56 protein-coding genes (2 of these 56 only partly in view) are annotated in these 55973 nt (G+C 61.1%); 30 read left to right on the forward strand and 26 right to left on the reverse strand.

Annotated elements, in window-relative coordinates; all coding sequences use genetic code 11:
• Nucleotides 1-293: the start of a LytR/AlgR family response regulator transcription factor gene (locus tag IF199_RS29035; RefSeq protein WP_096817349.1), read on the reverse strand. The gene continues 454 nt to the left of window position 1, outside the view; 293 of the gene's 747 nt are visible here — the first part of the coding sequence; the start codon lies at nucleotides 291-293; its stop codon lies beyond the left edge, outside the window.
• Between the two features lie 471 nt (nucleotides 294-764).
• On the opposite strand from IF199_RS29035, the gene argH reads away from it, so the two are divergent.
• Nucleotides 765-2159 (forward strand): argininosuccinate lyase, encoded by a 1395-nt coding sequence (gene argH / locus IF199_RS29040; protein WP_192559277.1) that lies wholly within the window; start codon nucleotides 765-767, stop codon nucleotides 2157-2159.
• Between the two features lie 60 nt (nucleotides 2160-2219).
• Here the strand turns inward: argH and IF199_RS29045 are convergent, their stop codons facing one another.
• A complete protein-coding gene (locus tag IF199_RS29045) occupies nucleotides 2220-2879 on the reverse strand; it encodes a glutathione S-transferase family protein (RefSeq protein ID WP_096817345.1) in 660 nt (219 codons plus the stop codon).
• A 123-nt stretch (nucleotides 2880-3002) separates the two neighbouring features.
• Here IF199_RS29045 and IF199_RS29050 point away from each other — a divergent pair, with 123 nt between their 5' ends.
• The 3 genes from IF199_RS29050 to IF199_RS29060 all read left to right on the forward strand — a co-directional run bounded on the left by IF199_RS29050 (nucleotide 3003) and on the right by IF199_RS29060 (nucleotide 6762).
• The gene (locus IF199_RS29050) at nucleotides 3003-3287 is read left to right on the forward strand and encodes a hypothetical protein (RefSeq protein ID WP_102620727.1); all 285 of its coding nucleotides are present in this window, start codon (nucleotides 3003-3005) and stop codon (nucleotides 3285-3287) included.
• 191 nt (nucleotides 3288-3478) lie between these two features.
• Nucleotides 3479-3724: a TIGR02647 family protein gene (locus IF199_RS29055; protein WP_007951883.1), complete on the forward strand. Its 246-nt coding sequence runs from the start codon at nucleotides 3479-3481 to the stop codon at nucleotides 3722-3724.
• 194 nt (nucleotides 3725-3918) lie between these two features.
• Nucleotides 3919-6762, forward strand: a complete 2844-nt coding sequence (locus IF199_RS29060) for a class I adenylate cyclase (RefSeq protein WP_096817343.1) — start codon at nucleotides 3919-3921, stop codon at nucleotides 6760-6762.
• Nucleotides 6763-6769: 7 nt separating this feature from the next.
• Here IF199_RS29060 and rnk read toward each other — a convergent pair whose 3' ends face one another.
• The 3 genes from rnk to cyaY form a co-directional block, all read right to left on the reverse strand.
• Complete coding sequence (gene rnk / locus IF199_RS29065; protein WP_065258140.1) at nucleotides 6770-7180, reverse strand: nucleoside diphosphate kinase regulator; 411 nt, start codon at nucleotides 7178-7180, stop codon at nucleotides 6770-6772.
• A gap of 128 nt (nucleotides 7181-7308) precedes the next feature.
• Entirely contained in the window at nucleotides 7309-7533 is a 225-nt protein-coding gene (locus tag IF199_RS29070; RefSeq protein WP_096817341.1) for a DUF1289 domain-containing protein, read from the reverse strand.
• Nucleotides 7534-7537: 4 nt separating this feature from the next.
• Entirely contained in the window at nucleotides 7538-7870 is a 333-nt protein-coding gene (cyaY, locus tag IF199_RS29075; RefSeq protein ID WP_007951887.1) for an iron donor protein CyaY, read from the reverse strand.
• Between the two features lie 239 nt (nucleotides 7871-8109).
• Between cyaY and lptM the strand changes: the two genes are divergently transcribed.
• From lptM to IF199_RS29105, 6 genes are read left to right on the forward strand one after another with little or no spacing between them, the layout of a single operon-like run.
• Entirely contained in the window at nucleotides 8110-8283 is a 174-nt protein-coding gene (lptM, locus tag IF199_RS29080) for an LPS translocon maturation chaperone LptM (RefSeq protein ID WP_085731736.1), read from the forward strand.
• Nucleotides 8284-8292: 9 nt separating this feature from the next.
• A complete protein-coding gene (gene lysA / locus IF199_RS29085) occupies nucleotides 8293-9540 on the forward strand; it encodes a diaminopimelate decarboxylase (RefSeq protein ID WP_096817340.1) in 1248 nt (415 codons plus the stop codon).
• A gap of 4 nt (nucleotides 9541-9544) precedes the next feature.
• On the forward strand, nucleotides 9545-10375 hold the full coding sequence (gene dapF / locus IF199_RS29090) for a diaminopimelate epimerase (protein ID WP_096817338.1): 831 nt from the start codon (nucleotides 9545-9547) through the stop codon (nucleotides 10373-10375).
• 13 nt (nucleotides 10376-10388) lie between these two features.
• Complete coding sequence (locus IF199_RS29095) at nucleotides 10389-11114, forward strand: DUF484 family protein (RefSeq protein WP_096817337.1); 726 nt, start codon at nucleotides 10389-10391, stop codon at nucleotides 11112-11114.
• 2 nt (nucleotides 11115-11116) lie between these two features.
• Nucleotides 11117-12016, forward strand: a complete 900-nt coding sequence (gene xerC, locus IF199_RS29100) for a tyrosine recombinase XerC (RefSeq protein ID WP_192559278.1) — start codon at nucleotides 11117-11119, stop codon at nucleotides 12014-12016.
• On the forward strand, nucleotides 12013-12717 hold the full coding sequence (locus IF199_RS29105) for an HAD family hydrolase (protein ID WP_192559279.1): 705 nt from the start codon (nucleotides 12013-12015) through the stop codon (nucleotides 12715-12717). The genes xerC and IF199_RS29105 overlap by 4 nt, the downstream gene beginning before the upstream one ends.
• Nucleotides 12718-12782: 65 nt before the next feature.
• Here IF199_RS29105 and sutA read toward each other — a convergent pair whose 3' ends face one another.
• From sutA to glnK, 4 genes are all read right to left on the reverse strand, one after another.
• Nucleotides 12783-13109 (reverse strand): transcriptional regulator SutA, encoded by a 327-nt coding sequence (gene sutA / locus IF199_RS29110; RefSeq protein WP_007951900.1) that lies wholly within the window; start codon nucleotides 13107-13109, stop codon nucleotides 12783-12785.
• 102 nt (nucleotides 13110-13211) lie between these two features.
• Nucleotides 13212-13637, reverse strand: a complete 426-nt coding sequence (locus tag IF199_RS29115) for a secondary thiamine-phosphate synthase enzyme YjbQ (protein ID WP_085731425.1) — start codon at nucleotides 13635-13637, stop codon at nucleotides 13212-13214.
• Between the two features lie 216 nt (nucleotides 13638-13853).
• Complete coding sequence (locus IF199_RS29120; RefSeq protein ID WP_096817333.1) at nucleotides 13854-15191, reverse strand: ammonium transporter; 1338 nt, start codon at nucleotides 15189-15191, stop codon at nucleotides 13854-13856.
• 37 nt (nucleotides 15192-15228) lie between these two features.
• The gene (glnK, locus tag IF199_RS29125) at nucleotides 15229-15567 is read right to left on the reverse strand and encodes a P-II family nitrogen regulator (protein WP_002555808.1); all 339 of its coding nucleotides are present in this window, start codon (nucleotides 15565-15567) and stop codon (nucleotides 15229-15231) included.
• A 413-nt stretch (nucleotides 15568-15980) separates the two neighbouring features.
• Between glnK and IF199_RS29130 the strand changes: the two genes are divergently transcribed.
• Nucleotides 15981-16241, forward strand: coding sequence for an accessory factor UbiK family protein (locus tag IF199_RS29130; protein ID WP_011336527.1), 261 nt, complete (start codon nucleotides 15981-15983; stop codon nucleotides 16239-16241).
• A gap of 395 nt (nucleotides 16242-16636) precedes the next feature.
• A complete protein-coding gene (locus tag IF199_RS29135; protein WP_192559280.1) occupies nucleotides 16637-17164 on the forward strand; it encodes a BRO-N domain-containing protein in 528 nt (175 codons plus the stop codon).
• On the opposite strand, the gene IF199_RS29140 is transcribed toward IF199_RS29135, so the two are convergent.
• Nucleotides 17159-17428 carry a HigA family addiction module antitoxin gene (locus tag IF199_RS29140; RefSeq protein ID WP_192559281.1) on the reverse strand — a complete coding sequence of 90 codons (270 nt, stop codon included), beginning with the start codon at nucleotides 17426-17428 and terminating at the stop codon, nucleotides 17159-17161. The genes IF199_RS29135 and IF199_RS29140 overlap by 6 nt on opposite strands.
• A gap of 223 nt (nucleotides 17429-17651) precedes the next feature.
• Here IF199_RS29140 and IF199_RS29145 point away from each other — a divergent pair, with 223 nt between their 5' ends.
• From IF199_RS29145 to IF199_RS29180, 8 genes are all read left to right on the forward strand, one after another.
• Entirely contained in the window at nucleotides 17652-18146 is a 495-nt protein-coding gene (locus IF199_RS29145; protein ID WP_244142420.1) for a hypothetical protein, read from the forward strand.
• A 382-nt stretch (nucleotides 18147-18528) separates the two neighbouring features.
• Nucleotides 18529-20022 carry a YifB family Mg chelatase-like AAA ATPase gene (locus IF199_RS29150; protein WP_192559282.1) on the forward strand — a complete coding sequence of 498 codons (1494 nt, stop codon included), beginning with the start codon at nucleotides 18529-18531 and terminating at the stop codon, nucleotides 20020-20022.
• Between the two features lie 333 nt (nucleotides 20023-20355).
• Nucleotides 20356-21561, forward strand: coding sequence for a hypothetical protein (locus IF199_RS29155; RefSeq protein WP_244142421.1), 1206 nt, complete (start codon nucleotides 20356-20358; stop codon nucleotides 21559-21561).
• A gap of 74 nt (nucleotides 21562-21635) precedes the next feature.
• On the forward strand, nucleotides 21636-22184 hold the full coding sequence (locus IF199_RS29160) for an adenylyl-sulfate kinase (protein WP_096817323.1): 549 nt from the start codon (nucleotides 21636-21638) through the stop codon (nucleotides 22182-22184).
• Nucleotides 22181-22930, forward strand: coding sequence for a class I SAM-dependent methyltransferase (locus IF199_RS29165; RefSeq protein ID WP_096817321.1), 750 nt, complete (start codon nucleotides 22181-22183; stop codon nucleotides 22928-22930). Before IF199_RS29160 ends, IF199_RS29165 begins: the two co-directional genes overlap by 4 nt.
• Before the next feature lie 6 nt (nucleotides 22931-22936).
• A complete protein-coding gene (locus tag IF199_RS29170; RefSeq protein WP_102620721.1) occupies nucleotides 22937-25252 on the forward strand; it encodes a PEP-utilizing enzyme in 2316 nt (771 codons plus the stop codon).
• The gene (locus tag IF199_RS29175) at nucleotides 25249-25845 is read left to right on the forward strand and encodes a gamma-glutamyl-gamma-aminobutyrate hydrolase family protein (protein WP_192559283.1); all 597 of its coding nucleotides are present in this window, start codon (nucleotides 25249-25251) and stop codon (nucleotides 25843-25845) included. The genes IF199_RS29170 and IF199_RS29175 overlap by 4 nt, the downstream gene beginning before the upstream one ends.
• A gap of 19 nt (nucleotides 25846-25864) precedes the next feature.
• The gene (locus IF199_RS29180; protein WP_192559284.1) at nucleotides 25865-26578 is read left to right on the forward strand and encodes a phosphocholine cytidylyltransferase family protein; all 714 of its coding nucleotides are present in this window, start codon (nucleotides 25865-25867) and stop codon (nucleotides 26576-26578) included.
• A 14-nt stretch (nucleotides 26579-26592) separates the two neighbouring features.
• On the opposite strand, the gene IF199_RS29185 is transcribed toward IF199_RS29180, so the two are convergent.
• Together IF199_RS29185 and IF199_RS29190 are read right to left on the reverse strand one after the other, a co-directional pair.
• On the reverse strand, nucleotides 26593-28569 hold the full coding sequence (locus tag IF199_RS29185; protein ID WP_102620718.1) for a methyl-accepting chemotaxis protein: 1977 nt from the start codon (nucleotides 28567-28569) through the stop codon (nucleotides 26593-26595).
• Between the two features lie 181 nt (nucleotides 28570-28750).
• Entirely contained in the window at nucleotides 28751-29671 is a 921-nt protein-coding gene (locus IF199_RS29190) for a LysR substrate-binding domain-containing protein (RefSeq protein ID WP_192559285.1), read from the reverse strand.
• A 158-nt stretch (nucleotides 29672-29829) separates the two neighbouring features.
• On the opposite strand from IF199_RS29190, the gene IF199_RS29195 reads away from it, so the two are divergent.
• Nucleotides 29830-31227, forward strand: a complete 1398-nt coding sequence (locus IF199_RS29195; protein WP_096817311.1) for a NorM family multidrug efflux MATE transporter — start codon at nucleotides 29830-29832, stop codon at nucleotides 31225-31227.
• 44 nt (nucleotides 31228-31271) lie between these two features.
• Here the strand turns inward: IF199_RS29195 and IF199_RS29200 are convergent, their stop codons facing one another.
• On the reverse strand, nucleotides 31272-32945 hold the full coding sequence (locus tag IF199_RS29200; protein ID WP_192559286.1) for a putative bifunctional diguanylate cyclase/phosphodiesterase: 1674 nt from the start codon (nucleotides 32943-32945) through the stop codon (nucleotides 31272-31274).
• Nucleotides 32946-33209: 264 nt separating this feature from the next.
• Between IF199_RS29200 and rep the strand changes: the two genes are divergently transcribed.
• Nucleotides 33210-35219 carry a DNA helicase Rep gene (rep, locus tag IF199_RS29205; RefSeq protein WP_085731399.1) on the forward strand — a complete coding sequence of 670 codons (2010 nt, stop codon included), beginning with the start codon at nucleotides 33210-33212 and terminating at the stop codon, nucleotides 35217-35219.
• Nucleotides 35220-35276: 57 nt separating this feature from the next.
• Complete coding sequence (locus IF199_RS29210) at nucleotides 35277-35849, forward strand: xanthine phosphoribosyltransferase (RefSeq protein WP_007920398.1); 573 nt, start codon at nucleotides 35277-35279, stop codon at nucleotides 35847-35849.
• Between the two features lie 68 nt (nucleotides 35850-35917).
• On the opposite strand, the gene IF199_RS29215 is transcribed toward IF199_RS29210, so the two are convergent.
• From IF199_RS29215 to dadA, 6 genes are all read right to left on the reverse strand, one after another.
• Nucleotides 35918-37840 carry an acetyl-CoA hydrolase/transferase family protein gene (locus tag IF199_RS29215; protein WP_192559287.1) on the reverse strand — a complete coding sequence of 641 codons (1923 nt, stop codon included), beginning with the start codon at nucleotides 37838-37840 and terminating at the stop codon, nucleotides 35918-35920.
• Between the two features lie 136 nt (nucleotides 37841-37976).
• On the reverse strand, nucleotides 37977-38393 hold the full coding sequence (locus IF199_RS29220; RefSeq protein WP_025112727.1) for a c-type cytochrome: 417 nt from the start codon (nucleotides 38391-38393) through the stop codon (nucleotides 37977-37979).
• Between the two features lie 182 nt (nucleotides 38394-38575).
• Nucleotides 38576-39124, reverse strand: a complete 549-nt coding sequence (locus IF199_RS29225) for a cupin domain-containing protein (protein WP_096817305.1) — start codon at nucleotides 39122-39124, stop codon at nucleotides 38576-38578.
• 89 nt (nucleotides 39125-39213) lie between these two features.
• Nucleotides 39214-40287, reverse strand: coding sequence for an alanine racemase (gene alr / locus IF199_RS29230; protein WP_192561019.1), 1074 nt, complete (start codon nucleotides 40285-40287; stop codon nucleotides 39214-39216).
• A 95-nt stretch (nucleotides 40288-40382) separates the two neighbouring features.
• Nucleotides 40383-40736 (reverse strand): RidA family protein, encoded by a 354-nt coding sequence (locus IF199_RS29235; RefSeq protein WP_039765240.1) that lies wholly within the window; start codon nucleotides 40734-40736, stop codon nucleotides 40383-40385.
• On the reverse strand, nucleotides 40708-42012 hold the full coding sequence (gene dadA, locus IF199_RS29240) for a D-amino acid dehydrogenase (RefSeq protein WP_085731396.1): 1305 nt from the start codon (nucleotides 42010-42012) through the stop codon (nucleotides 40708-40710). The genes IF199_RS29235 and dadA overlap by 29 nt, the downstream gene beginning before the upstream one ends.
• Before the next feature lie 155 nt (nucleotides 42013-42167).
• On the opposite strand from dadA, the gene IF199_RS29245 reads away from it, so the two are divergent.
• Nucleotides 42168-42656, forward strand: coding sequence for an Lrp/AsnC ligand binding domain-containing protein (locus IF199_RS29245; protein ID WP_003177284.1), 489 nt, complete (start codon nucleotides 42168-42170; stop codon nucleotides 42654-42656).
• A gap of 4 nt (nucleotides 42657-42660) precedes the next feature.
• Here IF199_RS29245 and IF199_RS29250 read toward each other — a convergent pair whose 3' ends face one another.
• A complete protein-coding gene (locus IF199_RS29250; RefSeq protein ID WP_096817301.1) occupies nucleotides 42661-43014 on the reverse strand; it encodes a YkgJ family cysteine cluster protein in 354 nt (117 codons plus the stop codon).
• A 145-nt stretch (nucleotides 43015-43159) separates the two neighbouring features.
• On the opposite strand from IF199_RS29250, the gene IF199_RS29255 reads away from it, so the two are divergent.
• Complete coding sequence (locus tag IF199_RS29255; protein ID WP_192559288.1) at nucleotides 43160-44470, forward strand: NAD(P)/FAD-dependent oxidoreductase; 1311 nt, start codon at nucleotides 43160-43162, stop codon at nucleotides 44468-44470.
• A 34-nt stretch (nucleotides 44471-44504) separates the two neighbouring features.
• Here the strand turns inward: IF199_RS29255 and IF199_RS29260 are convergent, their stop codons facing one another.
• On the reverse strand, nucleotides 44505-44750 hold the full coding sequence (locus IF199_RS29260) for a DUF1127 domain-containing protein (protein ID WP_192559289.1): 246 nt from the start codon (nucleotides 44748-44750) through the stop codon (nucleotides 44505-44507).
• Between the two features lie 179 nt (nucleotides 44751-44929).
• Here IF199_RS29260 and IF199_RS29265 point away from each other — a divergent pair, with 179 nt between their 5' ends.
• Nucleotides 44930-46351, forward strand: a complete 1422-nt coding sequence (locus tag IF199_RS29265; protein ID WP_192559290.1) for an aminotransferase-like domain-containing protein — start codon at nucleotides 44930-44932, stop codon at nucleotides 46349-46351.
• 60 nt (nucleotides 46352-46411) lie between these two features.
• Nucleotides 46412-47980 carry a phospholipase D family protein gene (locus tag IF199_RS29270; RefSeq protein WP_192559291.1) on the forward strand — a complete coding sequence of 523 codons (1569 nt, stop codon included), beginning with the start codon at nucleotides 46412-46414 and terminating at the stop codon, nucleotides 47978-47980.
• A 21-nt stretch (nucleotides 47981-48001) separates the two neighbouring features.
• On the opposite strand, the gene IF199_RS29275 is transcribed toward IF199_RS29270, so the two are convergent.
• Together IF199_RS29275 and IF199_RS29280 are read right to left on the reverse strand one after the other, a co-directional pair.
• Complete coding sequence (locus tag IF199_RS29275; RefSeq protein WP_096817292.1) at nucleotides 48002-49147, reverse strand: MFS transporter; 1146 nt, start codon at nucleotides 49145-49147, stop codon at nucleotides 48002-48004.
• 184 nt (nucleotides 49148-49331) lie between these two features.
• Nucleotides 49332-50825: an aldehyde dehydrogenase gene (locus IF199_RS29280; RefSeq protein WP_085708877.1), complete on the reverse strand. Its 1494-nt coding sequence runs from the start codon at nucleotides 50823-50825 to the stop codon at nucleotides 49332-49334.
• Between the two features lie 236 nt (nucleotides 50826-51061).
• On the opposite strand from IF199_RS29280, the gene IF199_RS29285 reads away from it, so the two are divergent.
• Nucleotides 51062-51424: a cupin domain-containing protein gene (locus IF199_RS29285; RefSeq protein WP_085708876.1), complete on the forward strand. Its 363-nt coding sequence runs from the start codon at nucleotides 51062-51064 to the stop codon at nucleotides 51422-51424.
• A gap of 73 nt (nucleotides 51425-51497) precedes the next feature.
• Here IF199_RS29285 and rpmG read toward each other — a convergent pair whose 3' ends face one another.
• Together rpmG and rpmB are read right to left on the reverse strand one after the other, a co-directional pair.
• Nucleotides 51498-51653 (reverse strand): 50S ribosomal protein L33, encoded by a 156-nt coding sequence (gene rpmG / locus IF199_RS29290; protein ID WP_003177274.1) that lies wholly within the window; start codon nucleotides 51651-51653, stop codon nucleotides 51498-51500.
• A gap of 11 nt (nucleotides 51654-51664) precedes the next feature.
• Entirely contained in the window at nucleotides 51665-51898 is a 234-nt protein-coding gene (rpmB, locus tag IF199_RS29295) for a 50S ribosomal protein L28 (RefSeq protein ID WP_003177273.1), read from the reverse strand.
• Nucleotides 51899-52344: 446 nt separating this feature from the next.
• On the opposite strand from rpmB, the gene IF199_RS29300 reads away from it, so the two are divergent.
• Nucleotides 52345-53931 (forward strand): ABC transporter substrate-binding protein, encoded by a 1587-nt coding sequence (locus IF199_RS29300; protein ID WP_192559292.1) that lies wholly within the window; start codon nucleotides 52345-52347, stop codon nucleotides 53929-53931.
• Between the two features lie 36 nt (nucleotides 53932-53967).
• On the opposite strand, the gene radC is transcribed toward IF199_RS29300, so the two are convergent.
• The gene (radC, locus tag IF199_RS29305; protein WP_096817287.1) at nucleotides 53968-54642 is read right to left on the reverse strand and encodes a RadC family protein; all 675 of its coding nucleotides are present in this window, start codon (nucleotides 54640-54642) and stop codon (nucleotides 53968-53970) included.
• A gap of 135 nt (nucleotides 54643-54777) precedes the next feature.
• Here radC and coaBC point away from each other — a divergent pair, with 135 nt between their 5' ends.
• A protein-coding gene (coaBC, locus tag IF199_RS29310) for a bifunctional phosphopantothenoylcysteine decarboxylase/phosphopantothenate--cysteine ligase CoaBC (RefSeq protein ID WP_096817285.1) crosses the window boundary here: on the forward strand, nucleotides 54778-55973 show its 5' portion. It continues 13 nt past the right edge of the window; the window shows 1196 of its 1209 coding nt (coding positions 1-1196); its start codon is at nucleotides 54778-54780; the stop codon falls past the right edge of the window.

Here is a 55973-nt window from a genome sequence, read left to right on the forward strand (position 1 = left end):
CCCACGGCACTGGCCTGCAGGGCCTCCAAGGCAAATTCATCGATACCGGAGCAAAACACCACGGCGGGCGGGGTTTCGCGTTCGCACAGGCGGGCAGCCACTTGCAGGCCATCAAGGCCTGGCATGCGGATATCGAGCAGCACGATATCCGGCTTGTGGCTGTCGATCAGTGCCAACGCCTCTTCGCCATTGGTGGCGCTGGGCTCCAGGACTGTGTAGCCCTCGAGCTCGCTCACCATTCGGGCGAGGCGCTCGCGGGCCAGTGGTTCGTCATCAACGATCAGGACATTCATATTGCGCTGGATTCCTGCGTGAGTCTCGCACAAGGATAGCGTAGACAAGTGGAGTGACGTCCGTCACCGCGATCCACGCTAAGACTAGCGCGAGCGCCAAAAAGTGCCGTACGTCGGCCGGCAATATTTGCCGACACCCGGGACGCACCACTCAAAGCTCGCTGCTGTCTGCGTTTTACGCAGGGTATGCCGATGGTCAATACACCCACCCCTCTCTTCTTATAGTCGGCGGCCAGACCTTTGCGCGATCCACAGTTGCGCCGACCCTTAGTCCTACTGTAGACGCTCGCCGGGCCGATATTGCTCAATCGGAAAATATCCTTGAGCAAATCCCCCGGAACCGGCGGCGACTATGAACCTCGACATGAGAAAAAAACGTATCGACCAGTGTCAGCGACAGGATTGGCAACCCTGTTATTATCCGCGCCAGCGTTTCACGCCTTCTTTCTTCAAGCCGATACGAGCGAATTCATGAGCACTGACAAGACCAATCAGTCCTGGGGCGGCCGCTTCAGTGAACCCGTCGACGCCTTCGTCGCCCGCTTCACCGCCTCCGTCACTTTCGACCAGCGCCTGTATCGCCACGACATCATGGGCTCGATCGCCCACGCCACCATGCTGGCCAAGGTCGGCGTGCTGACGGATGCCGAGCGCGACAGCATCATCGATGGCCTGAAGACCATCCAGGGTGAAATCGAGGCCGGCCAGTTCGACTGGCGCGTGGACCTCGAAGACGTGCACATGAACATCGAGGCACGCCTGACCGACCGCATCGGCATCACCGGCAAGAAGCTGCACACCGGCCGCAGCCGCAACGACCAGGTCGCCACCGACATCCGCCTGTGGCTGCGCGACGAAATCGACCTGATCCTGGCCGAGATCACCCGCCTGCAAAAAGGCCTGCTGGAGCAAGCCGAGCGCGAAGCCGGCAGCATCATGCCGGGCTTCACTCACCTGCAGACCGCCCAGCCTGTGACCTTCGGGCACCACATGCTGGCCTGGTTCGAAATGCTCAGCCGCGACTACGAGCGCCTGATCGACTGCCGCAAGCGCACCAACCGCATGCCGCTGGGCAGTGCCGCGCTGGCCGGCACCACCTACCCGATCGACCGCGAATACACCGCGCAACTGCTGGGCTTCGACGCTGTCGGCGGCAACTCGCTGGACAACGTGTCCGACCGTGACTTCGCCATCGAATTCTGCTCGGCCGCGAGCATCGCGATGATGCACTTGTCGCGCTTCTCCGAAGAGCTGGTGCTGTGGACCAGCGCGCAGTTCCAGTTCATCGATCTGCCGGACCGCTTCTGCACCGGCAGCTCGATCATGCCGCAAAAGAAAAACCCCGACGTGCCAGAACTGGTACGTGGCAAGACCGGCCGTGTGTTCGGCGCGCTGATGGGCCTGCTGACCCTGATGAAAGGCCAGCCGCTGGCCTACAACAAGGACAATCAGGAAGACAAGGAGCCGCTGTTCGACGCCGCCGACACCCTGCGCGACTCGCTGCGTGCCTTTGCCGACATGATCCCGGCGATCAAACCGAAGCACGCGATCATGCGTGAAGCAGCGCTGCGCGGCTTCTCCACCGCCACCGATCTGGCCGACTATCTGGTTCGCCGTGGCCTGCCGTTCCGTGACTGCCACGAGATCGTCGGCCATGCCGTGAAATACGGCGTCGACACCGGCAAGGATCTGGCGGAAATGAGCCTGGAAGAACTGCGTCAGTTCAGCGACCAGATAGAGCAGGACGTGTTTGCCGTGCTGACCCTGGAAGGCTCGGTGAATGCCCGTGACCACATCGGCGGCACTGCGCCGGCGCAGGTCAAGGCTGCCGTAGCTCGCGGCCAGGCGCTGATCGCCAGCCGCTAAAAGCATCGCGGGCAAGTCGAACTATCGACTTGCCCGCGAACTTGTTTCAGAACAAAACTTCTACTTTTTGGCCGCGATCATCGCCAAAAACGTCGGCATCGCCGCTTCCTTGTCCGCTGCGATCTTCTGCACATGCGGATTCTGTTCAAGTCGCTCCAGCAGCGCCTTGGCCTTCGGCATGTCCGCCAGCAGATCCAGACCGAACAGCTTGTGCCCCACCGCAGCCGCCAGCGGCACGCTGTAGAGGAAGTACAAATCCGCAATACTCAGGCTGTCGCCCGCCACATACGGGGCAAACTTGCCGTGACGGCCCAGCGCCGCAAACCCCAGCAGCAATTCAGCCTTGGTCTTCTCCTTGATCGCCTCCGGCAGCGCCGCGCCGAAAAACGCTTCGCCGTAACAGGCACGGGCCGGCAACTCGATGTACAGCTCGATTTCCTTGGCCACCGCCAGCACTTGGGCGCGCGCAAACGGATCGCTCGGCAGCAGCGAGACACCCTTCTGAGTGCTTTCGAGGTATTCGAGCATCACCATCGTTTCGTTGATGTAGCCACCTTCGGCGCCCAGCACCGGCACCTTGCCGCGCGGGCTGATGGCCAGAGACTCAGGCGTAGGCGTCGGGTAGAACGTGACTTCCTCGAACGGCAGGCCTTTTTCCAGCAGCGCCAGTTTGACCATGTTGTAGTAGTTGCTGACTGAGAATCCGTAGAGCTTGAACATCACATAGCCTCCAGGCCGTGCGGGGTGGGCAGTGCCTGTTTATAGATCGCTCCGGGGAATCCTGCCAGCAGCATCACGCCGCTGAATGCGGGTAAACTGGCGCCTTTCCTTGAGGAGCCTGCCATGAGCGAGCCGACAGACATCGATAACGACGAAGAAGAGTTCACCGAGAGCACTTTGATCGAAGCCATCGAAAACCAGATCGAAAGCGACAACCCGCCAGCGGCCAAGGCGACGTTCAACAAGCTGACGCTGGTCGGTTATGAGCGCGAAGACATCCTGAATCTGATGGCCCACGTGCTGGCTTACGAGATCGACGCCATGCTCGATGACGACCGCGCGTTCAATACCGAATGGTACGAAGCGGCCCTTCGTGCACTGCCCGAGTTGCCACCGGAAAAGGCTTAACCGGGCAACCCGATGTGGGAGCAGCTCTGCTCCCACACAATTTGTCACCCATCTCTGCGGCCTTCTCCCGGCCCCTGACTACACTGGAATCCACCCCCGAGACAAAAACCCCGACGCACACTGGACAGGTCGCGCCGGCAGGTTCACCTTAGGGGCGCTGTCGTCCAATTCCTAGAAAGTCTGGAGTCCTTATGTCGCTTACCCCTGAGTTGGTTGCCGAACTGGAAGTCCTCGCACTCTTCAACCTGGACAGTTCCCAGGAAGGCCTGAAAATTCATCAGACCGCTGCCCCGAAGCACATTGCTGCTGCCCAACGCCTCTTTGAAAAAGAACTGACAGACCAGCCTGATGGCGGTTACCTGACCAGCCTCGGTCGCGATGCCGCACAAAACGTGCAAACCGTACTGACGATTCTGAAAGAGCAACAAACCGCCTGATCCTCCCGACTTTGCCCACGGAAACCTCTGCCACGGGATTTCCGCGGGCCAGCCCGGCTGCAAGCCATCGCCACGCGGTGGAAATCTGACGTCAAAAAACAAATTCAGCTTAATGCTCGCGCTGCACAGGCGCTAAACTCCCCCGCATTCCGTGACCCTCTGCCTCCGAGCCCTGCGAGCCGGTTTGAGTCGACATGACCCGTACCCATGAAATCCGCCCCGACCTGGACGAGGGAATCGACCGCAAGGTACTCAGCCAGCTGCGCGCACGCTTTCTGAAACTCAACGAAGGCCGCCTGAGCCGGGCGCTGGAAGGCCTGTCGACGCGCCAGCAAAGCGTGCTGACCTTGCTGCCGCTGTTTTTCCACGTCAATCATCCGCTGTTGCCCGGCTATGTTTCGGGCAGCACGCCGGCCGGACTGTCGAATTACGAGCCGGACGCCGACGCCCTCACCGAAGCCCAGCGCCTGACGCGTTCGTTTTCCTATAAGCCGCGCCACGGCAGCAATCCGCCACGGCCGATTCATGGCCTGTTCCTGATGGGCAGCCTCGGCACCCTCGCCCAGGCCGACCAGAGCGACATGGACGTGTGGGTGTGCCACGCCCCCGACCTGAGCGACAGCGAACTCGCCGAGCTGCGTAAAAAATGCCAGTTGCTCGAGGTCTGGGCCGCGAGCCAGGGCGCAGAGGCGCATTTCTTCCTGATCGACCCGACACGCTTCGTCAAAGGCGAGCGCGATACCCAGCTCAGTTCCGAGGATTGCGGCACCACCCAGCATTATCTGCTGCTGGACGAGTTCTACCGCACCGCGATCTGGCTGGCCGGGCGTACGCCGATCTGGTGGCTGGTGCCGGTCTACGAAGAACGGGCCTACGATCAGTACACCCACACGCTGCTGTCCAAACGCTTTATCCGCAACGATGAAACCCTCGACCTGGGGCCGCTGGCGCACATTCCCCCGGGCGAATTCGTGGGCGCCGGGCTGTGGCAGCTGTTCAAGGGCATCGAATCGCCTTACAAGTCGGTGCTCAAGCTACTGCTGATCGAGGTCTACGCCAGCGAGCACCCGCAGGTGCAGTGCCTGAGCCTGCGCTTCAAGCAGGCGGTATTCGCCAACCGGCTGGACCTCGACGAGCTGGATCCGTACATGGTGGTTTACCGCCGGATCGAGGAATACCTCACCGCACGCAACGAACCGGAGCGGCTTGAGCTGGTGCGTCGGGCGCTGTACCTCAAGGTCAACCGCAAGCTCACCGGCAACAGCCGCACCCAAAGCTGGCAGCGTTCGTTGCTGGAAAGGCTGGCCAGCGAATGGCACTGGGACCAGCGTCAGCTTGCGCTGCTCGACAGTCGCAGTCAGTGGAAAGTCCGTCAGGTCAGCGCCGAGCGCCGGGCCCTGGTCAACGAGCTGAACTACAGCTACCGCTTTCTCACCCAGTTCGCCCGCACCGAGCAGACTGTCAGCCTGATCAACAAACGTGATCTCAACGTTCTCGGCCGACGCCTGTACGCCGCGTTCGAACGCAAGGCCGACAAGGTCGAGTTCATCAACCCCGGCATCGCCCCGGATCTGGCCGAAGACACCCTGACCCTGGTGCAGTCGCCGAACAAAAAGGAACCGGGCCAAACCCAGTGGGGCCTGTACAACGGCAGCCTGACGGCGCTGGAGTGGGAACACTTCGCACCGATCAAGCGCAGTCGCGAGTTGCTGGAACTGCTGACCTGGTGCCATCGCAACGGCGTAATCGATAGCAGCACACGACTGGCCCTGCATCCCGGCACCAGCGACCTGAGCGAGTTCGAGCTGTTCAACCTGCTCGGCAGCCTGCAACAGAGCATCGCCCTGCCCTTGCCCACCGTTGCCGAAGAACCGCTGCTGCACGCCAGCGTGCCGAGCGAAGTGCTGATACTGGTGAATGTCGGGGTCGACCCGCTCAAGCATCACCGCGACCTGAACATCCTGATGACCACCGAGCGCACGGACTCCCTGAGCTATGCCGGCGTGCGCGAAAACCTGGTGCTGACCCTCGATCAGGTCACGCTCAACAGCTGGAACGAAGTGCTGGTCAATCGCTTCGACGGCCCGCATGCGCTGCTCGATTGCCTGCGCGACTACCTCAACAACCTGCCGCGCGGGCCGCAGCAGCCATCGCTGCGGGTGCGCTGCTTCTGCCACAACCGTGCGCAATTCATCGCCCGCCGGGTGGAAGAGATCGTCGACACCGCTCAGAACCTGCTGCTCAGCGACCTGAATCACCGCTACCTGATTCAGGTGCAACAGCACTATCACGTACTGGAACTGGTTCCGGGCCAGGTCAGCCATGTCGCTCTCGCCACCCTGCCGGCGCTGCTCGATTACCTGGGCGAGGAGCAACCGCGCTACAGCCCGCTGCACCTGGACCCGATGGCGCTGGAAGACCACGACCTCGCGCTGATCCTGCCGATGGGCCAGCCCGAATGCATTCAGGTGTTCTACCGGATCACCGAACAAACGGCCGAGCTGTACGTGCTCGACGAATTCAATGCGCTGTGGCAACAACACTTGCCCTATCACGACGAGCAAAGCCTGTTGGTGCCGTTGCAACGGTTCCTGCAATCGATCCAGTTCCGTCGCGAAGCACTGCTGCCGATGGACTCGAACCACGCCGCCAGCCTTGAAATCTTGTATTACCAGTTATTGCCATCAGGACCGGGACGCGCGCGACGCGTCGAAATGCGCCCGGCACCGCAGACCCCGGTCAACAAGCCGTTCTACGACGTGCAGGCGATCATCGGCAAAGCCGCACCGGGCGAAGTGCAGGTCACGTTGTATTGCAATCAGCGGGAATTCAGCGAGCTGGAACATGGCGACCAGCTGTTCAGCGTGGTCGCCCGGGAGATTGTCGGGCAGCGCCGGGAAACCGAGCGCTACCGCTGCTACATCACCGACCTCGATCTCTCGGGTGTGATCGGTGACGGGCAGAGTTCGAGCAATCTGTATCTGCGTTACAAGGCTGACCTGGAGCGCTCTCTGAACGAGGCGCTCGAGCAGGTCTGAGGCGGGGTTATTCCGGGAAGTCGCCGCCGTTGGCCGGCTGCGATTCGACTTCCAGCAGGGTCAGCTTCAGGGTCTTGCCGCCCGGTGCCGGCCAGTCGATGTGCTGGCCGACTTTCAGGCCCAGCAGCGCACTGCCGACCGGGGCCAGGATCGAGATTTTGCCTTCATCGGCGTTGGCGTGCTTCGGATAAACCAGAGTCAGGTGATAGTCCTTGCCACTGCCCTCTTCGCGACAATGCACACGGGAATTCATCGTCACGACATCGGCGGGCACTTCATCGTGGCCGACCAGCGTATCGGCGCGGTCCAGTTCGGTTTGCAGCGCGATCACGCCCGGCAGCGTGTCATCCAGGCTGTCGATCAGGCGCTCCAGACGTTGCACGTCCAGACGGGTAAGGGTGATGGAAGGTGCGGTCATGATCCGGGCAGACTCCTTTCTTCTGCACACAAAAAAAGCAAAACCCCGCCAAAAAAGACGGGGTTTTCACCAGGCCTCGATGGGTTGAGGCGTTTCCGGACACTATCACAGCTCAAAAAATATACAAGCTACGCTCCGGCGAGCTGTCGGCGTTGCATCGCCTGCGCGCAGATTACCCGGCGGCGCTCGTCATCGGCCGAGCGCCACTCGCGGATGTCTTCGACATGGCGCATGCAGCCGAGACAGACCTTCTGCTCATCCAGCCGACACACGCCGGTGCACGGCGAAGGCACGGCCGGGCTGACGTTGCTGTAGAGCGGCTTCGGCGGACGGGCGGGCGCGGTGTCAGTCACGAAATCACAGGCCTTCGAAATCGAATTCTGTACCGGCCTGCTGCTTGACGATGCGCTCGAGCATCTCGCCCAACTGCTCTTCGCTCTTGTCGCACATCCAGCGTTCGCTTTCTTCGTCGTAGTCGAAGTGGAAACCACCGGAGACAGCGGCCAGCCACAGCTGACGCAGCGGTTCCTGACGACTGAAGATCAGCTGGGTGCCGTTCTCGAACTTGACGGTCAGCACACCGGCCGAGTTCTCCATGTCGATGTCCAGGTCGCTGTCGTCGAAGATGTCTTCCAGTTTTTCCTGGGTTTCATCGACCAGATCGTGGAAACGGGCTTCGGACAAACTCATTGCGGCAACCTCAAAAAATGTCTGATCAGGCTCAAGCGCCGCAAGATACGGTCGCTGCCAGCCGATTGCAAAGGATAACGACCAAGCGCCCTGCCCGGCGACGAAATATGCACCCGTCACGCGGGAAAAGTTTCTTCGCCGCAGCCCAAGCCCCGCCGGACGGGAGTTCCGTCGCATAGGCAAGCTGCCGGGTGGCCGGTATACTCCGGCGCAATTAACGCATATTCAAGGATTTCGCCATGAAGCGCCTGATCTCTTCCCTTGCTGCGCTCGTCGCGGTTGCCTGTCTCGTTTCGGCCTGCGGTCAGAAAGGCCCGCTGTACCTGCCCGATGAAGATCAGGACCCGGCCGCACAAGCCCAGTCTTCGCAAAAGCAGCCTGCCTCCAAGGCACACAAGCACGACGTTTACTAAGGGATCGCCATGGACGCTTTTAACTACCGTGGCGGGGAGCTGTTCGCGGAAGGTGTGGCGCTGTCCGCCATCGCCGATCGCTTCGGCACACCGACCTACGTCTACTCCCGCGCCCACATCGAAGCCCAGTACCTGGCTTACGCCGATGCACTGGCCGGCATGCCGCACCTGGTGTGCTACGCGGTCAAGGCCAACTCCAACCTCGGCGTACTGAATGTCCTGGCCCGCATCGGCGCCGGTTTCGACATCGTTTCCCGTGGCGAGCTGGAACGCGTCCTGGCCGCCGGCGGCAGCCCTGATAAGATCGTGTTCTCCGGCGTCGGCAAGACCCGTGACGACATGCGTCGCGCGCTGGAAGTCGGCGTGCATTGCTTCAACGTCGAATCCACCGACGAGCTGGAGCGCCTGCAAGTGGTCGCCGCCGAGCTGGGCGTTGTCGCGCCGATCTCGCTGCGCGTGAACCCGGACGTCGATGCCGGCACCCACCCGTACATTTCCACCGGTCTCAAAGAGAACAAGTTCGGCATCGCCATCGCCGACGCCGAAGACGTGTACGTGCGTGCCGCGCACCTGCCGAACCTGGAAGTGGTTGGCGTCGATTGCCACATCGGCTCGCAACTGACCACCCTGCCGCCGTTCCTCGATGCCCTTGATCGCCTGCTGGATCTGGTGGATCGTCTGGGCGATTGCGGCATCCATCTGCGCCACATCGATCTCGGTGGTGGCCTGGGTGTGCGTTATCGCGATGAAGAGCCGCCGCTGGCCGCCGACTACATCAAGGCTGTGCGCGAGCGTCTCGACGGTCGTGATCTGGCGCTGGTGTTCGAGCCGGGCCGTTTCATCGTCGCCAACGCCGGCGTGCTGCTGACTCAGGTCGAATACCTCAAACACACCGAGCACAAAGACTTCGCCATCGTCGATGCCGCCATGAACGACCTGATCCGCCCGGCCCTGTACCAGGCCTGGATGGACGTGACCGCGGTCAAACCGCGCGACACCGCCGCACGCCAGTACGACGTGGTCGGCCCGATCTGCGAGACCGGCGACTTCCTCGCCAAGGATCGAGAGCTGGCGCTGGAAGAAGGCGACCTGCTGGCCGTGCATTCGGCCGGTGCCTACGGTTTTGTGATGAGCTCCAACTACAACACTCGCGGCCGTGCCGCCGAAGTGCTGGTAGATGGCGATCAGGTGTTTGAAGTGCGTCGCCGCGAGACCGTGGCCGAGCTGTTTGCCGGCGAAAGCCTGCTGCCGGAGTAACCCCATGCTGCTGCGTTTTACCAAGATGCACGGCCTGGGCAACGACTTCATGGTCCTCGACCTGGTCAGCCAGCACGCGCACATTCAGCCCAAGCACGCAAAAATGTGGGGCGACCGGCACACCGGCATCGGTTTCGACCAGTTGCTGATCGTCGAGGCGCCGAGCAATCCGGATGTGGATTTCCGTTACCGGATTTTCAACTCCGACGGCTCCGAAGTGGAACAGTGCGGCAACGGTGCGCGCTGCTTTGCACGCTTCGTGCTCGACAAGCGCCTGACCGCCAAGCGTCTGATTCGCGTCGAGACCAAGGGCGGCATCATCGAACTGGACGTGCGTAACGACGGCCAGATCGGCGTGAACATGGGCGCCCCGCGTCAGGTACCGGCGGATATTCCGTTCCAGGCGACCGAGCAGGCCCTGAGCTATCAGGTCGACGTCGACGGTACATCGGTCGAGCTCGCAGCGGTGTCGATGGGCAACCCCCACGCCGTGCTGCGCGTGCAGGACATCAACACCGCACCGGTGCATGAGCTGGGTCCGAAAATCGAACACCACCCGCGCTTTCCAGCTCGGGTCAACGTCGGCTTTATCCAGGTCATCGACCGTAATCGCGCACAACTGCGCGTCTGGGAACGTGGCGCCGGGGAAACCCAGGCCTGCGGCACCGGCGCCTGCGCTGCTGCTGTAGCTGCGATCAGCCAGGGGTGGATGGATTCGCCACTGCTGATCGACCTGCCGGGCGGGCGCTTGTCCATCGAATGGGCAGGCCCTGGCCAACCGGTGCTGATGACCGGTCCGGCAGTGCGTGTATACGAAGGACAAGTCCGTCTTTGAGTGAGCAGAAGCCATGACCGATAAGCCTCAGGTACCCGCCCGACAGTCCGGTGAAACAGCGTCCGAGAGCCTGGAGGCGGCAGCGGTTGCCGCGTACCTGGAGGCTCATCCGGACTTCTTCGTCGAACATGAAGAACTGCTGCCGTCCCTGCGCATCCCCCATCGTCGCGGTGACACCGTGTCGCTGGTCGAGCGCCAGATGTCCATCCTGCGCGACCGCAACATCGAAATGCGTCATCGCCTCTCGCACTTGATGGACGTCGCCCGGGACAACGATCGCCTGTTCGACAAGACCCGCCGCCTGATCCTCGCCCTGATGGACGCCGCCACCCTGGAAGACGTGGTGATCAGCGTCGAAGACAGTCTGCGCCAGGACTTCCAGGTGCCCTTCGTCAGCCTGATCCTGCTCGGCGACAACCCGGCTCCGGTCGGCCGCTGGGTGACCCACGCCGACGCGCAAACCGCCATCGGCGGCCTGCTCACCGAAGGCAAGAGCATCAGCGGCAGCCTGCGCGAACACGAGCTGGACTTCCTGTTCGGCGAAGAGCAGCGCAAGCAGATCGGCTCCACCGCCGTGGTCGCGGTCAGCCACCAGGGCATCCACGGGATTCTGGCCATCGCCAGCCGTGATCCGCAGCACTACAAGAGTTCGGTCGGCACGCTGTTCCTCAGCTACATCGCCGAAGTCATGGGCCGCGTGCTGCCACGGGTCAACAGCTCCCTGCGCTCGGTACGCTGACCATGGAACGACAACTGGACGCTTACTGCGAACACCTGCGCAGTGAGCGGCAGGTGTCGCCGCACACGCTGTCGGCCTACCGGCGCGACCTCGATAAAGTCCTCGGCTGGTGCAACAAACAGAACATCGGCAGCTGGCAGGCCCTGGACATCCAGCGCCTGCGCGGCCTGATCGCCCGCCTGCACGCGCAAGGCCAGTCCTCGCGCAGCCTGGCGCGCCTGCTGTCGGCGGTGCGCGGTCTCTATCACTATCTGAATCGCGAAGGCCTTTGCGATCACGACCCGGCGACTGGCCTGGCGCCGCCAAAAGGCGAACGCCGCCTGCCGAAAACCCTCGATACCGATCGCGCCCTGCAACTGCTCGAAGGCGCCGTGGAAGACGATTTTCTCGCTCGACGTGATCAGGCGATTCTGGAGTTGTTCTACTCCTCCGGCCTGCGCCTGTCGGAGCTGACCGGGCTCAATCTCGATCAACTGGACCTCGCCGACGGCATGGTTCAAGTGCTCGGCAAAGGCAGCAAGACGCGCCTGTTGCCCGTGGGCAAAAAGGCCCGAGAAGCACTGGAGCAATGGCTGCCACTGCGAGCGCTGACCAACCCGGCGGACGATGCGGTGTTCGTCAGCCAGCAAGGCCGACGCCTCGGCCCGCGCGCAATTCAGGTGCGGGTCAAACTGGCCGGCGAGCGCGAACTGGGGCAGAACCTGCACCCGCACATGCTGCGGCACTCCTTTGCCAGCCATTTGCTGGAGTCCTCCCAGGACCTGCGCGCCGTGCAGGAACTGCTCGGCCACTCGGACATCAAGACCACCCAGATCTATACCCACCTGGACTTCCAGCACCTGGCGGCGGTCTACGACAGCGCCCATCCACGGGCCAAACGCATGAAAGGCGACGATTCATGAGCATCCAGTTGATCACCTTCGACCTCGACGACACCCTGTGGGACACCGCCCCGGTGATCGTCAGCGCCGAAGCGGTTTTGCGCGAATGGCTGAGCGAACATGCGCCGAATCTGGGCGCGGTGCCGGTGGAACATCTGTGGTCGATCCGCGAACGGGTGCTGGCCAACGAGCCGGAACTCAAGCACCGCATCAGTGCGTTGCGTCGGCGGGTGCTGTTCCACGCCCTTGAAGAAGCCGGTTATGCCCACGGTGAAGCCTCGGCGCTGGCGGACAAGAGTTTCGAAGTGTTTCTGCATGCCCGGCATCAGATCGAGGTGTTCCCGGAAGTCGAGCCGATCCTGGAAACACTCGCCAAGCATTACGCCCTTGGCGTGGTCACCAATGGCAACGCCGATGTACGCCGCCTCGGGCTGGCGGATTACTTCAAGTTTGCGCTGTGCGCCGAAGACATCGGCATCGCCAAGCCCGATGCGCGACTGTTCCATGAAGCCCTGCAACGCGGCGGCGTGAGCGCTGAAGCGGCGGTGCATATCGGCGATCACCCGGGAGATGACATCGCCGGGGCGCAGCAGGCCGGCTTGCGTGCGATCTGGTTCAACCCGGCAGGCAAGGTCTGGGAAGCAGAACGCTTGCCGGATGCCGAGATTCGCAGCCTGACCGATCTACCGGCTGTTCTCGCCCGCTGGAACAGCCGCGGCTAGGTTTCTTTCGCCCATGAAAAAGCCCGCAGCGACGGCGGGCTTTTCCAGCAAGCAAGCGGCACGCCTCAGATAGGGCGGCTGCCGTACTTGTTGTCCGGCTTCTTGGGCGGATCGGCGACCACATTGGCCTCCACTTCCTGCACCTTGCCGCCGCGCGCAAGGAACTCTTCCATGGCCTTGGCCAGGGCATCGCGCTCCTTGTTCTTGGCTTCGATGCTCGGCAACTCATCGACCGACACCGCAGCCTTGGCCTTGCCTTTGGCAGCCGGGGCCGGCGTATCGTCACCGCCATCGTCTTCAGCAACGTCTTCCGCTGCTGCTTCCAGACCGTCCTCGGCCTCGTCTTCGTCGCCTACTTCGAGGTCGTCGTTTTCCAGATCATCGTCGCTCATGTTCTACCTCATGACTTGCGAAAAGCAGATTAGTTATAGACCAGCTTTGGCGACTGTCGAAAGTCGCCGTAAAAAAATCGGTAACCATTGGTGACCAACGGTTTATGCCTCTTCACCGTGCAAGGTGGCGAGGACTTTACGGGCACCGCCATGATCGCGGTGCTCGCCCAGGTAAACGCCTTGCCAGGTGCCCAGTGCCAGCCGACCCGCCGAAACCGGCAGGCTGATCTGACAGCCCAGCACGCTGGCCTTGAAGTGCGCCGGGAGGTCGTCCAGGCCTTCGTCGTTATGCTCATAGCCGTCTGTTCCTTGTGGGATCAGACGATTGAAAAATCGTTCGAAGTCGCGACGTACCGCCGGATCGGCGTTCTCGTTGATGGTCAACGACGCCGAGGTATGCTGCAGCCACAAATGCAACAGACCGACCCGGCATGCCTTGAGTTCAGGCAGTCCGGCGAGCAACTCTTCCGTTACCAGATGAAAGCCCCGGGGCCGTGCCCGAAGGGTTATCAGAGTCTGTTGCCACATACAGTTCTCCGCACGTTCGGGGCGCATTCTAGCGCGCTCTGAAAAAAAACAAAGGCCCTAATATTCCTTCAATGATGTAAGCCATTGGCCGTAGAAAAACACCCGTCGTAAACACGACCAAAGCAGTACGAAAAATCCTTACAGCCATCTCAAGGATGACAAATCCCGGACAAAAAAATGCCCGGCGAACCGGGCAAGTTTTTTTGAGGCGCGTACTTACAGGTTGTAGCCGCGCTCGTTGTGCTGTGCCAGGTCCAGGCCCACCGATTCTTCTTCCTCGGTAGCACGCAGACCCATCACGGCATCCAGCACCTTGAGGATGATGAAGGTGACGATCGCGGTGTAGATCACCGTGAAGCCGACGCCTTTGCACTGAATCCAGACTTGTGCGGCGATGTCGGTGACGGTGCCGAAGCCACCCAGCGCTGGAGCGGCGAACACACCAGTCAGGATCGCGCCGAGGATACCGCCGATACCGTGCACGCCGAAGGCGTCCAGGGAGTCGTCATAGCCGAGTTTGCGTTTCAGGGTGGTGGCGCAGAAGAAGCACACCACGCCGGCGGCCAGACCGATGATCAGCGAGCCCATCGGGCCCACGGTGCCGGCTGCCGGAGTGATTGCTACCAGACCAGCAACCACACCCGAAGCGATACCCAGTGCGCTAGGTTTGCCGTGGGTGATCCACTCGGCGAACATCCAGCCCAGTGCAGCGGCGGCGGTGGCGATCTGGGTGACCAGCATCGCCATGCCGGCAGTGCCGTTGGCGGCGGCGGCGGAACCGGCGTTGAAGCCGAACCAGCCAACCCACAGCATGGCGGCGCCCATCAGGGTGTAACCGAGGTTGTGCGGCGCCATCGGGGTGGTCGGGAAGCCTTTGCGCTTGCCCAGCACCAGGCACGCCACCAGACCGGCGATACCGGCGTTGATGTGCACCACGGTGCCGCCGGCGAAGTCGAGCACGCCCCAGTCACCCAGCAGCGAGCCCGGACCGCTCCAGACCATGTGCGCGATCGGTGCATACACCAGGGTGAACCAGACGCCCATGAACACCAGCATCGCGGAGAACTTCATACGCTCGGCGAAGGCACCGACGATCAGCGCCGGGGTGATGATGGCGAACGTCATCTGGTAAGTGACGAACACGGCTTCAGGGAACAGCGCCGCCGGGCCAGTAATGCTGGCAGGCGTGATGCCCGCGAGGAAGGCCTTGCCGAAGCTGCCGACGAAGGAGTTGAAGTTGACGACGTTGGCTTCCATCCCGGTGGTGTCGAACGCCATGCTGTAGCCATAAAGGAACCACAGGATGGTGACCAGGCCGGTAATGGCGAAGCACTGCATCATCACGGAAAGAATGTTTTTCGACCGAACCATGCCGCCGTAGAACAGCGCGAGGCCGGGAATGGTCATGAACAGCACGAGGGCCGTCGAGGTCAGCATCCAGGCGGTATCGCCGGAATTGAGGACTGGAGGCGCCACCGGATCTGCCGCCAAAGCCAGGCCGGGCATTACGATGGACAACAGGGCGCCTAGCCCTGCGAATTTACGCAGAGTCATATTGTTTTCTCCTGGGGCGTTGGGTTTGTGGCGGCGTTTAGATCGCGTCGGTATCGGTTTCGCCGGTACGGATGCGAATCGCCTGTTCCAGATTGACCACGAAGATCTTGCCGTCACCGATCTTGCCGGTGTTGGCAGCCTTGGTTATCGCCTCGATAACCCGATCCAGATCCTTGTCGTCGATGGCAACGTCGATTTTCACCTTGGGCAGAAAATCGACCACGTACTCCGCGCCGCGATACAGCTCGGTGTGACCCTTCTGCCGCCCGAAGCCTTTGACTTCAGTAACGGTAATGCCCTGCACGCCGATTTCGGACAGCGACTCGCGCACGTCGTCCAACTTGAACGGCTTGATGATGGCAGTGACTAGCTTCATGAAACTCTCTCCCGAATTGGTGGACTTGCCCCAGGAAAACAAACCCGACTCAAGTCTAAGCGCAGTGCCTGGCTTTGTAACGCATCGTCGGCCCTACCTGCCCGACTGACGCCAGCTAACCGCTGCTGACGAAACTCCCCGCTCCGCCTGCCGCACTGCATTCGTCACAGCGACTGCATCAGTGCATGGGTCACTACCGACTAAGCAGAAAGCTTGCCATCTCGCCAAAATCCCCTGATTTCAATCCCTTGGCCGCTGCCGAAGATGCCATCACCGAAATGGCACACGGGATACGCACAACAACGGTGCGCAGCCGTTCGTCCTTTTGCGCGAAAAGCGTGCATCCCGGCCAACGCAAATGACTATAGACACTGCGTGATACACTGCCGGCCATTGTTTCCAGGACATATCCCATGCTCGCGCCCAAAGACTTCCTCGACGCCCTGAGCGGCACCGCCTCCCGCCTGTTCAGCGGCGACACGCCATTGCCAAAAGCCGAAATCGAAAGCCAGTTCAAGATGCTGCTGCAAAGTGCCTTCAGCAAACTGGATCTGGTGAGCCGGGAAGAGTTTGATAGTCAGATGGTGGTGCTGGCCCGGACTCGCGCCCGGCTTGAGAGCCTTGAGGCGAAGGTGGCTGAGCTGGAAGCGAAGTTGACGCCGCCGGCTGAGTAACACCTCGTTTCTTTGTGAATGCGGCTCCTTGTGGGAGCGGGCTTGCCCGCGAATGAAGGTCGGAACGACCTTCCCGCCATTCAGGATTCGCTGCCGAATCTCGGCAGAATCCTACAGCTTGCAACCCCGCCGTCCGATTGCGTCGTGAAGCCCTGATTCCTAAGCTCACCCAATGCTGAATGTTCAGCACTGGGTTTGGCGACCCGGAAAGCTTAAGGCGCACGACAACCATGATGGCGGCTATGTTTACCGCCACATCGAGTCATGGCGGTTGTGCGTGGGAGACCTTCGGGTCTGCCGGGTTCCTTTTGCTCCGGTTCGCCAACCCGCGTACGACTGCCACCCAATTGTTTGGCGACAATTGAGGGCAGCCCTAAAGCAAAAGGAGCTGTTCAATGAATAACGAAGATACGTATCTCACTCCTCAGGTTTTCACCCGCCACAAACTCCCCCTCCACGCCCTGCTCATCCAGAACCAACCCTGGTTCTCTGCCCGCGATCTGGGCCGCCTGCTACACATTTACCTCAACGAACGCATGCTGCGAAAACTCGACCCTGACCAATACCAAACCCGCAAAACCCTGATCCACAACCAGATCGAAAACACCCTCCTGATCAGCGAATCCGGCATCTATGCCCTCCTTGTCTACCACTACTGCCCCGAATACCGTGCCCTGCGCGAATGGCTCACCCATCAAGTCATCCCCACCCTGCGCGACGCCCAGCACCCCACGACAAGCGAACGCCCACAGCTAAGCCTGCTGAATTGGCCCGAGATGTCGTTGAGTTTGCTGCACTGGAATAACCAGCCGTGGATTCGGTTGCAGGATGTGCCGCAGATGGTGGTAGAGCGGGAAAAGCGAAAACACCCAGTGCCGGCCACTTGGTGGAAAAGGGCTTCGCGGATGCTGCAATCGCTATAGGTCCGCATGCCGGAGCTGGGCCCTGCGTAAATCGTAAGTCGACTGAAGATTCATCCAGAACTCAGGCGTGGTGTTGAGGTGGATTGCCAGTCTGATTGCCAGATCGGCGCAGATCCTGAGCTGGCATTTCACAAGCTTCTCGATCTCGGTTTCAGGCCAGTTCGTGGGCATGGCCAAGGCCATGACCGTCATGCCCAACGGCTCCATGAATTCCTTATTCAGCACCTCGCCCGGATGAATCGGGCGCATACCATTGCGTTCCATTTTTCGCCTCCAGAGGCTGCATTGATCGGCAAAACTGGAGCATCCAATTCGGCTACTCAAGACCTCCGCCAACGTTTCGCCGACGTCCTACAACCAATAAAGCATGGCCCTACAAGAATCAGCTCCCGCGCCCGATTACGTGATTTTTTACTTGTAGTTACGCTCGTAGCCATCACCTACGCTGATCGATCCAACACGTCGAGTTTCAGAAGGATCACATTGATTGCCAGACATTCTGGTTCTGGACTCCCTCTTGTCTGATTTGCTCACACAAAAAGAAAACACGCTAGTTCAGCACCCAGATGGCAGTTACATCTTTGGTGCGATCCCCGACATGCCAAAATTCGGCTTGCCAGGTGGGAAGATTTATTTGCGAATAGGTATTCACCGCCGAGCGAATAGTGGTTTTGGCGTAGTACACATATGGGAAGCGCACAGAGCCGATTTGCTCAAGCATGGTTGCCAGACTGTCGATGGGGTAGCAGCGATTGTTGCGAAAATGATCGTCCCAGGAGCGCAAATCTATTGCGAGTTCAAAGAACAGCGATGTGGAAACAGGGTCGCGGTACTGAGAACATCCATGGGAACACTGATTCTTGAACCGCGACACGAGCGCGCCACAGGATTTGGTTACTTCGTGGTGACTTGGTACGCGCAAAAGCGCGCACATGGCACGTTGGTGGGACAAATACCACGAGCATCATCCAACCAGAAATAAAAAAGGCGTCCGAAGGACGCCTTTTAAATATTTTTTGAGGAGTAGTCGCAGCGATTCTTTAGCTCCCGGTTTTAAAGCCATGGGTTCAGAATCCGACAGGCTATCCCGTCGTCACTACTTCAGAGAAACCAGCTTTCTCTGCTGCCAAAAATGCGGGGGAGCTTTTGCTGGTGCTCAGTCCCGACGAATGCGCAGTTGCAGTCCTCGAACGGGATGATCCGTCAATGCCGGCCGAGAGTCAACGCTCCAATTCAGGGAAGCAGTGACACTGCCGTCAGGTCTTGATACGTCTTGTAAACCTCAATTCATACACTGAAACCCGGCTCAACTACCCTTCAAAAACCCGCAGGAAGCGGCCCCCGATTCAACCCAAGGAATGACCATGTCCCTCGCCATCGTCCACAGTCGCGCCCAGATTGGCGTGGATGCTCCCGCCGTCACCGTCGAAGTCCACCTGGCCAACGGCTTGCCCTCGTTGACCATGGTTGGCCTGCCCGAAGCAGCAGTTAAGGAGAGCAAGGATCGGGTGCGCAGTGCGATCATCAATTCCGGGCTGCAGTTTCCGGCGCGGCGGATCACGCTGAATCTGGCCCCGGCGGATTTGCCCAAGGATGGTGGGCGGTTCGATCTGGCGATTGCGCTGGGGATCCTGTCGGCGAGTGTGCAGGTGCCGACGCTGACGCTGGATGACGTGGAATGCCTGGGTGAACTGGCGTTGTCCGGCGCGGTGCGGGCGGTGCGCGGGGTATTGCCGGCGGCACTGGCGGCGCGCAAGGCCGGGCGGACGCTGATGGTTCCGCGGGCGAATGCCGAAGAAGCGTGCCTGGCATCAGGGCTGAAGGTGATCGCGGTGGATCATCTGCTGGAGGCGGTGGCGCATTTCAATGGGCATACGCCGATCGAACCTTATGTTTCGGACGGGTTGATCCATGCCACCAGACCCTATCCCGACCTGAATGAAGTTCAGGGTCAACTGGCCGCCAAGCGGGCGCTGCTGATAGCGGCGGCGGGTGCGCATAACCTGCTGCTCAGCGGGCCACCGGGAACGGGCAAGACGTTGCTGGCCAGTCGATTGCCGGGGTTGCTTCCGCCTCTGGCCGAGAGTGAGGCGCTGGAAGTTGCAGCGATTCAGTCTGTCGCCAGTGGCGCCCCGCTCACCCATTGGCCGCAACGGCCCTTTCGCCAACCTCACCATTCGGCCTCCGGACCGGCACTGGTCGGGGGTAGCTCAAAACCTCAGCCCGGCGAAATCACCCTCGCCCACCACGGCGTGCTGTTTCTCGACGAACTCCCTGAGTTTGATCGCAAGGTACTGGAGGTTCTGCGCGAACCCCTGGAGTCCGGGCATATCGTCATCGCGCGCGCAAAGGATCGCGTGCGCTTCCCCGCACGTTTTCAACTGGTCGCGGCGATGAACCCGTGCCCTTGTGGATATCTTGGCGAGCCAACGGGGCGTTGCTCGTGCACCCCGGACATGGTGCAGCGTTATCGCAACAAGCTGTCGGGGCCGTTGCTCGACCGGATCGACCTGCACCTGACCGTTGCAAGGGAAGCCACTGCATTGAACCCGGCAATCAAACCAGGCGAGGACAGTGCCAGTGCAGCGATTCAGGTCGCCGAAGCCCGGGAGCTACAGCAAAAGCGTCAAGGCTGCGCCAATGCATTTCTGGATCTGCCGGGGTTGCGCAGACACTGCAAGTTATCCACAACCGATGAACACTGGCTGGAGTCTGCATGCGAACGGCTGACACTTTCACTGCGTTCGGCGCATCGGTTGCTCAAGGTTGCACGGACACTGGCCGATATAGAGAAGGTTGATGCCATCTCCCGCGAACATCTGGCCGAAGCGCTTCAGTATCGCCCAGCGACGCAATGACGGGATGGACAGGCTGTTTGCAAGTGGTCTGTGCCGGCTGAAAATAAAGTCCGCGCACGCTGATAGCCATTAGCCAAGATGTGATATAACGACGGCGCTCTTCATCAGGCACCAGAGCCTTTAGTTAAAAGCTCAAACTTTAAAGCAATATAAAATGGAGGCGGCACATCATGGAAAAGATCTCTTCAGCCCACCGGGCGCAATATACTTGATCAATTAAAATCGTCATGATACGGCAGACTTAAAACAACTGCCGATGACAGATTTCAATGGCGAACGCGCCAAGACAATATCAATCAATTAATTGTCCACGCGCACCTAGCTGATCCAACTTTGTTTTGCCACGGCAAATTTTATAAGTACCAGTCAATAATGAAAAACGTCTATCTGATCAGCAATGTCACCCGTGGCGGCAAAACATACCTCGAATACCTGATCCCTGCGCTCAATGCCCTACGCAACACCTACAACTGCATCGTCCTGCAAACAGACAAGACGGGGCTGAGCCGGCAAGAGGCAGAAGAGATCCTCGACTACCCGGTTCAGCAGGTAGGTGTAGAAGAGATTTCGAACCTGGAATCACAAATCGTCATTTCAAACGACGCCTGGGTTGGCCGCCTGCTCGACGATTCGAACTTTGGCATCTTCATGACCCACGGCAATATCGGAATGCCGACCAAGGACAAGTATTACTACGCCGAACTGACGTCCTATTGGGACGTGGTCATTGCTTCATCCCGATCAGGTTTTGACCTGATCAAAACCGGCCTGCAACGCTACAGACCCGACAGAAAAGCCCTGAAATCCCTGATTGCCGATGGCATTGCATTGCGCACCGACATGCGCAAGACAAGTCCGGTCGCGACGTTGCCAATCAAGGTCCCCCGATTCTTCGAGTCCGCTCCGGTGTCGAACAAGGCGTCGGGGGACTACGTTGTCGGGCTGTTGCCGACCCAATTGGGCATTTGCCCAAGTGGCGCATCGCTGTACGAAAACCTGCAAACCGTGATCAATGCCGTCAGGTCACAGATTGCACATGCCCGGTTCATCCTGCGTCCGTACATGGCCGACCTCGAGCATCCAACCCTGAAGGACCTGTGCAAACAGCTCTCTGTGTATGACTGGATCACCATAGACGAGCCAGGCACCAGCAGCACGGTTTTCTACCAGCAGTGCGACACCATCATTACCGACGCCTCGACCGGTGGTGTTTCGTTCATGCTCAACTCGTGCAAGTTGCCAATCTATTACGTTCCGACCTCCGATGAATGCAATCCGATTGTCGACGCCTGGCTGCAACAGATGAATAACCTGCTGCCCATTGCGAAAAACGGCGACGAACTAAAAGAGTTGGCACTGGGCTTCAGCCTGATGTCCCCCGACGACAATTACTTTATATACAAGAAGTTCTACGAAACGCAGTACCGCAACTTGCCGTTGCCGCAGGATGTGTTTCATGACTTGATCGAAAACAAGCATGATTCGATGTTCTGCCAGTTAACCATCGACTCCTTTGGCAATATCAAAGAACGTGACTGAACACAGATAAAGCGCGTTGAACCTGCAGCAAGGTTCAACGCCATTTACCCACACGGAACACTGGTCAGAATGCTATGAAATGTGACCCTCGCGCGCAGGTGATATGGATTACGGGCCTTTCCGGCGCCGGCAAATCAACGCTGGCCGGTGAGCTCGTTGCCCGTCTGCGTAGCGATGGCCAATCGGTTGTGATGCTCGATGGCGATGAATTGCGCGAGGTGTTCGGCGCCACCGCCGCCAACTCGCAGAACCATGGCCGTGAAGGTCGACTCGCGCTGGCCATGCAATACGCCCATCTCTGCAGAATGATCGCGGCGCAAGGCCACACCGTGGTGATCGCGACGATCTCGCTGTTTCGTGAAGTTCATGCGTGGAACCGCGCCCATCTGCCCGGTTATTTCGAGGTTTACCTGAAAGTACCGGTAGAGGAACTCAGCCGCCGGGATCCCAAGGGCATCTACCGTCGGTTTCATGCCGGTGAACTGAACAACGTTGCCGGACTTGACCTGCCCATTGATGAACCGCAAGCGGCGGACTGGCTGGTTGAATTCGACCCCCTGCGCTCCGGGCAAAGCCTGGCAGACGATTTACTCAATAAAATTTATACAAGGAATCTGGTATGAAAACCGAATGGGATTACACCACCCTGGCCGACGCCTATCTGAAGCGTCCTGACTACGCCGATGCCGCCATCGACGCGATGCTCTCGATCGCAGGTGCCGAACAGGGTGACAAGTTCTGCGACGTGGGTGCTGGCGTTGCCCACCTGACGCTGATGCTGGCCGCTCGTGGCCTGGACGTCACCGCCGTGGAGCCCAACGATGCGATGCGCGCCAACGGCATCAAGCGCACCGCCGAGCTGGCCAATGTCAAATGGCACGAAGGCACCGGCGAAGTGACCGGTCAGGCGACCCAGGCGTTCGACATGGTCACCTTCGGCAGCTCGTTCAACGTCTGCGACCGCCAGCAGGCCCTGAAAGAAACCGCGCGCATTCTCAAGCCTCGTGGCTGGTTCGCCTGCATGTGGAACCACCGCAATCTCGAAGACCCGATCCAGGCCCGGATCGAAGCCATCATCAAGGAGCGCGTACCGGGTTATGGCTACGGCACCCGTCGCGAAGACCAGACGGCCGTGATCGACGCCAGCGAACTGTTCGGCCCGGTCGTACACCTGGACGCCCGTGTCATTCACGAGCAGAGCATCGAAGAATGCCTGGAAGCCTGGCGCTCCCACGCCACGCTGGAGCGTCAGGCCGGTGCAAACTTCCACGAAGTGATCAGCGCCATCGACGATTACCTGAAAGGCCTGAAGACGCCTTCGATCCAGATTCCGTACTCGACGAACATTTGGGTCGCTCAGCTGAGATAACGCCTGATGGCCCTGCATTTCTCTACCAAGGCCGGCACGCTGTCCAGCCTGCAAGGACGACTCGCGTCGGCCCGCATTGCGCCGCTGCTGGCATTCACCGTGGCGGACTGGCAACGGGATCGGCAAGCCTGTGTCCAGGCTATCCGGGGGCGGCTACCTGCCGCTCCCTGGATCGTGCGTTCCAGCTGCGGACGCGAGGACAGCGCCCAGGCGTCCTTCGCGGGCGCCTTCCTGTCGATCCCGGATGTCGATGACACAGGGCTGGCCTCGGCGGTTGAACAGGTCATCGCCAGTTATGGCGAGGTGTATCCGTCGGACGAGATCCTGGTCCAGCCCATGCTGGGGAATGTGCTGCGCTCCGGCGTGGCGTTTTCCCACGACCCCAACACCTGCGCGCCGTATCGGGTGGTGAACTGGTCGGAAGGCAGCGACACGGCCTCGGTGACCGGTGGCATGGGCGGTCGGCTCTGGCAGCAGGCGGCCCACAGTAAGGTTTCAGCGCCCGCAGCGCTCGCGCCTGTGGTCGGCTTGCTCGAAGAGTTGCTGGAGCTGTTCGGTGGCGGGCCTGTCGACTGCGAGTTTGCAGTCACCCGTGAAACCGAAGGCGAAGTGCTCTGGCTGTTACAGGCCCGGCCGCTGATTCTGCCTTCCCGTCCGGAATCCGATGCAGAGCAGTCGGCCCGCCTGGAAAGCATTCAGCGCAAAGTGGCGCGCGGCATGCGGCCACATCCATTCCTGATCGGCCAGCGCACGGTCTATGGCGTGATGCCTGACTGGAACCCGGCCGAGATCATCGGTATCCGGCCCAAACCGTTGGCACTCTCGCTGTACCGGGACCTGGTGACCGACTCCATCTGGGCCTATCAGCGTCACAACTACGGCTACCGCAACTTGCGCAGCTTTCCGCTGATGCCGCATTTTTTCGGCCTGCCCTATATCGATGTGCGCTTGTCGTTCAACTCCTTCATTCCGGCAGACCTTGATGAAGATCTGGCCGGGCGGCTGGTCGACTACTACATCGATCGGTTGCTGGCGGAACCGACACTCCACGACAAGGTGGAGTTCGAGATCGTGTTCTCGTGCTACACCCTGGATCTGTCGCAACAACTGGAACGCCTCGCCGATGCAGGCTTCCAGCCCCACGAGCTGGACGCGATCAGCACCAGCCTGCGCAAGCTGACCAACCGTATCGTCCACCCCAAGGACGGTCTGTGGCGCAGCGATGCCAACAAACTCGATGTGCTCAATGCCCGCCGCGATGAGTTGCTGGCTTCCGATGCCGATCCGCTGGAGCGCATTTACTGGCTGCTGGAAGATGCGAAACGCTACGGCACCCTGCCCTTCGCCGGTCTGGCGCGCGCCGGCTTCGTCGCCGTGCAGATGCTCAGGTCGCTGGTGTCCGTGGGCGTGTTTTCGCAGGCAGACTACGATGCGTTCATGGCCGGTGTTTCCACCGTCAGCGGGCAATTGGCACGCGACCGGGCGACGCTCGACAAGACGACTTTCCTGGCGCGTTACGGGCATCTGCGACCGGGCACCTACGACATCCTTTCACCCCGCTACGATGAAGCGCCGGAGCTTTATTTCGACTGGACTCAACGTCCAGCCGCTCCGGAACCGCTTCAACCGTTTTCGCTGACGCTGCCACAGATGCGCGAGATCGTGAAACTGCTCGAAGCCCATGGCTTGCAGCCCGATCCGGTCGGTTTGCTGGACTTCCTGCAAAACGGTATCGAACTGCGGGAACTGGCCAAGTTTCACTTCACCCGCAATCTCTCCGACGCGCTGGCGTTGATTGCGCAAGTCGGTGCCGAGCACGGCATCGGTCGCGAAGACCTGGCCTATTGCGATATCCGCGCCTTCACCGAATTGCACGTGGCGGCAGCGGATCCGAAAGAGGTGCTGCTGCGCAGCATCGAACAGGGCAAGGCGCGCTATGCCGAGACGCTCAAGGTCTCCCTGCCGCCGGTGATCACCCGACCGGAAGATGTCTGGAGTTTCGAGTGGCCGGAAACGGCGCCCAATTTCATCACCCAGAAACGCGTGACCGCACCGGTGGTGCTGTGCGACGACCGGGACAAACTCGCCGGGGCGATCGTCTGCATTCCCAACGCGGATCCGGGGTTCGACTGGCTGTTCGCCTACCCGATTGCCGGATTGATCACAGCGTGGGGCGGTGCCAATTCGCACATGGCGATCCGTGCCGGCGAGCTGGGCTTGCCGGCCGTCATTGGTGCGGGGGAAGTGCTTTACCGGCGCTGGTCAACCGCAGATTTCCTGCACCTGGATTGCCCGGGCCGCCGGGTGGAGATGATGACATGAAGGTTGTCGCCGTCAGTCAGCGAGTGGACAGTCATCCGGAACGCGGAGAAACCCGTGATGCGCTGGATCAGCGACTGATCGGTTTCCTTCTGGCAGCCGGTTTTGTCCCGGTGCCAGTGCCCAACGGTTTGCCGCTCGATCACTGGCTGGCGGCTGTCGCGCCACACGCCATTGTGCTGTCGGGGGGCAATGACATCGGTCAGTGCCCGGCCCGCGACCGTACCGAAAGCGAGTTACTGGATCACGCGCGCGCGCGTCAGTTGCCAGTGCTGGGCATTTGTCGCGGCATGCAGATGCTGGCGCACTGGTCCGGCGGCGAGCTGAAACCGGTCACCGGTCATGTGCGAACCCGGCATCAGTTGTCCGGCCGGATCGTCGCCGAAGTGAACAGCTATCACGGCCTCGCTCTTGCCAGTTGCCCGCAGGGGTTTGAAGTCATGGCCCGCAGCGAAGACGGGGAAATCGAAGCCATCCGCCACCTTCAGCTGCCGTGGGAAGGCTGGATGTGGCATCCGGAGCGCGAAGCGGATTTTGCCTCCCACGATCTTCAGCGAATCCGGCAGTTGTTCGGCGAACCCCACTCCTCTCAATAACCCACGGGATAGACGTGTTGTGAAAGCCATTATTCTGGCTGCCGGACGTGGCAGTCGCATGAAAAGCCTCACGGATGAGCGGCCCAAGTGCCTGGTCGAGTTGCGGGGCAAACCCCTGCTCGAATGGCAGCTGGAGTCCCTGCGCGCGGCCGGCATCAGTGAAATCGCCGTGGTCACCGGCTATAAGCGTGAGTTGCTGGCCGACCGTGGCCTGATCGAGTTTCACAACCCGCGCTGGGCTGACACCAACATGGTGTCGTCACTGGCCTGCGCCGAATCGTGGCTGCAGGGGCAGCCGTGCCTCGTGAGTTATTCCGATATTTTCTACAGCCCGGCGGCCGTTCAGTCGTTGATGGCCAACACGGCATCACTGGCGGTGACCTATGACCCCAACTGGCTGGAACTGTGGACGCAACGTTTCGGCGACCCGTTGCTGGATGCCGAAACGTTCCGCCTGACCGACGCCGGTACGCTGGCGGAAATCGGCAACAAGCCGCAATCGGTGGACGAAGTTCAGGGCCAATACATGGGACTGCTGCGCTTCACCCCCGAGGGCTGGGCAGAGGTCGTTCGGCTACGAGCCGAACTGCCCCCGGAACAACGCGACAAGATGCACATGACCAACACGCTGCAGCGCGTCATCGATGCTGGCCAGGTTCCCGTCGAAGCCGTTGCCTACACGGGTGAATGGGGAGAGGTCGACTCCAGCGAAGACCTCTCCGCGTACCAGTAAGCGGGTACGCCCTCTCAGCGGAAGCGGTCGACCTCTTGGCGCAGGTCGGCCGCCAGGCTTTCCAGCTCCTTCGCCGTAATGGCCAGGTTCGACACCACCTCGCGCTGCTCGCTGTTGGCCATCGCGATGCTCTGCAGATTGCTGCTCAACAACGTCGCGGTGCTGCTCTGCTCCTGAGTCGCGGTGGTGATCGCCGCGAACTGCTGACCCGCCGAACGACTCTGCTCATCGATCCGCGCCAGCGCCGACGCGACGTTGGCATTGCGCGACAGGCCTTCCTGCATCAGCACGTTGCCCTGCTCCATGGTGCTGATGGCGTTGCCGGTTTCCTGCTGGATGCTGTGGATCATCCCGGAGATTTCGTCCGTCGCCTGACGCGTGCGCGACGCCAGATTGCGGACTTCGTCAGCCACCACAGCAAAGCCGCGACCCTGTTCACCGGCACGGGCCGCTTCAATCGCAGCGTTGAGTGCCAGCAGGTTGGTCTGTTCGGCAATCGAGGTGATCACGCTGACGATGCCGCCGATTTCCTGGGAGCGCTGACCGAGCGTGTTGATTACAGTTGCGGTGGTGTTCAGCGCGCCGGCAATCTGTTCCAGCGAGGACGACGCTTCTTCCATCGAGCTGCGACCGATCTGGGTCTGCTGGGCATTTTCCTGGGCCAGACGCTGAGTGTTGCCCATGTTGTCGGCAATGTTCAGCGAGGTGGCGGAGAACTCTTCAACCGCACCCGCCATGCTGGTGATCTCGCCGGACTGCTGCTCCATGCCTTCATACGCGCCCCCGGACAAACCGGACAGCGCCTGCGCACGGCTGTTGACCTCTTCCGAAGCGCGGCGGATGTGCTCGACCATGGTCGACAGCGCCTGGCTCATCTGGTTGAAGGCACGGGCCAACTGACCGATTTCATCGTTGCTCGACACGTTCAGCCGCACGCTCAGATCGCCGGCACCCAGGGCTTCCGCCTGACGCACCAGATCACCCAGTGGTTGCAGTTTGCTGCGCAGCAGCCACACCGCCGAACCGACCGCAATCAGCATCGCCAGCAGGCTGCCGATGGCCAACTGGATGCCAACGCTCCAGGTCACTTCGCGGATCTCGGATTTCGGCATGCTCGCCACCACCGACCACGGTCCACCCTCGAACGGTACGGCGATGCTGTAGAAGTCTTCGGACTTGTCGCTCCAGAACCGGCCCTTGCCCGGCGTCTTCGCCAGACCGTTGACCACCGGTACCGCTTGATCCGGCGCCTGCACGCCCGCTGGCGCAACCAGCCATTTATTCTGTTCGTCCAGCAGCGCCAGGGAGCCACTCTGGCCGATGCGGAAACGCTTGAGGTTATCGAACTGGGCGTTTTGCGCGTCGGTGTAATCGAAGCCGACGAACAACACCGCGATCACCTTGCCGCTGCTGTCACGCACCGGGGTGTACTGAGTCATGTAGGAGCGATCAAACAGCAGCGCACGGCCGACGTAGCCCTGCCCCGCCATCAACTTCGCATAAGCCGGGTGAGCGTGATCGAGCAAGGTGCCGATGGCGCGGGTGCCATCCTGTTTGGTCAGCGAGGTGCTGACCCGCACGAAGTCTTCGCCGCTGCGCACGAACAGCGTGGCAACGCCCGCCGTCATCTGCTTGAACTCGTCGACTTCCTTGAAGTTGTTGTTCAACACTTCGCTGCCCAGGTGCAGGCCCGGGGTCTGGGTGCCCGCCACACTGACCGGCTCGCTCGGGTGAATGCTCAGGCCCGCGCTGAAGCGCTTCTCGAACAACCCGCTCAGGCGCTGGGTGCTTTCACGCAGCGTGCCGTGGAAGGTGCTCAACTGGTCGGCGAGCAGACGTGCCTCGCTGGCCAGGTGTTCTTCACGTGTGGCGAGGTTGGCGGTGTCCAGCGAACGCAGGGCGAACACCGTACTGCCACTGATGACAACCGCCAGTATCACGGCGAGCGCGAGGCCCAGCTGCGAGGCGATCCGGGCGCGAGGTTGAGACATGGACAGCTCCTGGCCGAGTCTGCGGATCCTCCCTGATCGCGGCTCGGAAAATTCTAATAATGGGGGTGAAGCCTGGAACCGGCACGACGGTCCCACTTGCACGTATTCGGCGGTAAAGCCGAATACTTGAGTGCACAGCGGGGTTATGGCCGAAGGCCGGCATTGTGGCGGCTCGAACGTTTCAGCTCAAGCGCGTGACCGGCGGCAACACCATGGCGTGGACTTCGCCTTGCAGGAAGTCGCTGAGCCGGCGCAAACGTTCACCTCCCGGACGGGTCTTTGGCCACACCAGGTAATAATTAAGCCCGCTGGCAACTGCCGTCGGCCACGGCAGACTCAAACGCCCTTGCGCGACATCTTCGGCCACCATCAGCAAATCACCCATCGACACGCCATAACCCCGGGCCGCCGCGATCATCCCCAGTTCCAGGGTATCGAACACCTGCCCGCCCTTGAGCGATACCTGATCCGACAGTCCCATGTGCTCCAGCCAACTGCGCCAGTCGCGGCGATCCGGCGTGGGGTGCAGCAATTCAGCGCTGGACAGTCGTGCCACATCCCAGGGCTGGTCGTGCAAAAGACTCGGGGCGCCCACCGGAATCAGCTCTTCCGGAAACAGCAGGCTGGCCTCCCAGTCCGGCGGAAAATGCCCGTCGCTCAGCAGCACCGCGCAATCGAAAGGTTCGTTGTTGAAGTCCACCGAATCCACGTCCATCCAGGCACTGGTCAGTTGCACTTCATTGCCCGGCTGCAAATGGCGAAAGCGACTGAGCCGCGCCAGCAACCAGCGCATGGTCAGGGTCGACGGGGCCTTCATGCGCAGGATGTCATCTTCGGCGCGCAAGGTATTGCAGGCTCGCTCCAGGGCGGCGAACCCCTCGCGGATGCCCGGCAGCAGCAGGCGCGCCGACTCGGTCAGTTGCAGGTTGCGCCCGCTGCGGTGGAACAGGCGGCAGGCGAAGTGCTCTTCGAGTGTGCGGATATGCCGGCTCACCGCACTCTGAGTGATCGACAACTCCTCGGCTGCCCGGGTGAACGAACTGTGGCGTGCCGCCGCTTCGAATGCGCGCAGGGCATACAAGGGTGGAAGGCGACGGGACATGTACAGCGCTCCAATGGCGGGATTGCGCCAACTTAGCAGAATTGTTCCTGGATGAGTTTTAATCATGCCACCCATCCTTTTTATCCCTTTGTGCAAGCCGCGCCAAACCTTGAGAATCGACGGTCTCTTGCTCCCTCTTTTATACGGATGTGAACACCATGCAGCGTCCTGTGCGTACCGAACTCTGGGCCATCCTGCGGCTGGCGGGGCCGTTGATTGCCTCGCAGTTGGCACACATGCTGATGGTACTGACCGACACCTTGATGATGGCCCGCCTCAGTCCCGAAGCGCTGGCGGGCGGCGGTCTGGGCGCGGCGAGCTATTCGTTCGTGTCGATTTTCTGCATCGGCGTGATCGCGGCGGTCGGCACCCTGGTGGCGATCCGTCAGGGTGCCGGTGACATTATCGGTGCCGCGAAACTGACCCAGGCCGGACTGTGGCTGGCGTGGCTGATGGCGCTGGGTGCCGGGCTGCTGTTGTGGAACCTCAAACCGGTGCTGTTGCTGTTCGGCCAGACCGAGACCAACGTCAACGCCGCCGGGCAGTTTCTGATCGCACTGCCGTTCGCCCTGCCCGGCTACCTGAGCTTCATGGCCTTGCGCGGCTTCACCAGTGCCATTGGTAGGGCGACACCGGTGATGGTCATCAGCCTCGCCGGCACCGTGGCCAACTTCCTGCTCAATTACGCGCTGATTACCGGCATGTTCGGCCTGCCGAAACTGGGGCTGACGGGCATTGGCCTGGTCACGGCGATTGTCGCCAACTGCATGGCACTGGCGCTGGCGTGGCATATCCGTCGGCATCCGGCCTACGACGCTTACCCGCTGCGTGAAGGTCTGTCGCGGCCAAACCGGCAATACCTGAAAGAACTCTGGCGTCTAGGTCTGCCGATTGGCGGCACCTACGCGGTGGAGGTCGGATTGTTCGCCTTCGCAGCGCTGTGCATGGGCACCATGGGCAGTACGCAACTGGCAGCGCACCAGATTGCCCTGCAAATCGTCTCAGTTGCGTTCATGGTGCCGGCGGGGATGTCGTATGCGATCACCATGCGCGTCGGCCAGCATTACGGCGCCGGGCAATTGAACGATGCGCGGATGTCCGGGCGGGTAGGAATCGTCTTCGGTGCCGTGGTGATGCTGGGGTTTGCGATGGTGTTCTGGTTGCTGCCGAATCAGCTGGTCGGTTTGTTCCTCGACCATAACGACCCGGCGTTTGCCGAGGTGATTCGTCTGGCCGTGAGCCTGTTGGCGGTGGCGGCGTGGTTCGAGCTGTTCGACGGCACGCAGACCATTGCCATGGGCTGCATCCGCGGACTCAAGGATGCCAAGACCACGTTTCTGGTCGGGCTCGGTTGCTACTGGCTGATCGGCGCGCCGGCGGCGTGGCTGATGGCGTTCCATCTGCATTGGGGACCGACCGGCGTCTGGTGGGGACTGGCGCTGGGGCTGGCGTGCGCGGCGATCAGCCTGACGCTGGCGTTCGAATGGAAAATGAAGCGGATGATTCGTCTGGAGCCCGCACCCTCAAAGCCGTTCGCAGTCGCCCAGCCTGAATAGGTGTTTCCCCGTGGGAGCAGGCTTGCTCCCACAGGGTTCTGTGGTTAAACCACGATTTCCAGCGGTGGCTGCTGACTCGCATCGAAGGTCAGGTATTCAACCAGCTCCGCCAGCGGCAACGGCTTGCTGATCAGATACCCCTGCACCTGATCGCAGCCGAACCCGCGCAGCAATTCCATCTGCTCCGGGGTTTCCACCCCTTCGGCCACCACTTCCAGGTGCAGGTTGTGCGCGAGATTGATCATCGCGTGCACCAGTTTGCGGTTCTCTTCGCGCTGCTCCATGCCGCCGACGAAGCTCTTGTCGATCTTCAGCAAGGTGATCGGCAGGCTGTTGAGGTGCACGAACGACGAGAATCCGGTGCCAAAGTCATCCAGCGAGAAGCGCACGCCAAGGCGGCCAAGGGCGTCCATGGTCTGTTTGACCAGGTCGCTGCGGCGCATCACGGCGGTTTCGGTGAGTTCGAATTCCAGCCACTGCGCCTCGACACCGCGCTCGGCGATCAGACGACTGAGCGTCGGCAGCAACTGGCTGTCCTGGAACTGGCGGAACGACAGGTTGATCGCCATGTGCAGCGCCGGCAATCCGCGTTCGCGCAAGGCCTGCATGTCACGCAGAGCCCGGGAAATCACCCAGTAACCCAGCGGCACGATCAGACCGCTCTGCTCGGCCAGCGGCACGAATTCGCTCGGTGGCAGCAAGCCGCGCTCACTGTGACGCCAGCGCACCAGCGCTTCGAGGCCGACAATCTGGCCGTCCTGCATGTTCAGACGCGGCTGGTAATGCAGCTCCAGTTCATCGCGACGCAAGGCCCGGCGCAGCTCGCTTTCGAGGTCGGCCATGCTTCGCGCATTGCGGTTGATCCGCTCGTTGAAGATGTGAAAAGTGCAGCCTTGCGTGCTCTTGGCCTGTTGCATGGCGATGTGTGCGTGCCACATCAACGGATCGGCGCCGCCCTGGGCGCGGGCATGGGCGATACCGAGGCTGGAACCGATCAGCAGGCTTTCGCCATCGACCCAGTAAGGTTCGGCCAAGGCTTCGGTGATGCGTTCGGCCATCCATTCGGCCCGTTGCGGGGCGCGGCGGGTGTCGATCAGCAGGGCGAATTCGTCGCTGCCCAGGCGCGCCAGTTGATCGCCGGCCTCCAGCTGGCTTTTCAGCCGTGCGACGACTTGCAGGATCAGGCGGTCGCCGGCCTGATGGCCGAGGGCGTCGTTGGCGTGACGAAAGTTGTCGAGATCGAGGTGCCCGAGGGCCAGGCCGCGACCGTCGTTTTCGGCCAGCCGAGCCGTGAGCAGGGTCTGGAAACCCTGACGGTTGGCGATGCCGGTCAAGGGATCCTGTTCGGCCAGGCGTTGCAGGGTGTTTTCCAGCACGCCGCGTTCGCGCACATGGCGCAGGCAACGGCGAAGCATGCCGGCATCGAGGGCATCGAACACCAGCCAGTCACTGACGCCGTCGGGCGCGGTCGCCGGTTCGTGCTCCAGCAGCAGCACCGTCGGCAGATTGCACCGGCCGGGCACCGGCTGCAAAGCAGGAACGGTCAACAACACCGCATGGCGGTTGTCTTCGAACAGACTGCTGACCGACTCCCAGCTCGGCGCGCTGATCAGCACCGCCGCACTCCCCAACGGAGCCAGACACTCGCGCAATAACGCTGTCCACGCTGGCTCTTCGGCCAGTAGCAGCAAACGCAAGGGTTCGACAGGCGTAGTCAAGCTGACTCCCTAGACTCTGCAATGATGTGGGCGGCGGGCATTATGCCGTTCTGCCAACCAATGACCAAATGACAACGGTTATCAAAACGTTATTTTGTGTCACGAATGAGAACATTAGCCGCAAAATCACCGCGCATCCTGCGTGAAAGTAACAAAACCGGCAAATTTGAATCGCGTGCTGCGTCACAAGTCGGAGAGAGCAGCACAAATCGCTGAGCCTGTTAAAATGCCGGCCCATTTCGTCAACGACTCCCGAATTTTCGTATGTCCCGACTCAATCCCCGGCAGCAAGAAGCCGTGAACTACGTCGGCGGCCCTCTATTGGTGCTCGCCGGTGCTGGCTCCGGCAAGACCAGCGTGATCACGCGCAAGATTGCGCACCTGATCCAGAACTGCGGCATCCGTGCCCAGTACATCGTCGCCATGACCTTCACCAACAAGGCCGCGCGCGAGATGAAGGAACGGGTCGGCACCCTGCTGCGTGCCGGCGAAGGTCGTGGCCTGACGGTCTGCACCTTCCACAACCTGGGCCTGAACATCATCCGCAAGGAACATGAACGGCTGGGCTACAAACCCGGTTTCTCGATCTTCGACGAAACCGACGTCAAGTCGCTGATGACCGACATCATGCAGAAGGAATACGCGGGCGACGACGGCGTCGACGAGATCAAGAACATGATCGGCGCCTGGAAAAACGACCTGATCCTGCCGGCCGAAGCCCTGGAAAACGCCCGCAACCCCAAGGAGCAGACCGCCGCCATCGTCTACACCCACTACCAGCGCACGCTCAAGGCGTTCAACGCGGTGGACTTCGACGACCTGATCCTGCTGCCGGTGAAGCTCTTCGAAGAGCACGCCGACATCCTCGAAAAGTGGCAGAACAAGGTGCGTTACCTGCTGGTCGACGAATACCAGGACACCAACGCCAGCCAGTACCTGCTGGTGAAAATGCTCATCGGCAAGCGCAACCAGTTCACCGTAGTAGGCGACGACGACCAGTCGATCTACGCCTGGCGCGGCGCGCGGCCGGAAAACCTGATGCTGCTCAAGGACGACTATCCGTCCCTGAAAGTGGTGATGCTGGAGCAGAACTATCGCTCCACCAGCCGCATCCTGCGCTGTGCCAACGTACTGATCTCGAACAACCCGCACGAATTCGAAAAACAGCTGTGGAGTGAGATGGGCCACGGCGACGAGATCCGCGTGATCCGCTGCCGCAACGAGGACGCCGAGGCCGAGCGCGTGGCGATGGAGATCCTCAGCCTGCACTTGCGCACCGATCGCCCGTACAGTGATTTCGCGATCCTCTATCGCGGTAACTACCAGGCCAAGCTGATCGAACTGAAACTGCAGCACCATCAGGTGCCGTACCGCTTGAGCGGCGGCAACAGCTTCTTCGGCCGCCAGGAAGTGAAAGACCTGATGGCCTACTTCCGCCTGATCGTGAACCCGGACGACGACAACGCCTTCCTGCGCGTGATCAACGTACCGCGCCGGGAAATCGGCTCGACGACCCTGGAAAAACTCGGCAACTACGCCACCGAACGCAAGATCTCGATGTACGCCGCCACCGACGAACTCGGCCTCGGCGAGCATCTGGACAGCCGCTTCACCGATCGTCTGTCGCGCTTCAAGCGCTTCATGGACAAGGTGCGCGAGCAGTGCGCCGGCGAAGACCCGATCTCCGCCCTGCGCAGCATGGTCATGGACATCGACTACGAGAACTGGCTGCGCACCAACAGCTCCAGCGACAAGGCTGCCGACTACCGGATGAGCAACGTCTGGTTCCTGATCGAAGCCTTGAAGAACACCCTGGAAAAAGACGAAGACGGCGAAATGACCGTCGAGGACGCCATCGGCAAACTCGTCCTGCGTGACATGCTGGAACGTCAGCAGGAAGAGGAAGACGGCGCCGAAGGCGTGCAGATGATGACCCTGCATGCGTCCAAGGGCCTGGAATTCCCTTACGTGTTCATCATGGGCATGGAGGAGGAAATCCTCCCGCACCGCTCCAGCATCGAAGCCGACACCATCGAAGAAGAACGCCGCCTGGCCTACGTGGGCATCACCCGCGCACGCCAGACCCTCGCGTTCACCTTCGCCGCCAAGCGTAAACAGTACGGCGAGATCATCGATTGCGCGCCAAGCCGCTTCCTCGATGAGCTGCCGCCGGACGACCTGGCCTGGGAAGGCAACGACGACACGCCGACCGAAGTCAAAGCCGTGCGGGGCAATAGCGCATTGGCTGATATACGCGCGATGTTAAAGCGCTAGAATTGACCACTTTTTACTAGACCTTCGGCGCACAAAGCGCCAAATGAGGACAGCTTCATGGAAGCATTGCACCAGAAAATCCGCGAACAAGGCATCGTGCTTTCCGACCAGGTCCTGAAGGTCGACGCCTTCCTGAACCACCAGATCGACCCGGCCCTGATGAAGCTGATCGGCGACGAATTCGCCTCGCTGTTCAAGGATTCCGGCATCACCAAGATCGTCACCATCGAAGCGTCGGGCATCGCCCCGGCGATCATGACCGGTCTGAACCTCGGCGTGCCGGTGATCTTCGCCCGCAAGCAACAGTCCCTGACCCTGACTGAAAACCTGCTGTCGGCGACCGTATACTCGTTCACCAAGAAAACCGAAAGCACCGTGGCCATCTCCCCGCGTCACCTGACCAGCAGTGACCGCGTGCTGATCATCGACGACTTCCTGGCCAACGGTAAGGCGTCCCAGGCGCTGATTTCGATCATCAAGCAAGCCGGCGCCACCGTCGCGGGCCTGGGCATCGTGATCGAGAAGTCGTTCCAGGGCGGCCGTGCGGAGCTGGATTCGCAGGGTTACCGCGTCGAGTCGCTGGCTCGCGTGAAATCGCTGAAGGATGGCGTGGTTACTTTCATCGAGTAACCCGTAACACCGCAGGACTTCTGTGGGAGCCAGTTTGCTGGCTCCCACCGTTGTTTTGGGGTGGACAGTTATTGCGCGGTGGCCTTCAGGCCAGTGAGCAACAACCGCTGAAACAGGTCTTCTTTCAGACCTTCCGGGTGGGTGAGCTGCATGCGCGCCAGATGTTCCGGATACAGCGAAGCCTCCGGCGCATCCAGCGCTGCCTTGCCCAACTCCAGAATCTCGGTCAACTTGAATTTGCTCTTCAGCCAGTTCAGCGCCCGCAGCAAATCCTTCTCGACCTCATTGAAATCGCAGCCCAGCGGATATTCCGGAAACAGGTTCGGATGCCGTGCGGCAATCGCCTGCAAGCGTTTCGGGGTGTTGTCGGTAAAGCGTGGATCGAGGCGGAAATCCTTCGGCAGTTTGCCGACCTTCTGTGCCTGCTCGATCAGACCCTGCTGAAAGCGCGAGTCACTGATATTGAGCAGCGCTTCGATCACCACCGCATCTGACTTGCCGCGCAGATCGGCGATGCCGTATTCGGTGACCACGATGTCACGCAGGTGCCGTGGGATCGTGCAGTGGCCGTACTCCCAGACAATGTTCGAACTGACGTCACCGCCGGACTCGCGCCAGCTGCGCAGCAGCAGAATCGAACGCGCATCGTGCAGCGCATGGCCCTGGGCAACGAAGTTGTACTGCCCGCCGACGCCGCTGAGCACCCGGCCATCCTGTAGCTGATCGGACACCCCGGCCCCGAGCAGGGTCATGGTGAATGCGGTGTTGATGAATCGTGCATCAAGGCGCTGCAGGCGTTTGAGTTCTTCCTGACCGTACAGCTCGTTGATGTAGCTGATGCGGGTCATGTTGAATTCAAGGCGTTTGCTGTGGGGCAGCTCACGCAGTCGCTCATAGAAGCTGCGCGGCCCGAGGAAGAAACCGCCGTGCACTGAAATGCCGTCGGTTTGCGCCGCCTCGTCGAGGTTGCCGGCGTTGGCCTGTTGCTGGGTCTGCACGTCCGGGTAGACCTTGCGCCGGATGATCCCGGCGTCCGCCAGCACCAGCAGGCCGTTGACGAACATTTCGCTGCAACCGTAAAGGCCCTTGGCGAACGGTTCGATGCCGCCCTCGCGCTCGATCAATCGGGCCCACTGGCTGAGATTCACATCGGCCAGCAACTCCCGGTAGCCTACATTGTCGGCCTGACGCGCCAGCAACGCAGCGGTCAGCGCGTCACCCATCGAGCCAATGCCGATCTGCAAGGTGCCGCCATCGCGCACCAACGTACTGGCGTGCAGGCCGATGAAGTGATCCTGAAACCCGACGGGCATGTTCGGCGTGGAAAACAGCGTGCTGTTGTCCTTCTCATCAATCAGCAGGTCGAAGGTGTCAATTTCGACTTCGGCGTCGCCCGGCATGTACGGCAACTCGGTGTGCACCTGGCCGACCAGCAGAACGGTCTCCCCCGCCGCCCGGCGTTTGGCGATCATCGGGAACAGGTCGAGGGTGATGTCCGGATTGCAGCTCAGGCTCAAGCGATCAGGATGTTCGCTGCTGCTGGCGAGCAACTGCGCCACCAGGTTCAGCCCGGCGGCGTAGATGTCGCGGGCTGCATGGCTGTAGTTGCTGCTGACGTAGTCCTGCTGGGCCGGCGCGCTGTTGAGCAGGCTGCCGGGCTGCATGAAGAATTGCTCGATGCGGATGTTGGCCGGCAGGCTGTCGCGGTGCAGGTCAGCAAGGAAATCCAGCTCCGGGTAATCACCGAACACACGCTCGACGAAGGGTTCGATGAAGCGCTTCTGCAAACCGTCGCCCAACGAAGGTCGGCCGAGGCACAGCGCGGTGTAGATCGTCAGTTGCCGCTCCGGCAAACCGGCGATGCGCCGGTACAGCGCGTTGACGAAGAGATTGGGTTTGCCCAGCCCCAGCGGCAGGCCCATGTGGATATGCGCCGGCAACCGTGCCAGTACGTCGTCCACTGCCTGTTCGATCGAACACAACTGCACCATCTGAAGCCTCCCGCCCGTTCCGTGAATAGAGGTACGATCGAGATTGCCGGTTGTTTGCTGCAATGAACAGCCTCGGGCCTGAATCGCAGGCACAAAAAAACCGTCCGAAGACGGTTTTTTTCGTCAGAAGCGCGGCTTATTTCAGGCCGGACATCTTCTGGATGGCGCCCTTCAGCTCGTCATCCGAGCAGTCGGCGCAGGTACCTTTCGGAGGCATCGAGTTCAGGCCGGTGATGGCTTTGGCCAGCAGGCCGTCGAGGCCGCCCTGGTGATCGGCACGGTCTTTCCAGGCTGCTGCGTCACCGATTTTCGGTGCGCCCAACAGGCCGGTGCCGTGGCAAGCGTTGCAATGTTTGGCAATCACTTCGTCCGGCGTCTTGGCGCCGCCACCGCCGCCTGCCGAAGCAGCGACTTCCATCCCCTTGCACTCTTGCCCTTGAACACAGACCTGGCCGACGGGCTCGAGGCGTTTGGCAATGTCGTCATTCGTCGCAGCTTGAGCGCTGACAGCCCAGAGGGCCAGTACGGTTGCTGGTGCAGCCAGCATTTTCATAATTAGATTCACGCGTTCACCCTCAATGGTGGCTATTCACGCCTGCGGCCACGGTTCGCAGGCGGGCGCAAGTATAGCGGTTAGCCCGCCACACTGAAACAACCCCAAAGTTAAAGGGGTCTTGTTGCGCATCGGTCAAACAGTCCGGACACCTTTGCCGCATTGGCCTGGCGTCTCTCGGTTTAAAAATTCGCCGGCGTGGCTGCGCTGATTAGTCGCGCAGGCGAGTCGAACGGATTACGGAAACGATGCGGCTTGGTACTTTCAAAGTAGTAGCTGTCGCCGGCTTCGAGGATAAAAGTTTCAAGGCCCACCACCAGCTCCAGTCTTCCTTCCACCAGAATCCCGGTTTCCTCGCCTTCGTGGGTGAGCATTTCTTCGCCAGTGTCGGCGCCCGGCGGGTAGATTTCATTGAGGAACGCGATGGCCCGGCTCGGGTGTGCGCGGCCGACCAGTTTCATGGTCACGGCGCCGTCGGAAATGTCGATCAGCTCGTTGGCCTTGTAGACGATCTGGGTCGGTTTTTCCTGGAGGATTTCTTCGGAAAAGAACTCGACCATGGACATGGGAATCCCGCCCAGCACCTTCCTCAGCGAACTGATCGAAGGGCTGACACTGTTCTTTTCGATCATCGAAATGGTACTGTTGGTGACGCCCGCGCGTTTGGCGAGTTCACGCTGGGAAAGCCCTTTGAGCTTGCGGATCGATTGCAGTCGTTCACCGACGTCCAAGGCTTGGGCCTCCTGAGTGTTGTAGAAATATTGAGCGTTATCATGGCGACAGCGTTCAGTATTTACAACACTTGGGCCCAGCCTGGGCTTCAACCCTCGGAATAGAGCCTTGGGACCCGACGCAGGTTGCAGAAGATCTGGTACGGAATGGTGTCCGCCCACTTCGCCACTTCGCTGGCGAGGATGTTCTTGCCCCACAGCTCGACGGTCGAACCGAGGCCGGCTTCCGGCACGTCGGTCAGGTCGATGCACAGCATGTCCATCGACACCCGACCAAGTATGCGGCTGCGTTGGCCGGCCACCAGTACCGGCGTGCCGGTCGGCGCCTGACGCGGGTAACCGTCGGCGTAACCCATGGCAACCACACCGATGCGCATCGGCTTGTCGGTGATGAATTTGGCGCCGTAGCCCACCGGCTCGCCGGCCGGCAGCTCGCGTACGTTGATGACTTTCGATTCCAGCGTCATCACCGGTTGCAGGCGATCGGCCACGGCGTTGGCTTCTTCGAACGGGGTGGCGCCGTAAAGCATGATGCCCGGGCGCACCCAGTCGCTGTGAATCTGTGGCCAGCCCAGCACCGCCGGCGAGTTGCGCAGGCTGACTTCGGCCGCCAGGCCCTGACGCGCGGCTTCGAACACCGCAACCTGATCGGCGCTGCTCTGCTCATGCAATTCATCGGCACGGGCGAAGTGGCTCATCAGCACGACTTTCGCCACTTTGCCGCTGGCGAGCAGGCGCTGGTAAGCCACCGGGTAATCCTTCGGATGCAGGCCTACGCGATGCATGCCCGAATCGAGCTTCAGCCACACGGTGATCGGTTTACTCAACGCCGCCTGCTCGATCGCTTCGAGCTGCCACAGCGAATGCACCACGCACCAAAAATCATGCTCGACAATCAGCGTCAGCTCATCGGCCTCGAAAAAGCCTTCAAGCAACAGCACCGGCGCACGAATGCCCGCGGCACGCAGTTCCAGGGCTTCTTCGATACACGCCACCGCGAAGCCGTCCGCTTCAGCCTCCAGCGCCTGGGCGCAACGCACTGCGCCATGGCCGTAGGCATCGGCCTTGATCACCGCCAGTGCCTTGGCACCGGTGACTTCACGGGCGATACGGTAGTTGTGACGCAGGGCTTGAAGGTCGATCAGGGCACGGGCAGGACGCATGGCAGCAGACTTCTTGGCGGTCATGGGAATAAAAACCGGCGCTGGCTGGCGGCGTGAACCGCCAACAGCACCGGGAGAGGGATCTTTAAAACAGGTTACGGCAACGCGGCGACGATGGAGATCTCGACCAGGATGCTCGGCTTGGCCATCTTCGCTTCGACGGTGGCACGGGCCGGGGCGGCGCCTTTGGGCAGCCACTGGTCCCACACCGAATTCATGCCGGCAAAGTGCGCTTCGATGTCGTTCAGGTAAATCGTCGCCGACAGCAGATGCTGCTTGTCAGTCCCGGCCAGATCCAGCAAACGCTCGATGTTGGCCAGTACGTCGCGGGTCTGCTGTTCCACCCCGGCGTTGAAGTCATCGCCGACCTGCCCGGACAGATACACCGTACCGTTGTGGCTGACGATCTGACTCATGCGCTCATTGGTGAGCTGGCGCTGGATTGCCATGCTTTGCGGACTCCTGGGTCTTGTTGCCATAACGGGAAATATCGAGGCCTTCGGCGCTGATCTGCGGCTTTTTCTTCGCCATCAGGTCGGCCAGCAAACGACCGGAGCCGCACGCCATGGTCCAGCCGAGGGTGCCGTGACCGGTGTTCAGGAACAGGTTCTTGAACGGTGTCGCGCCGACGATCGGGGTGCCATCCGGCGTGGTTGGACGCAGGCCGGTCCAGAAACTCGCTTCGGCCAGATTGCCGCCCTGAGGATAAAGGTCGTTGACGATCATCTCCAGGGTTTCGCGCCGACGCGGGTTCAGCGACAGGTCAAAACCGGCGATCTCCGCCATGCCGCCGACGCGGATGCGGTTGTCGAAACGGGTAATCGCGACCTTGTAGGTCTCGTCGAGAATGGTCGAGGTCGGGGCCATGGCCGGGTTGGTGATCGGCACGGTCAGCGAGTAGCCCTTCAACGGATAGACCGGGGCCTTGATGCCCAGCGGCTTGAGCAGTTGCGGCGAGTAGCTGCCGAGAGCCAGCACGTAGCGATCGGCGGTTTCCAGCTTGCCGTCGATCCACACGCCGTTGATACGGTCACCGGCGAAATCGAGGCGCTGGATGTCCTGGCCGAAGCGGAATTCCACACCCAGGTTCACCGCCATTTCGGCGAGGCGGGTGGTGAAGATCTGGCAGTCGCCGGTCTGGTCGTTCGGCAGGCGCAGGGCACCGGCGAGGATGTCGGTGACGCTGGCCAGGGCCGGCTCGACGCGGGCAATGCCGGCGCGGTCGAGGACTTCGAACGGTACACCGGACTCTTTCAGGACGGCGATGTCCTTGGCGGCGCCATCAAGCTGCGCCTGAGTGCGGAACAGCTGGGTGGTGCCCAGGCTGCGGCCTTCGTAGGCAATGCCGGTTTCGGCGCGCAATTCGTCGAGGCAGTCGCGGCTGTACTCGGACAGACGCACCATGCGCTCCTTGTTCACCGCGTAACGGTTGGCGGTGCAGTTGCGCAGCATCTGCGCCATCCACAGGTATTGGTCGATGTCGGCGGTGGCCTTGATCGCCAGCGGCGCGTGGCGTTGCAGCAGCCACTTGATGGCCTTGAGCGGCACGCCCGGCGCGGCCCACGGCGAGGCATAGCCCGGCGAGACCTGGCCTGCGTTGGCGAAACTGGTCTCCATGGCCGCGGCTGGCTGCCGGTCGACCACCACCACTTCAAACCCGGCACGGGCCAGATAGTAAGCACTGGCGGTACCGATGACGCCGCTACCCAAGACCATAACGCGCATTTTTGTATCCCTCATCGCGGCGTGCCGCGTACGTCTGTTGTTAGAGCAATGATGCGCGCAGTGTAAAAAAGATTCGCCAGTGCTTTTCACTGTATAAGCGCCTATATTTGGCGACAATTCTCGGCAAAAACCCTTTTCACGGAGGCGCATCCCCTATGCGTACCAACACTCAGACCAAACGTGAGCTGGACAAGATCGACCGCAACATCTTGCGGATCCTGCAGGCGGACGGGCGGATTTCATTCACCGAACTGGGCGAGAAGGTCGGGCTCTCCACCACGCCTTGCACGGAGCGGGTGCGGCGCCTGGAGCGCGAGGGGATCATCATGGGCTACAACGCCCGCCTGAATCCGCAGCACTTGAAGGGTAGTCTCCTTGTGTTCGTCGAGATCAGCCTCGACTACAAATCCGGCGATACTTTCGAAGAGTTCCGACGCGCGGTGCTGAAATTGCCCCACGTGCTGGAATGCCACCTGGTGTCAGGAGATTTCGACTATCTGGTGAAGGCGCGGATTTCCGAGATGGCCTCGTACCGCAAGCTGCTGGGCGACATCCTGCTCAAGCTGCCGCACGTGCGTGAATCCAAGAGCTACATCGTGATGGAAGAAGTGAAAGAGAGCCTGAGCCTGCCGATTCCGGACTGATCGCTCAGACCAACACCTGCCGGTTTTCGGCCATGTACTCGAACACCTGCTTCTCGACCCGTGGATGAATCAGCTCTACCGGCCGCCGGCCGTTGGGGCACGGCAGGGTCTGGGTGGTGCCGAACAACCGGCATATCAGTGGCCGCTCGTCATACACCGTGCAGCCGTTCGGCCCCAGGTGCACACAGTTGAGTTCTTCCATGGCCGCGTCCTGCTCGGCGCGCGTCTTGCGCGGCAGGCGGGACATTTCCTCGGGCGAGGTGGTCACCGGCCCACAGCAGTCATGACAGCCCGGCACGCACTCGAACGTGGGAATCTGCTGACGCAGGGTGCGGACTTTCTGACTGTTGCAGCTCATTGCAGCGGTAACCGGAGCGAAATAGGCGGCAATTGTGCCGCAAAAGCCGTGATCCAGACACCATAAGCCGACCAATGTTGCCCGGCCTCGGGCCTGCGGCTTATGCTCCGTCAAATTTTCTCGACACCCGCTCAGGATGACGCCCATGAATGCCCGCGCCCACGCCTCCGCGAGCCAACCCCACGTTGCCTCTTATTACGCCGCCAGCAGCCTGCCGCAGCCCGACCATCCGGTACTGCAAGGCGAACTGAGTGCCGACGTGTGCGTGGTCGGTGGCGGTTTCTCCGGGCTGAACACCGCGCTGGAACTGGCTGAACGGGGATTGACCGTGGTGCTGCTGGAAGCGCACCGGATCGGCTGGGGCGCCAGCGGGCGCAACGGCGGGCAACTGATTCGCGGCGTAGGCCACGGGCTCGACCAGTTCGCCAACGTGATCGGCACCGACGGCGTACGTCAGATGAAACTCATGGGCCTGGAAGCGGTAGAAATCGTCCGACAGCGCGTCGAAAAATTTCAGATCCCCTGCGACCTGACCTGGGGTTATTGCGACCTCGCCAACAAACCTTCCGACCTGGAAGGATTCGCCGAAGACGCCGAAGAACTGCGAGGCCTTGGTTACCGCTACGAAACCCGCCTGCTGCAAGCGAACGAAATGCACACCGTGGTCGGTTCCAAGCGCTATGTCGGCGGCTTGATCGACATGGGTTCCGGTCACCTGCACCCGCTGAACCTGGCATTGGGCGAAGCCGCGGCGGCGCAGCAACTGGGCGTCAAACTGTTCGAACAATCGGCGGTCACCCACATTGATTACGGCCCCGAAGTCCGGGTGCACACGGCGCAAGGTTCGGTGCGGGCGAAGACGCTGGTGCTCGGCTGCAACGCCTACCTCAACAATCTGAATCCGCAACTCAGTGGCAAGGTGCTGCCCGCCGGCAGCTACATCATCGCCACCGAACCGCTGAGCGAAGAACAAGCCCACGCCCTGCTGCCGCAGAACATGGCGGTCTGCGACCAGCGGGTGGCACTGGATTACTACCGGCTCTCGGCGGACCGCCGCCTGTTGTTCGGCGGCGCCTGCCATTACTCGGGGCGCGATCCGAAGGACATCGCAGCGTATATGCAGCCGAAGATGCTGGAAGTGTTCCCGCAGCTCGCGTCAGTGAAGATCGATTATCAGTGGGGCGGGATGATCGGCATCGGTGCCAACCGTCTGCCGCAGATTGGCCGGCTCGCCGACCAGCCGAACGTGTATTTCGCCCAGGCCTATTCCGGCCATGGTGTGAACGCCACGCACCTGGCGGGCAAGTTGCTGGCCGAGGCCATCAGCGGCCAGCACAGCGGTGGCTTCGACCTGTTCGCCAAAGTGCCACATATCACCTTCCCCGGCGGCAAGCATCTGCGTTCGCCGTTGCTGGCGTTGGGGATGTTGTGGCATCGGCTCAAAGAGCTGGTCTGAGCTCGTTCCCACGCTCTGCGTGGGAACGATCCTTCTAGATCCGCCAGAACGGCTTCAACCCCTCCTCCAGCGCCTGTTCGCGAGTCAGCCCGACATCCTTGAGCTGCTCCGGCGTCAGGCCCAGCAACGCTTTGCGCGTGTGCAGACGATGCCAGAACAGACCCCAGCGACTCAGGCCGGACGGTGCGTTGCGCATGATCTCGTTGCGCGCGTTGTCCTGTTGCCCTGCCTCCAGTTCCTGACTGTGTAACGTCAGCCGCACATCGCTCAAGCCGTTCATTTTCATTGCTCCTGTTTACTTGGGTAGCCAGAGATTCCATGATGCGCGGGTCGACAAAAGCATTACAGATTCAACGCATCTGTATTAACTCCATACAGATTTGCTGTTCCCGAGACTGAATTGTCGATTTACGCCGCATCTGTACTGGTTTTTCGAATCACCTGCATCGAGGCAGTGCCATGACCCTGTATGTGAACCTTGCCGAGTTGCTCGGCACCCGCATCGAACAAGGCTTCTACCGTCCTGGTGATCGCCTGCCGTCGGTGCGCGCCTTGAGCGTAGAACATGGGGTCAGCCTGAGCACGGTGCAGCAGGCCTATCGGATGCTGGAAGACAGCGGCCTGGCCACGCCAAAGCCCAAGTCCGGGTACTTTGTGCCCGCTGGGAGGGAGCTGCCGGAATTGCCGGCGGTCGGGCGCCCGGCCCAACGGCCGGTAGAGATTTCCCAGTGGGATCAGGTGCTTGAGCTGATTCGCGCCGTGCCGCGCAAGGACGTGGTGCAACTCGGTCGCGGCATGCCGGACATCTCGTCACCGACGATGAAACCGCTGCTGCGCGGACTGGCACGCATCAGCCGCCGCCAGGACATGCCCGGTCTGTATTACGACAACATCCACGGCACCCTCGAACTGCGCGAACAGATCGCACGACTGATGCTCGACTCCGGCTGCCAGTTGAGCGCCAGTGATCTGGTGGTCACCACCGGTTGCCACGAAGCGCTGTCCACCAGCATCCACGCGATCTGCGAGCCCGGCGACATCGTCGCCGTGGATTCGCCGAGCTTTCACGGCGCCATGCAGACCCTCAAGGGGCTGGGTATGAAAGCCCTGGAAATCCCCACCGACCCGCTCACCGGCATCAGCCTCGAAGCCCTGGAACTGGCGCTGGAACAATGGCCGATCAAGGTCATCCAGCTCACCCCCAACTGCAACAACCCGCTCGGCTACATCATGCCGGAGTCGCGCAAACGTGCCCTGTTGAACCTGGCCCAGCGCTTCGATGTGGCAGTCATCGAGGACGATGTCTACGGCGAACTGGCCTACACCTACCCGCGTCCGCGCACGATCAAATCCTTCGACGAAGACGGTCGCGTATTGCTGTGCAGTTCGTTTTCCAAGACCCTCGCGCCGGGGCTGCGTATCGGCTGGGTCGCGCCCGGTCGCTATCTCGAACGCGTACTGCACATGAAATACATCAGCACCGGCTCCACCGCGACACAACCGCAGATCGCCATCGCCGAATTTATCAAGGCCGGGCACTTCGAACCACATTTGCGGCGGATGCGCACGCAATACCAGCGCAATCGCGACGTGATGATCGATTGGGTGACCCGTTATTTCCCGGCCGGCACCCGCGCCAGCCGCCCACAAGGCAGCTTCATGCTCTGGGTCGAACTGCCGGAAGGTTTCGATACCTTGAAACTGAATCGTGCGCTGCACGATCAGGGCGTACAGATAGCCGTCGGCAGCATCTTTTCTGCCTCGGGCAAATACCGCAATTGCCTGCGCATGAACTACGCTGCCAAACCGACCGCGCTGGTCGAAGAAGCAGTGCGCAAGGTCGGTGCGGCGGCGATCAAACTGCTGGCTGAAGCCGACTGACCTTTTTCGAGAGACCCGCGTCCATATGCCGACCCTTGCCGCCAATCGGAACGATCCTACGTGAGCTTCAGACAGCCCCTACTCGCTCTGCTGTTACTCGCCTCGTTCCTTGGCGGTTGCGCGACCCTCGACGTACCGCGCGAGCCGAGCCAGGCATTGCCGGCCTCTGCATCGAGTTTCGGCCGCTCGATCCAGGCCCAGGCGGCACCGTACAAAGGCCAGTCCGGCTTTCGCCTGCTGTCCAACAGCACCGAAGCCTTCACCGCCCGCGCCGAATTGATCCGCAACGCCCAGAGCAGCCTCGACCTGCAGTACTACATCGTCCACGACGGCATCAGTACGCGAATGCTGGTGGAAGAAGTGCTCAAGGCTGCCGACCGTGGTGTGCGAGTGCGCATTCTGTTGGACGACACCACCAGCGACGGCCTCGACCTGATCATCGCCACGCTGGCGGCGCACCCGAACATCCAGATCCGTCTGTTCAACCCCCTGAACCTGGGGCGCAGCACCGGCGTGACCCGTGCGGCCGGGCGGCTGTTCAACTTGTCACTGCAGCATCGGCGGATGCACAACAAGCTGTGGCTGGCGGACAACAGCGCCGCCATCGTCGGCGGGCGCAATCTGGGTGACGAGTACTTCGATGCCGAGCCGAACCTCAACTTCACCGACATCGATATGCTCAGCGTCGGGCCGGTCGCCGAGCAGCTCGGGCACAGTTTCGACCAGTACTGGAACAGCGCCCTGAGCAAACCGTTCGACGAGTTTCTCTCCAGCAAACCCTCGGCCAAAGACCTGCAGAACACCCGCACGCGCCTGGAAGAATCCCTCGAAGAAACCCGTAAGCAGAACCACGCGCTGTACCAACAGTTGATGACCTTCACCACCCACCCGCGCATGGACATCTGGCGCCGGGAGCTGATCTGGGCCTGGAACCAGGCGTTGTGGGACGCGCCGAGCAAGGTGCTGGCGGACGGCAAGCCTGATCCACAACTGCTGCTGACCACACAACTCGCGCCAGAGCTGCGGGGCGTCAGCAAAGAACTGATGATGATTTCCGCCTACTTCGTACCGGGACAGCCGGGGCTGGTTTACCTGACCGGCCGCGCCGATGCGGGGGTGGCGGTGAGCCTGCTGACCAACTCGCTGGAAGCCACCGACGTGCCGGCGGTGCACGGCGGTTACGCACCTTATCGCAAAGCGTTGCTGGAACATGGCGTGAAGCTGTACGAGCTGCGGCGCCAGCCTGGGGATAAGTTCGGCAGCGGCCCGCACCTGTTTTACAGCAAGTCGTTTCGCGGCTCGGATTCCAGCCTTCACAGCAAGGCGATGATTTTCGACGGGAAAAAAGCGTTCATCGGCTCGTTCAATTTCGACCCGCGCTCGGTGCTGTGGAACACCGAAGTCGGGGTGCTGGTGGACAGTCCCGAACTGGCTGCCCGCGTTCGGGAACTGGCCTTGCAGGGCATGGCGCCGGCGCTGAGTTACGAGGCAAAACTTCAGGACGGGAAAGTCGTCTGGGTCACCGAGGACAACGGCCAGATGCACACGCTGACCAAGGAGCCCGGCAGCTGGTGGCGGCGGTTCAATGCGTGGTTCAGCACCACGGTGGGGCTGGAGCGGATGCTGTAGCAGCCCGCTCCAACCGGATCATCAGGCCGGCTCCGGCACCTTGCCGAACGCCCCTTGCCGCGACAGCAGAATCACCAGACCGAACGCCCCGGCCGCCATGAACCACGGCAATGCGTGCCCGCTGATCCATTGACTGCCCGCCCCCGCCGCCAACGGCCCGATCAGGCAACCGACACCCCACAGTTGCGCGACATGCGCATTGGCCCGCACCAGCGCGTCGTCGCGGTAGCGCTCGCCGATCAGGATCAGCGACAGGGTGAACAAGCCACCGGCACTGGCGCCGAACAGTACCCACAGCGGCCAGATCAGCAAGGTGTCGATCAGCATCGGGATCGCCAGACTCGACAGCATCAGCACCACGGCGCAACCGGTGAACAAGGTCCGCCGCGACAGGTAGTCGGCCAGCGCACCGATCGGCAATTGCAGCAGCGCATCGCCGACCACCACGGTGCTGACCATCGCCAGCGCGATTTCCGCCGTGAAGCCCTGTTGCAGGCAGTACACCGGCAACAGGGTCAGGATCATTGCCTCGAATGCAGCGAACAGCGACACCGCCCAGGCAATTGCCGGCAATTCGCGGCTGAAGCCCCATAGATCGCCGAACGTCACGCTGCTGGCCTCGCTGCTCGGTGCACCGCTGCGCCCCAGCAGCAAAAGCGGCGCCGCGATCAAAAGGCCGACACCCGCCCAGAAGCCGTAATCATGCTCGGTGCCGAGCGCACCCAGCAGTAACGGGCCGGACAGTTGGCTCAATGCATAACTGCTGCCATACAGCGCCACCAATCGCCCGCGCCACTGCTCGACCACCAGTTGATTGATCCAGCTCTCGCCGAGGATGAACACGATCGTCAGGATTACCCCAATCATCAGCCGCAGTACCAGCCAGATCGGATAACTCGGCAACAATGCCAGCAGGCCGATGGACAATGCCCCGCCCCACAGGCACAGGCGCATCAGGTTCGCCGTACCGAAGCGCGCCGCCAGATGACTTGAAACCTTAGCCCCCAGCAACACACCGATGGCCGGCATCGCCGCCATCACGCCGATGGCGAACGAACCATAACCCCAGCCCTCCAGACGCAACGACACCAGCGGCATGCTGACACCCAGGGCCAGGCCAACACTCAAGACAGACGCCAACACGGCGAAATACGTCGCCCAACGCATGGTCCACGCTCCTGTGGATAATTTTTATGTGCACCACAAAACACTGTGGGAGCGAGCTTGTTCGCGATAACGGTTTCACACTCAGCAGATTTGCTGACGGATACACCGCTTTCGCGAGCAAGCTCGCTCCCACAGGGATCTTTGTATCGTTCGGGAGCCTGCCGGAGCAGGCCCCCTCAACGGTTTACAGCTTGATCCAGGTCGCCTTCAGCTCGGTGTATTTGTCGAACGCATGCAGCGACTTGTCACGGCCGTTGCCCGACTGCTTGAAGCCGCCGAACGGTGCGGTCATGTCGCCGCCATCGTACTGATTGACCCACACGCTGCCGGCACGCAGCGCCTTGGCGGTCAGGTGAGCCTTGGAAATGTCCTGCGTCCAGACCGCTGCCGCCAGGCCGTAAGGCGTGTCGTTGGCGATGTTGATCGCTTCCTCGGCCGTGTCGAAGGCGATGACCGACAGCACCGGGCCGAAGATTTCTTCCTGAGCGATCTTCATCGCGTTGCTCACGCCGTCGAAAATCGTTGGCTCGACGTAAGTGCCACCGGTTTCCTGAAGGATGCGCTTGCCGCCGGCCACCAGTTTGGCGCCGTCGGTGTGGCCCGACTCGATATAGGACAGCACGGTGTTCATCTGCTGGGTGTCGACCAGCGCACCGACGTTGGTGGCTGGATCCAGCGGGTTGCCCGGTTTCCAGGCCTTCAGGGCCTCGATCACCATCGGCAGGAATTTGTCCTTGATCGAACGCTCGACCAGCAGACGCGAACCGGCGGTGCAGACTTCGCCCTGGTTGAAGGCGATGGCGCTGGCAGCGGACTCGGCCGCAGCCTGCAGGTCCGGCGCATCGGCAAACACGATGTTCGGGCTCTTGCCGCCAGCTTCCAGCCAGACGCGTTTCATGTTTGATTCGCCGGAATAGATCATCAGTTGCTTGGCGATCTTGGTCGAACCGGTGAACACCAGGGTGTCGACGTCATTGTGCAGAGCCAAGGCTTTGCCGACGGTGTGGCCATAACCCGGCAACACGTTCAGCACGCCTTTCGGAATGCCGGCTTCAACCGCCAGTTCGGCGATGCGGATGGCGGTCAGCGGGGATTTTTCCGACGGCTTGAGGATCACCGAGTTACCGGTCGACAGCGCCGGGCCGAGTTTCCAGCAGGCCATCATCAGCGGGAAGTTCCACGGCACGATGGCGCCAACCACGCCCACTGGCTCGCGGGTTACCAGTCCCAACTGATCGTGCGGAGTCGCGGCGACTTCGTCGTAGATCTTGTCGATCGCTTCACCGCTCCAGCTCAGCGCTTGCGCCGCGCCCGGAACGTCGATGTACAGCGAATCGCTGATCGGCTTGCCCATGTCGAGGGTTTCGAGCAGGGCCAGCTCTTCGGCGTGCTGTTTCAGCAGGCCGGCGAAACGGATCATGGTGGCTTTGCGTTTGGTCGGCGCCAGGCGCGACCAGACACCGGAATTGAAGGTGGCGCGGGCATTTTCCACGGCGCGCTGGGCATCGGCGGCGTCACAGCTGGCAATCTTGCCCAGCAGACGGCCATCGACCGGACTGATGCACTCGAAGGTCTCGCCGGAGACGGCATCGGTGTACTCGCCATTAAGGTAGGCGCGGCCTTCGATCTTCAGGTCGCGGGCGCGCTGTTCCCAGTCGGCACGAGTCAGGGTGGTCATTCGAGTGTCCTCCTCTTGTTGAATACGAGCGCCGCGCGATCTTCGCCGGCGTCCTCAGGAATTCTGCCCGGCCAGCCTGTTTTCGGCCCAAGGCACCCGCCACCCTAAACCAGCGGCCGGGGTTGTTTCAATATATTTGACATAAGGCGGTTATACAGCCTTGCGGCGTTCAATTTAATCAACATAGACTTTGGCCCCTTCAAGCCACCGCGCCGTCATCACGGGAGAAAACAACAATGAACATCCAGAACGTCGTCGACATCAGCCTGACCATGGACCAGGCCGAACGCTACCGCCCGGACCCGGCAAAAGTCCTCAAGGGCGATCCCGAACAAGCGGTGTTCAATCAATACGACAGCCCTTGCGGGCAAATGGGCGTCGGCGTGTGGGAAGGTGCAGTCGGGCAATGGACAGTGAATTACACCGAGCATGAATACTGCGAAATCCTGCAAGGCGTTTCGGTGCTACGTGACGGCGAAGGCAATGCCAAGACCCTGCGTGTCGGTGACCGCTTCGTGATTCCGGCCGGCTTCCGTGGCACCTGGGAAGTGCTGGAAGCCTGCCGCAAGGTCTATGTGATCTTCGAACAAAAAGCCTGAGGCCTTTCATCAGGCAACAAAAAAGGCCCGTATCGTGAGATACGGGCCTTTTTCGTAAGTCGGGAAAAATCAATTACTTGATTTTGCCTTCCTTGTAGATCACGTGCTTGCGAACAACCGGATCATATTTCTTGATCTCGATTTTGTCCGGGGTAGTACGCTTGTTCTTGTCGGTAGTGTAGAAGTGACCAGTACCGGCGCTCGAGATCAAACGAATCAATTCACGCATGATTAGCTCCCTTAAACCTTGCCGTCGCGACGCAGCTCGGCCAGCACAACGCTGATGCCACGCTTGTCGATGATACGCATGCCTTTGGCGGAAACGCGCAGGCGTACGAAACGTTTCTCTTCTTCAACCCAGAAGCGGTGATGCTGCAGGTTCGGCAGGAAACGACGACGGGTTTTGTTGTTTGCGTGGGAAATGTTGTTCCCAGTCACCGGACCCTTACCGGTAACTTGACATACTCTAGACATGCCTCAGCCCTCTAAAACCACATGCCCAACCCGGCATGGGTTGGCCGCTTAATCTCTAGTCATTGTGGCGCCAGGCGCCGCGATTCTTTAGAGGTCTTACCGGCTACACCTACAAGCGAAGGAACCGGGCCCCTAGAAAAGAGCGCTGCTTTATACCAGAAAGACCACGGAGCAACAACTTTCCGTGTGCAAAGAATGGCTAAAAAGCCGCTTTTTCCGCCCGCAAGCGGCTTGGGCAAAGGCTGGCGGCAATTTTTACCATTCGTCGAAGAAAACCGATCATACCCGCAATCGAGACTTTTCCTGCCGCCACTTCCGATAAATCCTCAGCCGCGCAGCCCCGAAAATGCAAAAAGGGGATAGTCATTTGCAATCGCGACCACTAGGGTAGGCCTTTTCCAGACTGCACTTGCAGATGGGCCTTCGATCTGTAAAGGAAGCCGACCATGCGCCTCGCTGCCCTCCCCCTGCTGCTCGCCCCGCTATTGCTGAGCCCCCTGGCCCATGCCGCCGCCCTGAGCGTGTGCACCGAGGCCAGCCCCGAAGGGTTCGACGTGGTGCAATACAACTCGCTGACCACCACCAACGCTTCGGCCGACGTGCTGATGAATCGCCTGGTGGACTTCGATACCGCCAGCGGCAAGGTGGTCCCGAGCCTGGCCGATAGCTGGGAAGTCAGCACCGATGGCCTGAGCTATGTGTTCAAACTGCACCCGCAAGTGAAGTTTCACACCACCGAATACTTCAAGCCGACCCGCGAGCTGACCGCCGAAGACGTCAAATTCAGCTTCGACCGCATGCTCGACCCGGCCAACCCGTGGCACAAGGTCGCCCAGAGCGGCTTCCCGCACGCCCAGTCGATGCAGTTGCCGAGCCTTATCAAGAAGATCGACGCACTGGATCCGCTGACCGTGCGTTTCACCCTCGACCACCCGGACTCGACATTCCTCGCGACCCTGAGCATGGGTTTCGCCTCGATCTATTCCGCCGAATACGCCGACAAACTGCTGAAGGCCGGCGCGACCGATAAGCTCAACAGCCAACCGGTCGGCACCGGCCCGTTCGTCTTTACCCGATTCCAGAAAGACGCGTCGATCCGCTACAAGGCCAACCCGGACTACTTCGGCGGCAAGCCTGCGGTGGATCCGTTGATCTTCGCCATTACCCCGGACGCCAACGTGCGCCTGCAAAAGCTGCGGCGTAACGAGTGCCAGATTGCCCTGTCGCCAAAACCATTGGACGTACAGGCCGCGAAGGAAGAACCGACGCTGAAAGTCGAAAAGACTGACGCGTTCATGACCGCTTTCGTCGGCATCAACAGCCAGCATCCGCCATTGGACAAACCGGAAGTGCGTCAGGCGATCAACCTCGCTTTCGACAAGGCCAACTACCTCAAGGCTGTGTTCGAAGACACCGCCGAAGCCGCCAACGGCCCGTATCCACCGAACACCTGGAGCTACGCCAAGAACCTGCCGGGCTACCCGCACGACGTGGAAAAGGCCAAGGCGTTGCTGGCCAAGGCCGGACTGAAGGAAGGCTTCCAGACCACCATCTGGACGCGCCCGTCAGGCAGCCTGCTCAACCCGAACCCGAGTCTGGGTGCACAACTGCTGCAATCGGACCTGGCGGAAATCGGCATTCAGGCGGAAATCCGCGTGATCGAGTGGGGCGAACTGATCCGTCGCGCCAAGGCTGGCGAACATGACCTGCTGTTCATGGGCTGGGCCGGCGACAACGGCGATCCGGACAACTTCCTCACGCCGCAGTTTTCCTGCGCGGCAGTGAAGTCCGGCACCAACTTCGCCCGCTACTGCAATGCCGATCTGGACAAGCTGATCAGCGCCGGCAAGACCACCAGCGAGCAAGGCGTACGCACCAAGCTCTACGAACAGGCACAGGCGCAGATCCAGCAGCAGGCATTGTGGCTGCCGCTGGCGCATCCGACGGCGTATGCATTGACGCGTAAAGACGTGCAGGGTTACTCGGTGAGCCCGTTCGGGCGGCAGGATTACTCCAAGGTCACCCTGAAGTAATCCGCCCCGGCTTGCAGCGACTGCAGTCGCTGCAAGCTACATCCAGCCACACTCCGCCATCGACAACGGCTCCCCATCGCCAACGATGAAGTGATCGAGCACTCGCACATCGATCAGCTCAAGCGCTTTCTGCAATCGCTTGGTCAATAATCGATCAGCCTGACTGGGATCCGTGTTTCCCGACGGGTGGTTGTGGCACAGAATCACGGCCGCCGCATTGTTCGCCAGCGCACGCTTCACCACTTCCCTGGGATGTACGGCGGTGTTGTCGATGGAGCCCCGAAACAGCGGTTCGAAGGTCAGCACTTGGTGTTTTGAGTCCAGAAACAGGCAACCGAACACCTCGTGTGGCTCGTGGCGCAGCATGGCTTTGAGGTAGTCGCGTACGACCTGTGGATTTTCCAGCGTCGGTTTCTGGCGCATGCGCTCGGCCAGATGCCGCCGGGCCATCTCCAGCACCGCCTGCAATTGAGCAAATTTCGCCGGCCCCAGCCCCAATTGCTCGCTGAACGCCCCGAGATCTGCCTCCAGCAACGCACGAAGGCTGCCGAACTGATTCAACAAGTGTCGCGCCAGATCCACCGCGCTTTTCCCGGATACGCCGGTGCGTAAAAAAATCGCCAGCAATTCGGCATCGGAAAGACTTCCCGAGCCCTGTTCAAGCAGCTTCTCCCGCGGCCTTTCCGCCGCCGGCCAATCGCGAATACTCATACACATTCCTTGTCTGTGGGCGCCGCTGTTCCGTAGCGGTCGCTGTGATATCGTAGCCCATCTTTTTTGCGGGCGAATTCACCCTGGGGAGGGGGTTTCGCCACGTATGTCACCAACGAAATGAAAGGCAGACCTATGCAGCGGCTGTATCGGAAACGCATCGTTCTGGGCGTCGGCGGCGGTATCGCTGCCTACAAGAGCGCTGACCTTGTTCGCCGCCTGATCGACCAGGGCGCCGAAGTGCGCGTGGTCATGACCCGTGGCGGCAGCGAATTCATCACCCCGCTGACCATGCAGGCCCTGTCCGGCCACCCGGTTCACCTGGATTTGCTCGACCCGGCCGCCGAAGCGGCGATGGGCCACATCGAACTGGCCAAATGGGCCGATATGGTGCTGATCGCCCCGGCCACCGCCGACCTGCTGGCCCGTCTGGCTCAAGGCATTGCCAACGATCTGCTGACCACACTGGTGCTGGCCACCGACGCCATCGTCGCTGTCGCTCCGGCGATGAACCAGGCCATGTGGCGCGATCCGGCCACCCAGGCCAACCTGCAACTCCTTGAAAGCCGTGGCCTGAAGACCTTCGGCCCGGCCTCCGGTAGCCAGGCCTGCGGCGACGTCGGCATGGGCCGCATGATGGAAGCCACCGACCTGGCCCAGCTCGCGGCGGACTGCTTCCAGCGTCAGGCACTGACCGGCAAGCACGTGGTGATCACTGCTGGCCCGACCCAGGAAAACATCGACCCGGTGCGCTACATCACCAACCACAGCTCCGGCAAAATGGGCTTCGCCCTGGCGGAAGCGGCGGTGGAAGCCGGCGCCCGCGTCACGCTGATCAGCGGCCCGGTGCATTTGCCGACACCGGATCGCGTCACCCGTATCGATGTGGTCAGCGCCCGCGACATGCTCGCCGCCTGTGAAGCCGCGATCCCTTGCGACATCTTCATCGCCTCGGCGGCGGTCGCGGACTACCGTCCGGAAGTCGTCGCCCCGCAAAAATTAAAGAAAGATCCTACGAGCGGTGACGGTTTCGTCCTGCAAATGGTGCGCAACCCGGACATCCTGGCCACCATCGCGACCCGTCCCGACCGTCCGTTCAGTGTCGGCTTCGCCGCCGAGACCGAACACCTGCTCGACTACGCTGCACGCAAGCTGAAGGACAAGAATCTCGATCTGATCGTCGCCAACGACGTCGCCAACCCGAGCATCGGTTTCAACAGCGAAGAAAACGCCTGCAGCGTCATCGACCGTGCGCTGCACGCCACGGTTTTCGCCCAGACCAGCAAGAGCAAGATCGCTCGCCAACTGGTCACTTTTATCGCCGAACGTCT

It is taken from the genome of Pseudomonas allokribbensis, from assembly GCF_014863605.1.
GTDB lineage: Bacteria > Pseudomonadota > Gammaproteobacteria > Pseudomonadales > Pseudomonadaceae > Aquipseudomonas > Aquipseudomonas allokribbensis.

What these genes read in the sequence shown, in the direction of transcription:
- alr (WP_192561019.1), bottom strand. Translation starts at nt 40,287, where the DNA reads ATGCGTCCTGCCCGTGCCCTGATCGACCTTCAAGCCCTGCGTCACAAC.
- rpmG (WP_003177274.1), bottom strand. Translation starts at nt 51,653, where the DNA reads ATGCGTGAATTGATTCGTTTGATCTCGAGCGCCGGTACTGGTCACTTC.
- rpmB (WP_003177273.1), bottom strand. Translation starts at nt 51,898, where the DNA reads ATGTCTAGAGTATGTCAAGTTACCGGTAAGGGTCCGGTGACTGGGAAC.
- IF199_RS29140 (WP_192559281.1), bottom strand. Translation starts at nt 17,428, where the DNA reads ATGGAACGCAATGGTATGCGCCCGATTCATCCGGGCGAGGTGCTGAAT.
- rnk (WP_065258140.1), bottom strand. Translation starts at nt 7,180, where the DNA reads ATGACCGCACCTTCCATCACCCTTACCCGTCTGGACGTGCAACGTCTG.
- IF199_RS29185 (WP_102620718.1), bottom strand. Translation starts at nt 28,569, where the DNA reads ATGTCTCAACCTCGCGCCCGGATCGCCTCGCAGCTGGGCCTCGCGCTC.
- IF199_RS29160 (WP_096817323.1), top strand. Translation starts at nt 21,636, where the DNA reads ATGAAATGTGACCCTCGCGCGCAGGTGATATGGATTACGGGCCTTTCC.
- IF199_RS29055 (WP_007951883.1), top strand. Translation starts at nt 3,479, where the DNA reads ATGTCGCTTACCCCTGAGTTGGTTGCCGAACTGGAAGTCCTCGCACTC.
- lysA (WP_096817340.1), top strand. Translation starts at nt 8,293, where the DNA reads ATGGACGCTTTTAACTACCGTGGCGGGGAGCTGTTCGCGGAAGGTGTG.
- IF199_RS29105 (WP_192559279.1), top strand. Translation starts at nt 12,013, where the DNA reads ATGAGCATCCAGTTGATCACCTTCGACCTCGACGACACCCTGTGGGAC.
- IF199_RS29260 (WP_192559289.1), bottom strand. Translation starts at nt 44,750, where the DNA reads ATGAACGGCTTGAGCGATGTGCGGCTGACGTTACACAGTCAGGAACTG.
- IF199_RS29215 (WP_192559287.1), bottom strand. Translation starts at nt 37,840, where the DNA reads ATGGTGCAGTTGTGTTCGATCGAACAGGCAGTGGACGACGTACTGGCA.
- xerC (WP_192559278.1), top strand. Translation starts at nt 11,117, where the DNA reads ATGGAACGACAACTGGACGCTTACTGCGAACACCTGCGCAGTGAGCGG.
- IF199_RS29195 (WP_096817311.1), top strand. Translation starts at nt 29,830, where the DNA reads ATGCAGCGTCCTGTGCGTACCGAACTCTGGGCCATCCTGCGGCTGGCG.
- glnK (WP_002555808.1), bottom strand. Translation starts at nt 15,567, where the DNA reads ATGAAGCTAGTCACTGCCATCATCAAGCCGTTCAAGTTGGACGACGTG.
- IF199_RS29250 (WP_096817301.1), bottom strand. Translation starts at nt 43,014, where the DNA reads ATGAGCTGCAACAGTCAGAAAGTCCGCACCCTGCGTCAGCAGATTCCC.
- cyaY (WP_007951887.1), bottom strand. Translation starts at nt 7,870, where the DNA reads ATGAGTTTGTCCGAAGCCCGTTTCCACGATCTGGTCGATGAAACCCAG.
- IF199_RS29095 (WP_096817337.1), top strand. Translation starts at nt 10,389, where the DNA reads ATGACCGATAAGCCTCAGGTACCCGCCCGACAGTCCGGTGAAACAGCG.
- IF199_RS29135 (WP_192559280.1), top strand. Translation starts at nt 16,637, where the DNA reads ATGAATAACGAAGATACGTATCTCACTCCTCAGGTTTTCACCCGCCAC.
- IF199_RS29190 (WP_192559285.1), bottom strand. Translation starts at nt 29,671, where the DNA reads ATGTCCCGTCGCCTTCCACCCTTGTATGCCCTGCGCGCATTCGAAGCG.
- IF199_RS29285 (WP_085708876.1), top strand. Translation starts at nt 51,062, where the DNA reads ATGAACATCCAGAACGTCGTCGACATCAGCCTGACCATGGACCAGGCC.
- IF199_RS29280 (WP_085708877.1), bottom strand. Translation starts at nt 50,825, where the DNA reads ATGACCACCCTGACTCGTGCCGACTGGGAACAGCGCGCCCGCGACCTG.
- IF199_RS29255 (WP_192559288.1), top strand. Translation starts at nt 43,160, where the DNA reads ATGAATGCCCGCGCCCACGCCTCCGCGAGCCAACCCCACGTTGCCTCT.
- IF199_RS29170 (WP_102620721.1), top strand. Translation starts at nt 22,937, where the DNA reads ATGGCCCTGCATTTCTCTACCAAGGCCGGCACGCTGTCCAGCCTGCAA.
- dadA (WP_085731396.1), bottom strand. Translation starts at nt 42,012, where the DNA reads ATGCGCGTTATGGTCTTGGGTAGCGGCGTCATCGGTACCGCCAGTGCT.
- IF199_RS29210 (WP_007920398.1), top strand. Translation starts at nt 35,277, where the DNA reads ATGGAAGCATTGCACCAGAAAATCCGCGAACAAGGCATCGTGCTTTCC.
- lptM (WP_085731736.1), top strand. Translation starts at nt 8,110, where the DNA reads ATGAAGCGCCTGATCTCTTCCCTTGCTGCGCTCGTCGCGGTTGCCTGT.
- IF199_RS29175 (WP_192559283.1), top strand. Translation starts at nt 25,249, where the DNA reads ATGAAGGTTGTCGCCGTCAGTCAGCGAGTGGACAGTCATCCGGAACGC.
- sutA (WP_007951900.1), bottom strand. Translation starts at nt 13,109, where the DNA reads ATGAGCGACGATGATCTGGAAAACGACGACCTCGAAGTAGGCGACGAA.
- IF199_RS29045 (WP_096817345.1), bottom strand. Translation starts at nt 2,879, where the DNA reads ATGTTCAAGCTCTACGGATTCTCAGTCAGCAACTACTACAACATGGTC.
- IF199_RS29150 (WP_192559282.1), top strand. Translation starts at nt 18,529, where the DNA reads ATGTCCCTCGCCATCGTCCACAGTCGCGCCCAGATTGGCGTGGATGCT.
- IF199_RS29265 (WP_192559290.1), top strand. Translation starts at nt 44,930, where the DNA reads ATGACCCTGTATGTGAACCTTGCCGAGTTGCTCGGCACCCGCATCGAA.
- radC (WP_096817287.1), bottom strand. Translation starts at nt 54,642, where the DNA reads ATGAGTATTCGCGATTGGCCGGCGGCGGAAAGGCCGCGGGAGAAGCTG.
- IF199_RS29220 (WP_025112727.1), bottom strand. Translation starts at nt 38,393, where the DNA reads ATGAAAATGCTGGCTGCACCAGCAACCGTACTGGCCCTCTGGGCTGTC.
- IF199_RS29245 (WP_003177284.1), top strand. Translation starts at nt 42,168, where the DNA reads ATGCGTACCAACACTCAGACCAAACGTGAGCTGGACAAGATCGACCGC.
- IF199_RS29235 (WP_039765240.1), bottom strand. Translation starts at nt 40,736, where the DNA reads ATGGCAATCCAGCGCCAGCTCACCAATGAGCGCATGAGTCAGATCGTC.
- IF199_RS29115 (WP_085731425.1), bottom strand. Translation starts at nt 13,637, where the DNA reads ATGTGGCAACAGACTCTGATAACCCTTCGGGCACGGCCCCGGGGCTTT.
- IF199_RS29300 (WP_192559292.1), top strand. Translation starts at nt 52,345, where the DNA reads ATGCGCCTCGCTGCCCTCCCCCTGCTGCTCGCCCCGCTATTGCTGAGC.
- IF199_RS29275 (WP_096817292.1), bottom strand. Translation starts at nt 49,147, where the DNA reads ATGCGTTGGGCGACGTATTTCGCCGTGTTGGCGTCTGTCTTGAGTGTT.
- IF199_RS29050 (WP_102620727.1), top strand. Translation starts at nt 3,003, where the DNA reads ATGAGCGAGCCGACAGACATCGATAACGACGAAGAAGAGTTCACCGAG.
- argH (WP_192559277.1), top strand. Translation starts at nt 765, where the DNA reads ATGAGCACTGACAAGACCAATCAGTCCTGGGGCGGCCGCTTCAGTGAA.
- dapF (WP_096817338.1), top strand. Translation starts at nt 9,545, where the DNA reads ATGCTGCTGCGTTTTACCAAGATGCACGGCCTGGGCAACGACTTCATG.
- IF199_RS29120 (WP_096817333.1), bottom strand. Translation starts at nt 15,191, where the DNA reads ATGACTCTGCGTAAATTCGCAGGGCTAGGCGCCCTGTTGTCCATCGTA.
- IF199_RS29165 (WP_096817321.1), top strand. Translation starts at nt 22,181, where the DNA reads ATGAAAACCGAATGGGATTACACCACCCTGGCCGACGCCTATCTGAAG.
- rep (WP_085731399.1), top strand. Translation starts at nt 33,210, where the DNA reads ATGTCCCGACTCAATCCCCGGCAGCAAGAAGCCGTGAACTACGTCGGC.
- IF199_RS29060 (WP_096817343.1), top strand. Translation starts at nt 3,919, where the DNA reads ATGACCCGTACCCATGAAATCCGCCCCGACCTGGACGAGGGAATCGAC.
- IF199_RS29130 (WP_011336527.1), top strand. Translation starts at nt 15,981, where the DNA reads ATGCTCGCGCCCAAAGACTTCCTCGACGCCCTGAGCGGCACCGCCTCC.